This is a genomic window from Verrucomicrobia bacterium CG1_02_43_26, assembly GCA_001872735.1.
Lineage (GTDB): Bacteria > Verrucomicrobiota > Verrucomicrobiia > Opitutales > CG1-02-43-26 > CG1-02-43-26.
Genome location: MNWT01000005.1, coordinates 57,672 through 114,702, shown reverse-complemented (window position 1 = coordinate 114,702; position 57,031 = coordinate 57,672). Strand labels below are relative to the sequence as shown.

General features: G+C 43.2%; 59 protein-coding genes. 27 read left to right on the top strand and 32 right to left on the bottom strand.

What is annotated here, in order from left to right; all coding sequences use genetic code 11:
- Window positions 1-235: 235 nt before the first annotated feature.
- The 7 genes from AUJ82_01300 to AUJ82_01270 form a co-directional block, all read right to left on the bottom strand.
- The gene (locus AUJ82_01300) at window positions 236-1,168 is read right to left on the bottom strand and encodes a hypothetical protein (protein OIO60644.1); all 933 of its coding nucleotides are present in this window, start codon (window positions 1,166-1,168) and stop codon (window positions 236-238) included.
- A 151-nt stretch (window positions 1,169-1,319) separates the two neighbouring features.
- Window positions 1,320-1,637, bottom strand: coding sequence for a hypothetical protein (locus AUJ82_01295; GenBank protein ID OIO60643.1), 318 nt, complete (start codon window positions 1,635-1,637; stop codon window positions 1,320-1,322).
- A 51-nt stretch (window positions 1,638-1,688) separates the two neighbouring features.
- Window positions 1,689-3,794, bottom strand: a complete 2,106-nt coding sequence (locus AUJ82_01290; GenBank protein OIO60798.1) for an EscV/YscV/HrcV family type III secretion system export apparatus protein — start codon at window positions 3,792-3,794, stop codon at window positions 1,689-1,691.
- An 8-nt stretch (window positions 3,795-3,802) separates the two neighbouring features.
- Window positions 3,803-4,174: a hypothetical protein gene (locus AUJ82_01285; protein OIO60642.1), complete on the bottom strand. Its 372-nt coding sequence runs from the start codon at window positions 4,172-4,174 to the stop codon at window positions 3,803-3,805.
- A gap of 32 nt (window positions 4,175-4,206) precedes the next feature.
- Window positions 4,207-4,638 carry a hypothetical protein gene (locus AUJ82_01280; GenBank protein ID OIO60641.1) on the bottom strand — a complete coding sequence of 144 codons (432 nt, stop codon included), beginning with the start codon at window positions 4,636-4,638 and terminating at the stop codon, window positions 4,207-4,209.
- A 10-nt stretch (window positions 4,639-4,648) separates the two neighbouring features.
- The gene (locus AUJ82_01275) at window positions 4,649-5,029 is read right to left on the bottom strand and encodes a hypothetical protein (GenBank protein ID OIO60640.1); all 381 of its coding nucleotides are present in this window, start codon (window positions 5,027-5,029) and stop codon (window positions 4,649-4,651) included.
- The gene (locus tag AUJ82_01270) at window positions 5,026-6,252 is read right to left on the bottom strand and encodes a hypothetical protein (protein ID OIO60639.1); all 1,227 of its coding nucleotides are present in this window, start codon (window positions 6,250-6,252) and stop codon (window positions 5,026-5,028) included. The genes AUJ82_01275 and AUJ82_01270 overlap by 4 nt, the downstream gene beginning before the upstream one ends.
- Before the next feature lie 185 nt (window positions 6,253-6,437).
- On the opposite strand from AUJ82_01270, the gene AUJ82_01265 reads away from it, so the two are divergent.
- Window positions 6,438-7,046 (top strand): hypothetical protein, encoded by a 609-nt coding sequence (locus AUJ82_01265; protein ID OIO60797.1) that lies wholly within the window; start codon window positions 6,438-6,440, stop codon window positions 7,044-7,046.
- Window positions 7,047-7,065: 19 nt separating this feature from the next.
- Here the strand turns inward: AUJ82_01265 and AUJ82_01260 are convergent, their stop codons facing one another.
- The 6 genes from AUJ82_01260 to AUJ82_01235 all read right to left on the bottom strand — a co-directional run bounded on the left by AUJ82_01260 (window position 7,066) and on the right by AUJ82_01235 (window position 15,099).
- Entirely contained in the window at window positions 7,066-8,403 is a 1,338-nt protein-coding gene (locus AUJ82_01260; GenBank protein ID OIO60638.1) for an N-succinylarginine dihydrolase, read from the bottom strand.
- Between the two features lies 1 nt (window position 8,404).
- On the bottom strand, window positions 8,405-9,856 hold the full coding sequence (locus AUJ82_01255) for a succinylglutamate-semialdehyde dehydrogenase (GenBank protein ID OIO60796.1): 1,452 nt from the start codon (window positions 9,854-9,856) through the stop codon (window positions 8,405-8,407).
- 13 nt (window positions 9,857-9,869) lie between these two features.
- Window positions 9,870-10,922: a hypothetical protein gene (locus AUJ82_01250; GenBank protein OIO60637.1), complete on the bottom strand. Its 1,053-nt coding sequence runs from the start codon at window positions 10,920-10,922 to the stop codon at window positions 9,870-9,872.
- A 12-nt stretch (window positions 10,923-10,934) separates the two neighbouring features.
- Complete coding sequence (locus AUJ82_01245) at window positions 10,935-12,317, bottom strand: acetylornithine aminotransferase (protein ID OIO60636.1); 1,383 nt, start codon at window positions 12,315-12,317, stop codon at window positions 10,935-10,937.
- Entirely contained in the window at window positions 12,314-13,561 is a 1,248-nt protein-coding gene (locus AUJ82_01240) for a hypothetical protein (GenBank protein ID OIO60635.1), read from the bottom strand. The genes AUJ82_01245 and AUJ82_01240 overlap by 4 nt, the downstream gene beginning before the upstream one ends.
- A gap of 140 nt (window positions 13,562-13,701) precedes the next feature.
- Window positions 13,702-15,099, bottom strand: a complete 1,398-nt coding sequence (locus tag AUJ82_01235; GenBank protein ID OIO60634.1) for an anion permease — start codon at window positions 15,097-15,099, stop codon at window positions 13,702-13,704.
- A 192-nt stretch (window positions 15,100-15,291) separates the two neighbouring features.
- Here AUJ82_01235 and AUJ82_01230 point away from each other — a divergent pair, with 192 nt between their 5' ends.
- From AUJ82_01230 to AUJ82_01215, 4 genes are all read left to right on the top strand, one after another.
- On the top strand, window positions 15,292-15,912 hold the full coding sequence (locus AUJ82_01230; protein ID OIO60633.1) for a hypothetical protein: 621 nt from the start codon (window positions 15,292-15,294) through the stop codon (window positions 15,910-15,912).
- Between the two features lie 9 nt (window positions 15,913-15,921).
- Window positions 15,922-17,754: a hypothetical protein gene (locus AUJ82_01225; protein ID OIO60632.1), complete on the top strand. Its 1,833-nt coding sequence runs from the start codon at window positions 15,922-15,924 to the stop codon at window positions 17,752-17,754.
- Window positions 17,755-17,896: 142 nt separating this feature from the next.
- Window positions 17,897-19,654, top strand: coding sequence for a hypothetical protein (locus AUJ82_01220; GenBank protein ID OIO60631.1), 1,758 nt, complete (start codon window positions 17,897-17,899; stop codon window positions 19,652-19,654).
- A gap of 113 nt (window positions 19,655-19,767) precedes the next feature.
- Window positions 19,768-21,375: a hypothetical protein gene (locus AUJ82_01215; GenBank protein OIO60630.1), complete on the top strand. Its 1,608-nt coding sequence runs from the start codon at window positions 19,768-19,770 to the stop codon at window positions 21,373-21,375.
- A gap of 15 nt (window positions 21,376-21,390) precedes the next feature.
- On the opposite strand, the gene AUJ82_01210 is transcribed toward AUJ82_01215, so the two are convergent.
- From AUJ82_01210 to AUJ82_01200, 3 genes are all read right to left on the bottom strand, one after another.
- Window positions 21,391-22,818, bottom strand: coding sequence for an adenosylhomocysteinase (locus AUJ82_01210; GenBank protein OIO60629.1), 1,428 nt, complete (start codon window positions 22,816-22,818; stop codon window positions 21,391-21,393).
- Window positions 22,815-24,008: a methionine adenosyltransferase gene (locus AUJ82_01205; GenBank protein ID OIO60628.1), complete on the bottom strand. Its 1,194-nt coding sequence runs from the start codon at window positions 24,006-24,008 to the stop codon at window positions 22,815-22,817. Before AUJ82_01205 ends, AUJ82_01210 begins: the two co-directional genes overlap by 4 nt.
- 559 nt (window positions 24,009-24,567) lie before the next feature.
- The gene (locus AUJ82_01200) at window positions 24,568-25,491 is read right to left on the bottom strand and encodes a hypothetical protein (protein OIO60795.1); all 924 of its coding nucleotides are present in this window, start codon (window positions 25,489-25,491) and stop codon (window positions 24,568-24,570) included.
- Window positions 25,492-25,683: 192 nt separating this feature from the next.
- Here AUJ82_01200 and AUJ82_01195 point away from each other — a divergent pair, with 192 nt between their 5' ends.
- From AUJ82_01195 to AUJ82_01180, 4 genes are all read left to right on the top strand, one after another.
- Window positions 25,684-26,196 (top strand): hypothetical protein, encoded by a 513-nt coding sequence (locus tag AUJ82_01195; protein ID OIO60627.1) that lies wholly within the window; start codon window positions 25,684-25,686, stop codon window positions 26,194-26,196.
- A gap of 67 nt (window positions 26,197-26,263) precedes the next feature.
- Window positions 26,264-27,328 (top strand): pyruvate dehydrogenase (acetyl-transferring) E1 component subunit alpha, encoded by a 1,065-nt coding sequence (locus tag AUJ82_01190; GenBank protein OIO60626.1) that lies wholly within the window; start codon window positions 26,264-26,266, stop codon window positions 27,326-27,328.
- Between the two features lie 42 nt (window positions 27,329-27,370).
- Window positions 27,371-28,348 carry an alpha-ketoacid dehydrogenase subunit beta gene (locus AUJ82_01185; protein ID OIO60625.1) on the top strand — a complete coding sequence of 326 codons (978 nt, stop codon included), beginning with the start codon at window positions 27,371-27,373 and terminating at the stop codon, window positions 28,346-28,348.
- 24 nt (window positions 28,349-28,372) lie between these two features.
- Window positions 28,373-29,677, top strand: coding sequence for a pyruvate dehydrogenase complex dihydrolipoamide acetyltransferase (locus AUJ82_01180; protein ID OIO60624.1), 1,305 nt, complete (start codon window positions 28,373-28,375; stop codon window positions 29,675-29,677).
- 248 nt (window positions 29,678-29,925) lie between these two features.
- Here the strand turns inward: AUJ82_01180 and AUJ82_01175 are convergent, their stop codons facing one another.
- A complete protein-coding gene (locus AUJ82_01175; protein OIO60623.1) occupies window positions 29,926-30,900 on the bottom strand; it encodes an acetyl-CoA carboxylase carboxyltransferase subunit alpha in 975 nt (324 codons plus the stop codon).
- Window positions 30,901-31,293: 393 nt separating this feature from the next.
- Between AUJ82_01175 and AUJ82_01170 the strand changes: the two genes are divergently transcribed.
- Window positions 31,294-31,863 carry a hypothetical protein gene (locus AUJ82_01170; protein OIO60622.1) on the top strand — a complete coding sequence of 190 codons (570 nt, stop codon included), beginning with the start codon at window positions 31,294-31,296 and terminating at the stop codon, window positions 31,861-31,863.
- A 22-nt stretch (window positions 31,864-31,885) separates the two neighbouring features.
- Here AUJ82_01170 and AUJ82_01165 read toward each other — a convergent pair whose 3' ends face one another.
- Window positions 31,886-32,080, bottom strand: coding sequence for a hypothetical protein (locus AUJ82_01165; protein ID OIO60621.1), 195 nt, complete (start codon window positions 32,078-32,080; stop codon window positions 31,886-31,888).
- Window positions 32,081-32,234: 154 nt separating this feature from the next.
- On the bottom strand, window positions 32,235-33,491 hold the full coding sequence (locus tag AUJ82_01160; protein ID OIO60620.1) for a DNA (cytosine-5-)-methyltransferase: 1,257 nt from the start codon (window positions 33,489-33,491) through the stop codon (window positions 32,235-32,237).
- A 128-nt stretch (window positions 33,492-33,619) separates the two neighbouring features.
- Between AUJ82_01160 and AUJ82_01155 the strand changes: the two genes are divergently transcribed.
- Entirely contained in the window at window positions 33,620-34,384 is a 765-nt protein-coding gene (locus AUJ82_01155; protein ID OIO60619.1) for a restriction endonuclease, read from the top strand.
- Window positions 34,385-34,452: 68 nt separating this feature from the next.
- Here AUJ82_01155 and AUJ82_01150 read toward each other — a convergent pair whose 3' ends face one another.
- The gene (locus AUJ82_01150) at window positions 34,453-34,659 is read right to left on the bottom strand and encodes a hypothetical protein (GenBank protein ID OIO60618.1); all 207 of its coding nucleotides are present in this window, start codon (window positions 34,657-34,659) and stop codon (window positions 34,453-34,455) included.
- On the opposite strand from AUJ82_01150, the gene AUJ82_01145 reads away from it, so the two are divergent.
- Complete coding sequence (locus AUJ82_01145) at window positions 34,650-35,213, top strand: hypothetical protein (protein OIO60617.1); 564 nt, start codon at window positions 34,650-34,652, stop codon at window positions 35,211-35,213. The genes AUJ82_01150 and AUJ82_01145 overlap by 10 nt on opposite strands.
- A gap of 111 nt (window positions 35,214-35,324) precedes the next feature.
- Here AUJ82_01145 and AUJ82_01140 read toward each other — a convergent pair whose 3' ends face one another.
- Complete coding sequence (locus AUJ82_01140) at window positions 35,325-35,648, bottom strand: hypothetical protein (GenBank protein OIO60616.1); 324 nt, start codon at window positions 35,646-35,648, stop codon at window positions 35,325-35,327.
- A 107-nt stretch (window positions 35,649-35,755) separates the two neighbouring features.
- Between AUJ82_01140 and AUJ82_01135 the strand changes: the two genes are divergently transcribed.
- Window positions 35,756-36,553: a 5'/3'-nucleotidase SurE gene (locus tag AUJ82_01135; protein ID OIO60615.1), complete on the top strand. Its 798-nt coding sequence runs from the start codon at window positions 35,756-35,758 to the stop codon at window positions 36,551-36,553.
- 20 nt (window positions 36,554-36,573) lie between these two features.
- Here the strand turns inward: AUJ82_01135 and AUJ82_01130 are convergent, their stop codons facing one another.
- Window positions 36,574-37,296, bottom strand: coding sequence for a single-stranded DNA-binding protein (locus AUJ82_01130; GenBank protein ID OIO60614.1), 723 nt, complete (start codon window positions 37,294-37,296; stop codon window positions 36,574-36,576).
- 130 nt (window positions 37,297-37,426) lie between these two features.
- Here AUJ82_01130 and AUJ82_01125 point away from each other — a divergent pair, with 130 nt between their 5' ends.
- Together AUJ82_01125 and AUJ82_01120 are read left to right on the top strand one after the other, a co-directional pair.
- The gene (locus AUJ82_01125) at window positions 37,427-38,029 is read left to right on the top strand and encodes a hypothetical protein (GenBank protein ID OIO60613.1); all 603 of its coding nucleotides are present in this window, start codon (window positions 37,427-37,429) and stop codon (window positions 38,027-38,029) included.
- A 325-nt stretch (window positions 38,030-38,354) separates the two neighbouring features.
- On the top strand, window positions 38,355-39,536 hold the full coding sequence (locus AUJ82_01120; GenBank protein ID OIO60612.1) for an aspartate aminotransferase: 1,182 nt from the start codon (window positions 38,355-38,357) through the stop codon (window positions 39,534-39,536).
- An 11-nt stretch (window positions 39,537-39,547) separates the two neighbouring features.
- Here AUJ82_01120 and AUJ82_01115 read toward each other — a convergent pair whose 3' ends face one another.
- Together AUJ82_01115 and AUJ82_01110 are read right to left on the bottom strand one after the other, a co-directional pair.
- On the bottom strand, window positions 39,548-40,120 hold the full coding sequence (locus tag AUJ82_01115; GenBank protein OIO60611.1) for a hypothetical protein: 573 nt from the start codon (window positions 40,118-40,120) through the stop codon (window positions 39,548-39,550).
- 74 nt (window positions 40,121-40,194) lie between these two features.
- Window positions 40,195-40,752, bottom strand: a complete 558-nt coding sequence (locus AUJ82_01110; protein OIO60610.1) for a hypothetical protein — start codon at window positions 40,750-40,752, stop codon at window positions 40,195-40,197.
- Window positions 40,753-41,189: 437 nt separating this feature from the next.
- Here AUJ82_01110 and AUJ82_01105 point away from each other — a divergent pair, with 437 nt between their 5' ends.
- From AUJ82_01105 to AUJ82_01065, 9 genes are all read left to right on the top strand, one after another.
- The gene (locus AUJ82_01105) at window positions 41,190-42,275 is read left to right on the top strand and encodes a phosphate acyltransferase PlsX (GenBank protein OIO60609.1); all 1,086 of its coding nucleotides are present in this window, start codon (window positions 41,190-41,192) and stop codon (window positions 42,273-42,275) included.
- A gap of 61 nt (window positions 42,276-42,336) precedes the next feature.
- The gene (locus tag AUJ82_01100; protein OIO60608.1) at window positions 42,337-43,335 is read left to right on the top strand and encodes a 3-oxoacyl-ACP synthase; all 999 of its coding nucleotides are present in this window, start codon (window positions 42,337-42,339) and stop codon (window positions 43,333-43,335) included.
- A 7-nt stretch (window positions 43,336-43,342) separates the two neighbouring features.
- Complete coding sequence (locus AUJ82_01095; protein OIO60607.1) at window positions 43,343-44,647, top strand: hypothetical protein; 1,305 nt, start codon at window positions 43,343-43,345, stop codon at window positions 44,645-44,647.
- Complete coding sequence (locus AUJ82_01090; GenBank protein ID OIO60606.1) at window positions 44,644-45,153, top strand: hypothetical protein; 510 nt, start codon at window positions 44,644-44,646, stop codon at window positions 45,151-45,153. Before AUJ82_01095 ends, AUJ82_01090 begins: the two co-directional genes overlap by 4 nt.
- Window positions 45,154-45,173: 20 nt before the next feature.
- Window positions 45,174-45,830 (top strand): ribulose-phosphate 3-epimerase, encoded by a 657-nt coding sequence (locus AUJ82_01085; GenBank protein OIO60605.1) that lies wholly within the window; start codon window positions 45,174-45,176, stop codon window positions 45,828-45,830.
- A gap of 81 nt (window positions 45,831-45,911) precedes the next feature.
- Window positions 45,912-46,745: a hypothetical protein gene (locus AUJ82_01080; GenBank protein OIO60604.1), complete on the top strand. Its 834-nt coding sequence runs from the start codon at window positions 45,912-45,914 to the stop codon at window positions 46,743-46,745.
- 181 nt (window positions 46,746-46,926) lie between these two features.
- Entirely contained in the window at window positions 46,927-47,805 is an 879-nt protein-coding gene (locus tag AUJ82_01075) for a hypothetical protein (GenBank protein OIO60603.1), read from the top strand.
- 170 nt (window positions 47,806-47,975) lie between these two features.
- Window positions 47,976-48,404, top strand: a complete 429-nt coding sequence (locus AUJ82_01070; GenBank protein OIO60602.1) for a 50S ribosomal protein L13 — start codon at window positions 47,976-47,978, stop codon at window positions 48,402-48,404.
- 9 nt (window positions 48,405-48,413) lie between these two features.
- Window positions 48,414-48,818, top strand: a complete 405-nt coding sequence (locus AUJ82_01065; protein ID OIO60601.1) for a 30S ribosomal protein S9 — start codon at window positions 48,414-48,416, stop codon at window positions 48,816-48,818.
- 81 nt (window positions 48,819-48,899) lie between these two features.
- Here the strand turns inward: AUJ82_01065 and AUJ82_01060 are convergent, their stop codons facing one another.
- Window positions 48,900-49,706, bottom strand: a complete 807-nt coding sequence (locus tag AUJ82_01060; protein OIO60600.1) for a hypothetical protein — start codon at window positions 49,704-49,706, stop codon at window positions 48,900-48,902.
- A gap of 248 nt (window positions 49,707-49,954) precedes the next feature.
- Window positions 49,955-50,392: a hypothetical protein gene (locus AUJ82_01055; GenBank protein OIO60599.1), complete on the bottom strand. Its 438-nt coding sequence runs from the start codon at window positions 50,390-50,392 to the stop codon at window positions 49,955-49,957.
- A 170-nt stretch (window positions 50,393-50,562) separates the two neighbouring features.
- On the opposite strand from AUJ82_01055, the gene AUJ82_01050 reads away from it, so the two are divergent.
- The gene (locus tag AUJ82_01050) at window positions 50,563-51,042 is read left to right on the top strand and encodes a hypothetical protein (protein ID OIO60598.1); all 480 of its coding nucleotides are present in this window, start codon (window positions 50,563-50,565) and stop codon (window positions 51,040-51,042) included.
- Window positions 51,043-51,053: 11 nt separating this feature from the next.
- On the opposite strand, the gene AUJ82_01045 is transcribed toward AUJ82_01050, so the two are convergent.
- The 3 genes from AUJ82_01045 to AUJ82_01035 are packed head-to-tail and all read right to left on the bottom strand — an operon-like array spanning window position 51,054 to window position 53,225.
- Entirely contained in the window at window positions 51,054-51,770 is a 717-nt protein-coding gene (locus AUJ82_01045) for a peptide ABC transporter ATP-binding protein (protein OIO60597.1), read from the bottom strand.
- A complete protein-coding gene (locus AUJ82_01040) occupies window positions 51,767-52,420 on the bottom strand; it encodes a glutamine ABC transporter permease (protein OIO60596.1) in 654 nt (217 codons plus the stop codon). The genes AUJ82_01045 and AUJ82_01040 overlap by 4 nt, the downstream gene beginning before the upstream one ends.
- The gene (locus tag AUJ82_01035) at window positions 52,413-53,225 is read right to left on the bottom strand and encodes a hypothetical protein (protein OIO60595.1); all 813 of its coding nucleotides are present in this window, start codon (window positions 53,223-53,225) and stop codon (window positions 52,413-52,415) included. Before AUJ82_01035 ends, AUJ82_01040 begins: the two co-directional genes overlap by 8 nt.
- Before the next feature lie 175 nt (window positions 53,226-53,400).
- Here AUJ82_01035 and AUJ82_01030 point away from each other — a divergent pair, with 175 nt between their 5' ends.
- Window positions 53,401-53,964, top strand: a complete 564-nt coding sequence (locus AUJ82_01030) for a hypothetical protein (GenBank protein ID OIO60594.1) — start codon at window positions 53,401-53,403, stop codon at window positions 53,962-53,964.
- Window positions 53,965-54,048: 84 nt separating this feature from the next.
- Window positions 54,049-54,609, top strand: coding sequence for a hypothetical protein (locus AUJ82_01025; GenBank protein OIO60593.1), 561 nt, complete (start codon window positions 54,049-54,051; stop codon window positions 54,607-54,609).
- A gap of 33 nt (window positions 54,610-54,642) precedes the next feature.
- Here AUJ82_01025 and AUJ82_01020 read toward each other — a convergent pair whose 3' ends face one another.
- From AUJ82_01020 to AUJ82_01010, 3 genes are read right to left on the bottom strand one after another with little or no spacing between them, the layout of a single operon-like run.
- Window positions 54,643-55,539 (bottom strand): hypothetical protein, encoded by an 897-nt coding sequence (locus tag AUJ82_01020; protein OIO60592.1) that lies wholly within the window; start codon window positions 55,537-55,539, stop codon window positions 54,643-54,645.
- Window positions 55,540-55,541: 2 nt separating this feature from the next.
- On the bottom strand, window positions 55,542-56,237 hold the full coding sequence (locus AUJ82_01015; protein ID OIO60591.1) for a hypothetical protein: 696 nt from the start codon (window positions 56,235-56,237) through the stop codon (window positions 55,542-55,544).
- 1 nt (window position 56,238) lies between these two features.
- Window positions 56,239-56,925 carry a hypothetical protein gene (locus tag AUJ82_01010; GenBank protein ID OIO60590.1) on the bottom strand — a complete coding sequence of 229 codons (687 nt, stop codon included), beginning with the start codon at window positions 56,923-56,925 and terminating at the stop codon, window positions 56,239-56,241.
- Between the last annotated feature and the right edge of the window lie 106 nt (window positions 56,926-57,031).

The following is a 57,031-nucleotide window of genomic DNA, read 5'->3' as shown; positions in this document are numbered from 1 at the left end:
ATTGTTTTGTGTTTTAATCTCTCACTAACAACTACAATTTACTCGCATTTAGGGCTTTGTCAAATGACCGGGGCATTTTTTTTGAAAGTTTTTTTAATAAAATCTCAAAATTGGCAGGATAAATGCTCAAATAGTCGTTTGATTCAAGCGCTTTTGCGTAAAAAAACAAAAAATGCTCCCGATTTTGGGGAGCATTTTTTGTTTTGAATTATTTTTAAATTGAGAGCATTTAGAGCTACATCCTACTCCAGAATTGGCCAGATTGATCTTTCATTCCGCCGGATAATCCAGAAGCAATGGATATGATATCATTGTTTTTGGTGATAACGTCCTGAGCTCTTGTGCTCACTTCACTTGCCTCGTCACTTAGTTTTTTGGCCTGGTTTTGCATGCCGTTAAGTCTTCCCGTTAAACCTGCTTTTCCTACCGCGCTCCAAAGGTATTCAGCATCCTTGTCATGTACGGTGTGTTTAGGATCCTTTGTATTAAAACCCTGGCTTCTAGCGTAAATAGCAAATGCCACTCTGTCTTCTTTGCTAACACCTGGTCCGTGTAGTACGTTTTTGACAAATTTTGCATTAACGGTTCTCCACTCGGCATCCGTTTGAGGACCTTTTCCATCATTCATCGCTAGAGCTTCATTCAATACGCGCGCAAGCTCATTGTATAGATGAATATTGCCTTGCAGTGCTTTCAGTTGTTTCTGAATGTCCACTAATTTTTTATCATTATGCTCATGCAATGTCAGTAAGGTGGCAATTGCGGCCCAGATAATACTCCCTGGGATTTTAGAGCCACTGCTGCTTGTTTGGTCTAGCTTCTCAAGCTTATTGTCCTTTGCCGCAGCTGCCAGTTTCTGTCCGGCAGGTGCTTTTAGGTCGGTATCAATGAAGAGATTGAGTAATTTGAGCTCTTTGTCATTAAAGTGCCCGCTTTGAAGCATTTGTTCTTTAATGAGTGCTTTGGTCTTTTTATCAACTTTTGAAAAATCAATACCTGAATCATGAATGACGTTCAAGGCATTTACGATAAGCTTTCTGTTATCTGTTATCTGGCTTAGGGTATCAGAGATTTTTATTAAATTTGCTTTAAGATCCTCCACGCCACCTTTTGGTTTTTGCGAAACTGGCGTTTTTGGAGATGATATTGGTTTATTTGATTCGTTCATATTCGCTTTCCTCGTTTTTGAAATTAATTACTATATGTTTGGATGGCTTTTACACCCTAAAGGTACTCGCATTCAGCGATTTGTCAAATGAGCCAAGCATTTTTTTAGGCTAAAGAATGCTATATTAGCCGATAATGACGCGCAAAATTGCTTATATTTTTACGCCACGTTTAGATACGCCAATGTTTGCCCGTTTAGCGTTTTCTTCAAATGGAGACTCTATTTTGCCTCCCTTAGTTAGGTGATGGGCGGATTCATTGATAACGTTTTTAACTTTATCTTGAAACTCACGAGAGCAATCTTTTAATTTGGGGTATTGATCCAGCTCTTCCTCTGTGATGCCAAGTGAAGCACAGGTCTGATTTCTCCCCTTTTCACCTTGTTTTAGGGAGATATCAATGTCACTTATCATCTTATCTATTTCAGCTAAAACTTCATCTATTTCGTCTTCTGGTGTCTTTTCTGTCATAACACCTTAAGTATAGGCTTTTTTATAGAAAAATCAAATATGATGGGCATTTTAATCGATGTTGATCTTTCCTAACGGCTGGACGGTGATTTCTTCCGTCAGCTCCTGGTGGGAAAGTACAGGGAGTTCGTATAAATCTGCTTCAACGAGTTTGCGCACATAACGACGGATGTCCATAGAAGTTAACAACACGGGTTTATCTGTCATTTTGGAGAGATCGCCTACTTCTTCCTTTACGGCATTAACAACCTTCTTAGCGGTTTTGGGATCTAACGCCAGGTAATTTCCGCCGGAGGTCTGTCGTACCGCCTTCCGAATCGTTTCCTCAACATTTGGATCTAATAAGTATACGGCTAAAATGTTTTTACCACCGCTGTATTTGTAGCTGATATAACGCTTTAAGCCGGATCGCGAATATTCGGTTAACAGTACGGGGTCCTTTTCTTTTTGCCCCCAATCGATCAATGATTGTGTGACAGAGCGCATATTCCGGATGGAAATATCTTCCTGTACGAGCCGCTGGAAGACTTCTGCAATCTTTTGTATGGGAAGGATACGTTGGACCTCGCGCACAATTTCTGAGTACTGGGCATCCATTTTCTCCATCAAATATTTGGCCTCCTGAATGCCTAAGAAATCTCCGGCATATTTCTTTAATACAAAGGATATGTGGTAGGATAAAATCTGCGGTGCGTCCATGTAAGCAATATCTGCTTTTTCCAGGTTTTTAACCTGTTTTTCAGATACCCAGATCGGGGCAATGCTGGGTAAAAAGGGTATGCCTTGCTCATACGGAATCTTTAGAATATCCAGATTGACGGGGTCTTCACGAGCAATCACATAGCCTTTCTTTAAATAACCTTCGGATATGGGCACTTCTTGTAAAAGTACATTATAAGCGCCATCAATCAAATTCTCATTAAACCGCAGGTGTATTCCAGGAAACGGTACCCCAAGGTCTTGGTAAAGCGCTTTCCGTATTTGTATTAATTGGCGGTTCAAGGATTCCGCATCTATGACATCTTGGACGGAATTGGCGACATCTAACATGAGCGGGATAGTAAGCGAAAATTCTTCTTTTGCTCCTGATGCAGGTGCTCCTTCTTCCCCCTCCTCAGCGGTGGCGACACCCCCGGTATCCGCTTGTAAGGAGCCTAGGACAGACTTGCTTTTTGCTATTTTTTTCTTTTTCCAAACGCCTAGTGCAAGGGAAAGGCCAATAGCAATCGCTGAAAGGGTCAAAAATTGAAGTTTAGGGAATCCGGGAATTAAGCTGAGTGCCGCAATCAAGCACCCGCCCACAAGCAATGCCTTGGGTTGCCCCATGAGCTGCTTGCTGATGTCTGCGCCCAAGGCGCTTTTATCATCCGAAGCTACCCGCGTTACGATAATACCCGCGGTCACTGAAATTAACAATGCCGGTATTTGGGAGACCAAACCGTCACCAATCGTTAGGATAGAATACACCTGTATAGCTTTCGCCATGGTCATCCCTTTTTGCAAAATACCGATACTCAAACCGGCAACAATGTTGATCGCAGTGATAATAAGACCTGCGATGGCATCTCCTTTAACAAACTTCATGGCACCGTCCATAGCACCGTAAAGCTGGTTTTCCTTTTCTAATATGGAACGTCTGGCTCTTGCTTGATCGACATCGATTACACCGGCTCGCATATCCGCATCGATACTCATTTGCTTGCCCGGCATAGCATCTAATGTAAAACGAGCCGCCACTTCGGCCACACGCTCGGAACCCTTGGTGATCACGATAAATTGGACGATCAAGATAATTAAGAAGATAACGCCCCCTACAATGATATTACCCGCAACAACGAAGTGACCAAATGTGTTAATGATCTCACCGGCATAAGCGTCTAGGAGAATCAATCGAGTTGTCGAAATGTTTAATGCTAAACGAAACAATGTTGTTAAGAGCAAGACAGAGGGGAAAGTGGAAAACGATAATATCCCGGGAATATACAAGGCGATCATGATCAACGTGGCCGCAATCGACATATTGAGCGCCAACAAGGCATCCATGACGGCTGGATGAATCGGTATGATCATCAACGAAATGATCATTACGATCAAAAGGGCCAAGAACACGTCAGTATAACGCGTGCTCTTTAATATAATATCCTGTATTTTGGCAATTGCTGTGTTCACTTTTCTTCTTTTTTCTCGGCTTCAATTTTACGGGCTTTATGGGCCTTTTTCTTTTCAATTAGCTCCAACATTACCTTTCGAGCTTCTTCTTCTCTTTTCATTCCCCATAAGGATTTAAAGATCAACGTTTTGGATGCGAATTCATGTTCAAATGGCATATTCGGCTCCAAACTCGCTTCGGCTTGGAGGAGCGCGGGTTCATATTTGCCTACAGACCAATAAGCATAGCTGAGCGATCTGGATACATGGGCATCTTCCGGGTAAAGTCTTTTTAAGGCCAATAACAAGTGCATGGCTTTCTCGTGCTTGGAATGCCGCAAGTACAAATAGGCTAACAATAACAATGTTTCTTTGGGCAATTCTTCCATAAGTTACGGATAACCTTAATGTTAGTATGCCATTATGCTAAAAGCAAGGCTTGCTGTAACATCTTTAACAAGTCGTTGTTTTCTTCGCATTCCTCAAGGTCATCGGCTACTTGCTGAAAGAGTTCTTCATCGGTGATGTCCTCTGTGCTAATGACTTTTGAGCGTTTCATGTCCTTTTGCTTTTTTTTAGCCAGTGCTTCGAATTGCTTTTTGGCTTCAGCTAACCGCTTTTGGTAAATGAGAGGCCTTAGGTTGTCGGGGTCTCTAATAATGGGGGACAATGATTCCATTAATAGGGATTGGAAGGTTTCGACTTTCCATAACTTGGGCCATTGATCCTGTGGTTTTGAATCGCTTGGGCGAAAGGCAGTCAACGAAGGCATCTTAAACGCAACATCAGAGGTGCGCGATATACCGGTTAGGCCGGGTTTAAAGGAGGGGAAATGTTTGATGTCTTCTGCCATGGGATTGCTTTTAAGTTTCTATGGTTTGTTGTAGGTCTTCTTGTAGGCGAATGAGTAAATTGACTGCGGTTTCCAGTTGTTTCTGGCTTAATGTTTTGCCTTCCAGTTTTATGCTGAAAACGAATTTATTATCGCCATAAAGGCCTGCGTTTACGGGAAAGGGGAGGGTGTAATGGCAGAATTCTAAGATTTGGAAATAGGTGTCTAAATCTGCATTCGCAATTTCACGTGTTAAGTAAACCAGCAGGACATCCTCGGGCGGTGAGGGAATTCTCTCTAAATAGAGGTCGCCTAGTTCTGTGGATTGTAAGTGAATGATACCCTCTTTTTCCCAATTGGGAGGGGGGAGTCCGAGGGATTTGCTGTATTTCTGGATGACATCGTCTATCATTTTTCATCTTCCTCCTCGTCTAGGTCAAAGTCAAAAATGTCTTTTTTCTTGAGTCGTTCTTCTCGTTCTTTTTTATCGAGCTCTGCTTCTTCTTCTAAAATAACGTCATCCACCCAATCCTTTAAAGCTTCGGAGAGTTTATCACGTATATCTTTTGTGAGTACTTTTTCGGGTATACCCAAAAAGGAGTTCATGAGGCGTTGGGAGAAATCGGCACGAGCAGATTTATCCGGTAGATGCACTTCGTCCGTAATCTTCTCAAATTCTTCCGGATTGATCCAGCTGGACTCGACTATCTCAAGCATCTCACCTGTCATGCCAACAGAATCAATTTCGGGCTCAACGTGGTAGAGGTTTTTCATGCTGGTGAGGAGCGTGTCACAGTTTTTTTCAACTGTTCCACAGGCTTGTACTAAGTAAATGCCGTTCATGACATCTAATAGATGGTTGGGGTCAATCGCAGGGTCTTTTGCGTGTTTATCTTGCCCGATGGAGCTGATGAGAGAATCTAGGGCTCGTTTGAAATTCTCTTTGCCCTCCTGCTCCATGATAGACTTAAAGGTTTGACTGGCTGTATTATAGCCAAGCGCGTGGGTACGAAAAAGATTAACGTCTTCTATCGGAGCATCAATATTAAAGCCGGCTCGTATCTCTGGGCCTTCTTCGGTGTATAATGTCTCCGCTGCTTCATCTAGGCCGTCTGCCAATTCCTCGTATTTCTTTTGTTTACGAAGGTTTTTTCGGGCCGATTCCATGCCCGCGTATGCCAATGTGACATCGCCATAATAGCGTTGTGCCGCGTCAATGTAGGATTGTACGTTTTTAAAGGTACCTAGTCGTTTTAAATAGGCTTCAAATCCACGGTGCTTGCGCAGGTTGTCCATGTCGCGTATGCGACGAATACGTTGCACGCGCTGCCTGGCGGATTTCTTCTTTGTTTTTACATCTTTTTCGTCCTCGTCCTTACCTCCTGCGTCACCAGTGGAACTTTTTCCTTTAGACCCGCTGCTCTTTTTTGAACTGGTAGCACTCCTTTTTTTTACACTTACGCCGCTCGGTGCCTTAGGGACGGTGATATATTGCTTGGCCGCATCTACTAATGAGGTTGGAGCCGAAATGGACCGGAACGAAGATGTCGAGACAGGTTGCGAGGGTGAAGGCCCAGTACTCCGATCGGTCGGTCTGGGTGCATTCTGGCCGGATCTATCTATATTGCCCCACATTATGAAATAACTTTATATCAAGCATAATATACTATACTCTTGTAACAACTTCAACTGCAAAGGCTTTTTTATCGTCTTGTTGAACTGCTTTAGCTATTATAAGAAAGCTTAATTATATGGATCAACAAATAAACACCGCGGAAATAGAACAACTCGTCACTTCACTATGGGGAGATGTGCCTGTCATGGTCGCTGTTGAGCCTCTTAATGATAATCAGGGTGAAATTTTCCCTGAGGAAGCTGCCTTTATATCTAGGGCATCCCCTAGGCGCCGTATGGCTTTTAGTACCGGTAGAGTGTGCGCTCGCAAAGCGATCCGCAAGCTGGGGCATCCTGAGGCGGCTGTCCTGGTGGCAGAAGACCGTTCACCTGTCTGGCCGGCCGGTCTATGTGGTAGTATTTCCCATGGGGGAGATTATGTGATGGCTGTCGTTGCCAAAACGGGGCTAATACGTTCTCTGGGGATTGATGTTGAGATCGCAGATCGCCTCAAACCAAAATTATGGCGTAATGTTTGTGTCCCAGAGGAAATTGAATTTCTTAACGCCAACAATCAGGATCTTAATCTGGCAACGCTCATTTTTAGTGCAAAGGAGGCGTTTTATAAATGCCAACATATTATCACTAAGGAATGGGTCGGGTTTAAGGACGCTCGTGTCGAACTAAACTGCGCCGATAATACTTGGCAAATTACTTTGTTAAAGAATATCGCGGAGGGTTTTGCTTCCGGTGATTCTTTTCAGGGCCGATTTTGTTTTGTAGACGGTTATGTGATCGCGGGTATTTCTGCGTAGTAGGCCTAATTGGATTTTCCTATTCTTGCTGGAACTCATAGATGGATCCCAGTCCCATGATCCCAGTTAACTCATCCAGAGCGGTTCGGTTTTCTTGAATAAGAAGGGGATCGCTTAAGTCGTTACTGCTGAGTTCGTCTCGGTAATGCTTGTTTACCCACGTGGCAAATTTGTCGTAGCTCGTATTGTTGATAAAAATACCTTGGGGGAGGGCACTTATTTCTTTATCGGTTAAGGGAATCCTTAATCTCAAGCATGCGGGCCCGCCACCGTTCCTCATGCTTTGTTTTAAATCTAAATAATGTACGGATTGGATTCGGTTTTCTTTGGATTTTATGAGCTCCTCGATAAACTGTTTAATGTTGCCTTGAGTATGGCACTCTTCCGGCGCAATCAATGCCATGTTGTTATCGGGTAGGGTTACGATTTGGCTATTAAATAGATAGCTTTTAACGGCATCTTCAACGCTGATGAATTTGTCTTTTACGATAATACAGGTCAACGGTTTGTCATGTAAAACTGAATACTTATCTTGAAGTTCTCTGATGACAGATTCCGTATTTATATAAGCGTATTCATGGAGTAAATACAAATCTTCATTGCCGGTAGCGATTACATCGTTGTGGAAGATCCCTTTGTCAATCGCTTCTGGGTTTTGCTGCGCGTAAATATAATTATTTACAGTATGCCTGCGTATAATCGCTTCAGATGCTAATAATGTTTGCCTGGGGAAATGTTTTCGGTTGTTTGCCCAGGATTGATCTCGGCCATACACAAGAAAGTGCAGCCCTTCTTGAGAGTGCTTTGGGCAAAGCCGAGTGTGATTCGCAGCCCCTTCATCCCCTAAATGAAAGCTGAGAGGGATAGGTGCGTGTACGGTAAAGAGCGTTTCATTGCAAAATATTGCGCTTAATATCTTTTCCGTGGCTTTGCCTTCAATCGTTCTATGAATTTTGCTAAGCAAGTTCGCGGGGGTAATGTGTGTTTTGCCGTCATTTGCATCAATAGCTGGAGTAACGGTAGCAGCATTCGCTGTCCACATGCAGGAGGCGGAACAACTGGCGTAAAACAATTCCGGCGCTTGCTTTCTCGCTTTTTCTAAAATATCCGAGTCCTTCCCGGTAAATCCAAACTGTTTTAAAAATGGGATATTCGGTCTTTCTTGTGGTGGAAGGATAGCCTGAGTGAGCCCTAAGTCTGCCAAGAATTTCATTTTTTTGAGCCCTTGTAGCGCGGCTTCTTTAGGTCTCGCCTTTAGGTTCTTGTTGCTTGAAGAGGCTACATTGTCTTCAGATAAACCGGCATAATTATGTGTCTGTCCTACCAGGCCATCGAAATTGACTTCCTCAATCTGCATCTTAAAAACTCAATCCGGGAAGTATGTTGGAGGGCATCATGAGGGCATCTTTTTCAATTGAAGCGATTGGATACGCGCAATAATCTGCTGCTAAAAAGGCGCTGGGGCGGTGATTTCCGCTGAGTCCGATTCCGCCAAAAGGCGCACTGCTGCTAGCGCCGGTGATGCTGCTATTCCAGTTAATGATCCCCGCTTTTACTTCACGGTAAAAACGTTTATAGTTAACCTCGTTTTCGGATAACAGGCCAGCGGATAGTCCGTAACGGGTTTTGTTGGCTTCTTCGATTGCTTCCGAGAAATCATTTACGCGAATAACTTGCAAGAGTGGGCCGAAAATTTCTTTGTCTTCCCTGTGATCAATTCCGGTAACATCGATTAAGCCGGGGCTTACAATGCCGGTGCCTTCTTCTAATTGTTTTAATTCGCAGATAACATTTCCCCCGCGATTAGCCAGGAAAGCTTGTTCTTCCAGCAATTTTTCCGCAACTTCTGAAGAAACAACTGCACCCATAAAGGGTTCAGGGGTTTGGGTGGGATTTCCTATGCGTATCTTATTAATATGCTCAATTAATATATCCAAAAATGAGTCTCCTTCAGATCCTTTAGGGATAATGAGTCTTCGCGCGCAGGTGCAGCGTTGGCCGGATGTGATGTATGCGGATTCGATGGTTAAACACGCTGCCGCTAAGTGATCCGCGATTTGGTGGACGATGAGGGGGTTGTTCCCTCCCATTTCTAGCGCTAATATTTTACCAGGCTCGGAGACCAGCATTTTTCGTATCGCAAGACCAGTTTGAGCACTGCCTGTGAAGAATACGCCGTTTATTTCTGTGTGTTGCGCAAGATATTTACCTATTTCAGCACCGCCTTGAACTAAGTTTAACACGCCGGGAGGAAGACCCGCGTCTAGCCAAATTTCAACCATTTTTTGTGAAACAGCTGGAGTCAGCGGGCTGGGTTTGAATATCACGGTATTGCCGGCTAATAGTGCTGGTACAATATGCCCGTTGGGTAAATGACCCGGGAAATTATAGGGCCCAAAAACAGCGACAACTCCGTGCGGGTGAAAGCGTGTAATCGCATTGCCTCCAAAAAATTCTCGGCAGCGGGTGTTATATGCTTCGATTGAAATCGCGATTTTACCAACCATCGCTTCCACTTCGAGTCGAGCTTCCCATCGGGGTTTTCCCACTTCTTGCGAGATCAGTTCAAGGAGCTCTTGTTTCTTATGCTGTAGTGTTTGCGCGAATACTTGCAAGTGGTTTTGGCGTTCAGCAACAGTAGTTTTTGCCCAGCTATTGAGTGCAAAGCGAGCAGATGCGATTGCTTCGTTTACTTCTTCAGGTGTGGATTCATTTCCTGCCCATATCGTTTCTTTTGTAGCAGGGTTAATGGACTGAAATTCCGGACCTCTTGCTTCTTCCCAGCGGTTGTTGATACAATTAGACTTCATCACGTTTATTTCTTTAATGGCTTTCATTTTGAGGGGTGATATTAACGTACGAAATGGGGTCGCCCACAGCTACATTGAGTAATAGGGCTACGTTTTTGGGCAAACCAATTTCCGCACCAGCATACTCTTCCAAGTATCCCAGAGTGGATTTGAAATTCAAGTTGCGATTGCAAATAATGTAGGGTTCTTGCCGCTCATCTGCGTCAATTATTTTTCCCACAATCCCTTCTTTATGCTGCTGCACTGTTTTGATGTTTTTTAATTCGCATGTCACAAAAGGCCCGGCATCGTATACATTTATAAAATTAGTTTTCCTGAACCCTTGCTCTTTTAGTAAATGTAATGCGGGTTCTGTGTTGGTATGAGTTTTCCCCAAACACGCTCGAGCTTCATCCGTTAATAACGATATATAAATAGGATTTTTTGGCATCAAGTCTTGAATGACATGTTGGTTATAGCGACCTTCGAAAATGTCTTTTATATCAATATGCTCCAATATTAACTTCTTCCCGTAGGATTCCCAAAAGGGTGATGCGCCTTCTTTATCTAGGTAGCCTCTCAGATCGGATGCAACTTTCTTGCAAAAGCGCTCTTGAAAAGCGCTCATGAAAAGAAAGCGGCTAAAGGATAACAGTTTTCCATGGTTGGCATAACGGTTATCCCTGTTCAGAAAAAGGCTGACAAGTTCTGTGACATTTTCAATTGTAGTTAAGTGCAACGCATCGTTTTCAACATTAATCCCCAAAGGATCATGGGAGTTTTTCTCCCGTTTTATTTCGTAAGAATAATAAGGGGCTTCCCCGTTAATCAGTGCTTTTAGGCCAGAGCACCCTACTAATTTACCTGTTTCTACGTTTTCTAGGACAAACAGGTAATTCTCTTTGCCCGGTTTATGGACATCCCTGTTGAAGGATTTAAGAGACTTTTCGATTCGATTTCCGAGTGCTTCTAGATCTTTCGGTAGGCTTGGTATGCCGCTGCGAATAGACAGGACGAGCTCAAAAAGCTTTTCTTTGTCCTCTTCACGAGCAGGGTGTAGTACAACTGGCGGGGCACCTTCTATCATGTTAGTAGCCTGTTAAAAGGACTTTAGGGTATCGCGCAAAATAACCATCGCATCATCAATATGCTTTGTTTCAAGAGAGACGATTGGAAAGAGAAAGCGAACGCGTTGGGGGCTTGCTCCTGTCAAAAAGGAGATAATCCCATTTTCAAACAGTTTTTTTACAAACGCGGTTACTTTTTCTGTACTCCCGTCTAATGGTGTAAATGCCAGCATACCACCGAACCCATAAGGCCCGCTCATTTTACCAGGCATTTCTTTGCGCATTGCTTCGAAATGTTTTTCAAAATGATTGTGCAGGCCGGCTATTCGACCATTCTCGCCCCAATATTCTTTTTTGGCTAACTCGTCTATGATAACGATTCCTGCGGCAATAGCCGTTGTGCTACTGGTGAACGTTTGGCTTAATAATCCTGGCCCCGGCTTGTATTCTTTGCGAAAGAGAGTCGCACATATCTGGCTGGACTTTCCAATCGTCACAATATCCACCAGTTTATCCAACTGGTAATATTGGAAGGCAAAGGGCTCATAAGTACGAGCGAACGTCTGTACCTCATCAGCGATCACAGCGATTCCGTTTTCTCGACACACTTCCATCAACGCTTTGTGGAATGCCGTGCTTCCCGGGTAAAAACCGCCTTCCCCTTGGATTAGTTCCATGACGATTGCCGCGTGCTGCTTGGGGTAGCGGTGTATATATTTCTTTAAAACGGCGACGGCTTCTTTTGTGCTTTCTTCTGGTCTACTTTCATCATAGAAAGGCAAATAATCCACACTCAACGTTTGAGGAAGGCCTTGTCTATAGGCGGCTTTGTCTGTTATTTGGGATAACGCTAATGTTCTTCCACTAAAGCATCGTTCAAATGAGAGTACTCGGCTTGCGGGAGCGTTTTTTTGAAAAGCAATTTTTAACGCATTTTCAATGGCCATCACCCCAGTAGAGGACAAAAAGCAGTGATCGATTCCGGCATTATTCTTATTTGCTAAATCGAGCAATTTTTTTGAAAACGTAAATGCCAGTTCATTTTGCTGAAGGTTGCCTTGCATGACCGTGTCCTCAAGAGCTGCATCCAAACAGGCTTCTATGATCTTTGGGTTAGAGTGGCCAAAATGATGCACGCCGATACCGTTAATGAAGTCATATTTTACGCTTCCGTCCATCAGCTCCACGAATGGCCCGTTGCCCATACCGGATCCTAGGTAAGGGTAATATAGTTTCCCACCTCGGGCTTCACTAAAAGCATCCAATGTTTTCTCGTAACTTTGCTTGCGGTCAGGATCCGCCGGGCGCACGGCGTTAATCTTTTGTTGATGTTTTGCGAGAAGGGCAAGTAGGGTTTCTTTTGCCTCGGTAACGGCTGGGTCTTGTTTGAATTCTTCAGAGATCAGGGGTTTCATTTCGCAGGTTGTTGACATAACAGGTCTTCTAGTTTGAGTTCTTTGGAAGCAAGTTTCATTAATAAAAGGGTTGTTAATTGGGTGCGCTGTACGAGGCTGTCGACAAGCAGGTATTCTTTGTTGCTATGAATATCTCCGCCCTGTACACCCATTGTATCAATATTGGGTAGCCCGCCGGCCCATAAATTATTGCCGTCAGAGCCTCCACCGGTGTCCTGCCAATCGAGTTTCATCCCCAGCTCTTTTCCACAGCCTGCGATTGCATTAAATAAATGCTCCGTCTTCGTATCAACTTCTTTGGGGGTCTTTAGTAATTGCCCTTCGCAGGTCAAGAGTATGCCTTCTTGTTGATTCGTTTCTTCGACTAAATTTTCGATCGTTTTCTCAATGGCTTTTACGTCTTCGGCATGTGCTACGCGTACGTTTAAGTGAGCCAACGCTCTATCGGGCACCACATTGACTGCTCCGCCGCCTTCTATGTAACCCACGTTGAAAATAGCATCTGGAAAGGTGTCGTTAAGTGCGTGCACTTTTGTTACAAATTGACATAAAGCGGCAATCGCGTGTTTCCCTTGTTTAAAGTATCGCCCCACATGCGCTTCTCGTCCTTCCACTAATATAGAAAAATTAAAGCTGCCTTTGCGGTTACGCACCAGCTTACCATCGGGGAAAGTTGGTTCGTATACTAATCCAAAATTAAATTTCCCCGAACTTGCTTTTTGTAACAATATAGGCGCGGAGCCTGGTGATCCGATCTCTTCATCGGGGCCAATAAAGACTTCCCACCCAATTTCATTTTTCCAGGGGCAAAGCTCAAAGGTCTCTAACGCCTTAAGCATGACAACAAGGCCTCCTTTCATGTCTGCGGTTCCAGGTCCCTGCAGCTTATTTTTATCGATAAGGGTGCAGGTCTGAAAGGGGTGCTTTTCTCCGTAAACGGTGTCCATATGTCCGTTAAATAGGATCTGTATGGGAGCCTCAGGGCGGCAGGTTACTTGCAATGCTTTCCCTAAGGGGAATGTTTTGCGCTTCCCGGATCGATCCATAAATGGGTCTCTCGCCTGCGAAAGGGCTACGGTTTCCATTGCGCCGGGTAAATTGATAAATTCCCGTTTCAATGCGCCAATCATGTCAGTTAGGCCGTTTGTATTATACGATCCAGAATTAATTAAACACCAGTCACGTGTTAATTGCGTCATCTGTTCCGACTTGTGGGCGATTGACTTCAAATACTTCTCGTACATGCCAAATGGGGAAAAGGTTTCAGGGGAAGTCAAAGTTTAAAGTCAATCTTTCCCCCTTGGCAAGCGAAATATATAAACACGCATGCCTCATCAAACGATGAACGGATTAATCGTTATTTTTGCTTTGGGTACAACTAAACTCACCAATACCCCAAGAATTTCCACCAGGCGGCACCAATACCACCCCAGACCAGTATGTTGGCAAAGCTTACAATTAAACCCGTTATCCACCAGTCTTTTAGTTTAACATAGCCTGCTCCATACAATATGGGGGCAGGGCCGTTTCCGTAGTGAGTCAAGCCGCCGAAAAGATTACTAATGAAGGCCAATATGAGCGCGGAGAGCATCGCGGGCGCGCCAAGTCCTATAGCAACGGCTAAAAGGACACCATACATTGCCCCGATATGCGCAGTATTGCTTGCGAAGAAGTAATGAGTGTAGAAATACACCAGGCATATTATTGAGAGCCCAAGGGACCAGTGCATGCCTTCTACTACGTAGGACATTTGTCCGCTGAAATAAGTGATTAAGCCGTGCTCATTGAGTGCGTAGCCAAGGGTTACCAGTGTGGAGAACCATATAAAGGTGTTCCACGCGCCTTTTTCTTCTAAAATTTCTTCCCACGTTAACACATTGCATATTAATAGGATAGATAATCCCAGAAAGGCTGTGGTAACACTATTTATGCCAAATCCTTCCCCGAAAATCCATAAGACGAGCAACATGATAAATACGCCTAACATGATGATCTCGCTGGTCTTGACTCGCCCGAGTTCCTTTAACTTGTTTTTGGCTAAATTTTTAGCATCGGGGGTTTCCTTAATCCTTGGTGGTGCGATTTTGTAAATGATTAAGGGAATGATTAATAAACTGATCATTCCGGGCACTATCGCGGCTAACGCCCATTTTCCCCAGGTAATTTCGACGCCTGCATCTGCTGCAAGTGCTACTACGAGGGGATTTCCTGCCATCGCTGTCACGAACATAGCGCCTAAAATCACCGAACTCTGAAAGCACGCTTGAATTAAGTAAGCTCCCAGGTTTTTTGAAGTAGGGTCGTTTGGCTTACTGTTAAAGGCTTGTGCTAGGGCATTTACGATAGGGTATATAATGCCCCCCGTTCTTGCGGTGAAGCTGGGAACAGCTGGTGCCAGGATGAGTTCGCTTAAAACCATACTGTAGGCTAAGCCTAGTGTCTTTTTTCCGAATAAATAAACAAAGTAATACGCAATCCGCGTCCCCAAATGAGTTTTAATAAACCCACGCGCGATAAAAAACGCAATCAATACAAGCCATATGGCGCCATTACTAAAGCCCTTTAGCGCTTGAGGGAGGGTCAGTGTGCCCGTGAATGTCGTTAATCCAATCGATATCATGGCTATAGCTCCCATGGGAAGCGGCTTCATGATGATTCCCAATATGGTAAATATGAAAATTGCAAATAAATGCCATGACTGGCTGTTAAGCGATTCAGGTACTGGGCTAAACCAGAGTACTAGACCGACAATGACGGGGATAAGGAAGTTTTTATTTGGCATGTTAGCGAATAACGTTGTTGAACGCTCGCACTTAATAGGGCGATTAAAATAGCGTATCTATTCTCGACTCTTTGAAAATCATAATTTTTGTAACGTTTTTGTTATTAGCGTTCCTAAAGTCTGATAAGCCCTGCTTATGCGCATGGCCTTTGTGCTTGCTTGGGCACGCGTTATGCTCTTAAATGCCTTATAATGAAACAGATTTACCTCGATGGCGAGCCCGTCACTTTCCCCGATGAACCCCCGAAGGACTTGGCAACTCTCCTCGCTGTACTCACCCAGCACTTGGCTCAATCGGGTAGGTATGTGGCCGAATTCTATGTTGACGATGTCGATTTACTGAATGCTTATTTCGACTCTGCTCCCAAGCAATATGTTGTCATTAAAGCGGTTTCCGCTCCACAGCAAGAATTCTACAAGCGATTGGTGAAGGGGCGCATCGTTTACATAGAGGAATTGGCAGACACCTTGACTGAATTTAGCAAGAGGGTACTGGTAAGCCCGTGGCGAGAAGCTATTTCCGAATTAAATCAATGTATTCAACGATTTACCCTGTTTGTTGATGTTATCGATGAGTTGAAGTCCTTTGTGGAACAAAATAAAACGGCTCCTTGGGCAAAGTCTCTCGAGATCTTAGTGACCGAGTACGAGCGCTATTTGGCATCGTTGCCGGAGGCGATCGAAAAAGCAGATGTTGCTAAAGTTTCTGATATTTTGGCTTGTGAGGTGGTTCCTATGATGCAAAAGTGCCAGAAGTGGCTTCGTGAAGACGTGTTACCTTATTTTGAAAAACAGGCAAATTCCCTCAATTAATCGCCCAATATGCCTATTCTGCCCCAGAATTATTCAATTTTAAAAAAACGATTTCCAAAGCTGTTAAAGCGTATCGAATGCGCTAGCGAAACGGGTATTCCTTATAAAATAAAGGGCTCGGGAGTCGAGGCTCAAATGGTAGCGCTGGCTGGCAAACATGAAGTTATGCCTTTTGGTAATCTGGATCAAACCCAGTTGGCTCAACGCTGGGCAGAGGCCGTTGAATGTAAGGAGAATGGCCTTTATGCGATTTGCGGTTTTGGCTTGGGAAAGCATCTTCAGCTCTTGTTAAATAGGGTTCCGGAGGATAATATTTATTTTTTCGTATGTGAAAAATATCCGGGTTGGCTTAAAGCGGTATTTTCTAAAGTAGACTGTTCTCGTCTCCTGAGTGATCCGAGGGTCATGCTGGGTGCCGGTGAGCCGGACGATGAGCTTTTTGAACCTTTAGGTGAACTTCATTTAGCGTTGCTAAGGGATGCAGCTCCTGTTCTTTTCTCGCCTATCTATACGTTCGAAGCACCCTACTACGATGAATGCCTGACAGCCTTTGCCCGATTTGTAGACTTTGCCCAAAAGCTTCACAAAACCAACATTGCTGATTCCTCTGTGTGGCAAGAACGCACGTTGGAGAACTTGCCCTATACGATTGATGCACCGGATATCAAGCTCATGGAGGGCATGTTTAAGGGTTTACCGCTTATTTTGATCGCAGCCGGACCTTCGTTAGATGAGTCCATTGATTTTCTTAAAGCGGCGAAGGAAAAAGCATTACTTGTCTGTGTCAACTCCGCGTATCGTAAACTGGCAAATTCCGGCATACTGCCTCACATCACAATTGCCGCAGATCCCAGAGAGGATACTTATAAAGGATATATGGGTTGCCCTACTGAGGGTGTTTACCTGGTTTCTTCAACCTTTGTGCACTCGGGTGTGGTGAAACTATTTGCAGGCAGAAATTTCACGTGGGCCGGCGCGAATTCGCTTATCAGGTTGCTGCGTAAGCGTGTAGGGCTTCCGGAGGGAAGCTCCATTATTGAGCAAGGGACAATTTCAGCTTGTGTGCCCGACTTTGCGCGCGTATGGGGCACGAATAAAATTTGCCTCGTGGGGCAGGACATGGCGGTTACTTCGACAGGGCAATCCCACACGGCCGATTCTTTTTACGCGGATGAGGGTAGGCTAAGGGTTCATCTCGATAAGTGTAGAATGTTGCCTGGTAACACGTTTACACAAGTACCTGTGGAGGAAAAATTGTACGTTTACTTAAAGACGTTCGAGCAGCTCATCCACGCGCCGGATTACCAGAATTTGGAGTTTATAAACACAGCTAGAACGGGTGTTAAAATTCAGGGTGCCCCTTATAAAACGTACCAGGAGGCCTTAGCGTGGCTAGGTCAAGGCTCCACGGCGAACGTTTCAAATCGTTTGCAAGCGATTTTCGATAACCGGCCTAAAATGAATACTTCTTATGAGGAGGCAGTAGATGCTTTTCGGTGTTTCGTACAATCTGTTCTCGAAATTGCTTGGGATGGAGCGGTTTACTCGAGCCTTTTGCCGGCCAAGTTTGAAAATATGAGTTACAAGGATAATCCGAAATTGCTGAAATGTGATGATTTTTCCCGTAAATTGAATAACTTGCTGGATCGCTATCCTCAGGATACGGAGGTGCTTTTGGATGGTAAAACTAAATTTGAGCTTTATCGCTATCTAGAGGCTTGCCAGAAAATCAATTCTCCCGCAGAGCATTGGAGTCGAATTCAAAAGAACAAGGAATACTTTTGGGCGATTGCTGAAGGGGCTAATTTTATGCGTGATCGCATAGAAACCTATTTGGTGTAGGGGGGCTTATTGAGGTTTGTTGGCATGTTTTATGCTCTATTTGAGGTGTCGAACTGCGTCTTGCGCCGTTGGCTTTACTTAAGATGGATAGCAAATAACCGACTTTACTAGGAAATACGTAACGTGTTGAGGATAATGATTTATGGCGATGGATTTAGGTTTATCAGGATTAGTGTCTGGGTTTGACTGGAAGAGCTTTGTCCAGCAAATGGTTTCTATTGAGGGAATTCAGAAAACGAATTTATCAACGGAAAAAAGTGGTTTACAGAATAAAGTAGATACGCTCAGCGCGCTCAAGACAAAATTGGAGAGTTTGCGTACTTCTGTGGATGCACTCAATAGCGCGGATGCGTTCTTGGGAAGAAAGGCAACGATTGCAACGACTACAGCTCCTGTTCTGGGGTCGGCAACAGCAGCATCTCAAACGCTCACGGGCACGTACTCCCTTAACGTTACTCAATTAGCGACTCAATCTACTCGATCCGGGGCTGGCGATGTGGGAGCACAGATTAACGGAACATCCGATGTGAGTGGATTAACGCTATCCTCCATGAAAATTGCAACAGATATCACAGCGGGCACTTTTTCTGTAAATGGTAAGCAGATAACAGTCGCTACTACCGATTCCTTGCAAAGCGTGTTTGACGCAATTTCTACGGCAACGAGTGGATCAGTGACAGCTTCATATAACGCCACTACGGATAAAATAGAATTGTCCAGTGGCTCCGAGATTCTATTAGGCACACCTGCCGATACCAGTAATTTCCTGACATCGACTAAGCTCTTTGGCAATGGTACGGGGACCGTTTCAAGTAATGCTAAACTGGGTGTTGTGAAACTAACGAATTCTATTGCGAATTCGAATCTTACGACATCTGTGACTTCAGGCAGTATGAAGATTAACGGCATTTCGTTTACCTATGATACTGCGAATGACAGCCTGAGCAGTATTATGACCCAGATTAATGCTTCTGGAGCCGGAGTCTCGATTACCTACGATGCCGTGAACGACCAGTTTAAACTTACGAACAAGTCTACCGGAAGCTACGATGTCAGTGTGGAGGATGTGAGTGGTAATTTATTGGAATCCATGGGGCTGAATTCAACCTCAACGCTCAATATCGGTACAAACGCCGAGTACACCGTTAATAGCGGTGGTACGTTGACAAGCACAAGCAATGTACTAACAGAAGATAGCCACGGAATAAAAGGCCTTTCAGTGACGGCGCTAAAAGTAGGGACAGATACCCTTACCGTTGAGCAAGACTCTACGGATACTCGTAAAAAAATTGATGACTTTATTACAAAATTCAATGAGGTTCAGACATACATTGATGATAAAACCAAAATTACGACGAGTAATAGCTCTGGTAAAACAAAAGTAACGACTTCCATATTATCAAATAATAGTGAAGTGACTGCTTTACGATCCGGCTTGCGCAAGCTTGTGTTTGGGGAGGTTACCGCTTTAACGGGCAGTATTAAACGAATAGCGGATATCGGAATCGATTTTGAAACAGATTCGTACAAGCTAAAGGTCGCAGACGAAACTGTCCTCACAAACGCATTAAATAAAAATTCAGATGAAGTCTCCAAACTATTTACGGATGCAACTGGCACACTGAGCGGTGACACTCCTACGGGCGGGCGTTCTTTAGTTCTGAATAAGTTTATAGACAGCTTCGCGGGCGATCCCGATGATATCGCTGTAAAGGGTATTTTTGAGACCCAGAAAACTTCTCTCAACAATCAAATCACAAGTATTACAAAGAAAATAACGGACTTTGATATTTATTTAAAAAGTCGTGAAGAGCAGCTTACAGCCGGGTTTATTGCCATGGAGGCTGCTCAGCAAAAGGTAAACCAGCAAATGGCTTATCTCAGTAAGACGTTTAAGTAATAATTGGTATAGATTGTTATTAATTTTTATTTAGTTAACTTAGGTGTTAATGCTAGTTGGTTCTATCTGTATTGCATTGACTTTTATGCTTGGCGAGACTAATTCTACAGTCTATGAGCAACACCCCGATTCAGCAAAAACGCAATACCCCCCCGAAGAACGACCTTCTCAATTTCAGTTTAGAATTGGAGAAAAAAGAAGAAAAAAAAGAGACATTTGAAAAACTTGAGGAAGGGATGCTTGTAAGCCCTCGGCTAAAGGAGCTGACAAGCCCACGAGAGATCAAGGAGGCAAAAAAAATTCACTTTCGCATATTAGAAAATGAGAAAAAAGAAATTCTATCTAACAAATGTATTGCTTCCGATATCCTCAATGAAGGATGTTTGCTCAATCCCAAGAGTATAGAGCTCACAGTGGCGGACAATCAATGTATGCTCATTATTACCCCTGATGTTTTAGATAAGAAGACGAAAGAAATTAAAATTATAGAAGTCGATTCGCCTAGAGATAACATCCTTAAAAAGACGCTCACGAAGGGAAATGAAAAGGAGAAAATGCCTTATATTCGTTATCTTGGACTCCCAAAAGATATCGAAATAAATAAAAATCAAACAATCACTATTTCGCTGAAAGCAGATGATTTAAATAAAAAGTTGAAAGAGAAATATGGTGCCGAGTTAATCAAATTTACCGATTCCGACCTGAAAAATTTATTTTTTACGCATTTTCTGGACAATATGACTGATTTTGCTGAAAGCAAATTTTCGAAACTCATGGGTTTTGAAAAGAGCATCATTGAAGCGTTTGAAAAGCATACTAAAGGTTGTTTCGATAATCTTTCTGAAGAAGAATTGAAAGATTTGCTACAAGAGAAAGAGAAAGTGGTTATCGATAAGGATTTTTTCTTAAAAGATTTAATTTGTAAAAATCTTGAGAACTTATTTATCCGAGGAAATGGGAGTGAACTCTCCAGATGGGAAAATCATTATAAGAAATTTCTTGAATCTGCTTCGGCTAAGGATCTGGAAATACTTGTGGGGATTATGCGCTTGGGGGGCTTGCCTCTTAATAATGAAAAATCCTTGGCTGTAACGATAAAGGATTTCTTTTTTTATATGATTCCTTCTGGAAATGAGAAGAAGGAAAAACTTTACATGGAGAAACACCATTTGGAGTTATGCTTGTATTTCGCTGAACGAAAATTAATTAAGAACATTGTTTCGGATAAGGAAGGGTTTGAGATTTTTATCAAATATGCCACGAAGGAAGATATCGATAAAATTGTAAAGCTGGTGAAGGGAGAGAAGGGAGAAGAGAGTAAATTTGTAGAGCCCACGAGCATTGAGCGTAAAGGCAGAACGGATTCGGGCATCGACTTTGTTAAACTTTATGGCCAGCTATTGGAACAGCTGAAATCAAAATATGAGATAAAGCGCAAATCTTTCTCGGGGGATTTTCTGAATATTACTGAAAAGAGTGAAAAAATAGAGGTACCGAAAAAGCGGTCGAAATCTGTCAAGGAAGCATCGTATAATGATGTTTTCTTAAACGAGGACATCATTGTCATTAACGAAGAAGGTATGGTAGAGGAGAGTGATAAGAAAAGCAATGAGAGCAAAAAGAGTAACACGTCTTTAAAGAATATCTTCAGCAACCTTTCATTTAAATTGAAAAATAGAAAATCTACTGAAAAGTCGGAAGCTCATGATAATAAAAAATAATGAGAAAAGATTTTTTTAATATCGGTAATATTCAGGCTTAAAAGGCCCTTCGATTGGGATTTCCAGATAATCTGCTTGTGACTTGGTCAGACGAGTTAGTTTAGCGCCTAGCTTTTCTACATGGATGCGGGCGACTTCCTCGTCTAGCTTCTTTGGGAGGATGTAGACTTTATTCTCGTACTTGCCTTTATTCTTCCAAAGATCCATTTGGGCAAGTACCTGATTGCTAAAAGAACAGGACATGACGAATGAGGGGTGCCCGGTAGCGCAGCCCAGGTTGACCAAGCGCCCTTCGGCGAGGACATAAATTTGGCGGCCATCCTTAAAGGTATAGCGGTCTACTTGAGGTTTGATGTTGTTCTTTTTAACATCGGGTGCGTTTTCAAGCGCATTCATTTGGATTTCATCATCAAAGTGGCCGATGTTGCATATAATAGCCTGATCTTTCATGTGGCGCATATGCTCGAGTGTAATGACATCTTTGTTCCCTGTAGCGGTGACGATAATATCCGCTATGCTGAGGGCATCTTCTAATGTTACGACTTCAAAGCCGGCCATAAGAGCTTGGAGGGCGCAAATAGGATCGATTTCCGTAACAAGAACCCTTGCATTTAGGGAACGCAGAGACTGCGCGGAACCCTTGCCCACATCCCCATAGCCGCAAACAACGGCTACTTTACCAGCCACCATGATATCTGTGGCTCGCTTGATGCCATCTAGTAGAGACTCCCGGCAACCATATATATTATCAAATTTAGATTTAGTGACAGAGTCGTTCACGTTAATGGAGGGGAAGAGCAATTGGTTTTGCTTGGCCAATTTGTATAAACGATGAACTCCCGTTGTCGTTTCCTCAGATACGCCATGTAAGTCATTTACCACATTATGCCAGTAATTGGGGTTATCAGCATGAATGTCTTTCAGGAGTTGTTTTAATACCACTTCGTCCTCTGATTCGGAAGGGGTATTGACCCAATTATCTCCAGCCTCCAATTCATAGCCCTTATGGACCATCAACGTAGCATCGCCACCATCATCAACGATCAGGTTTGGCCCCTGTTTATTGGGCCAATTGAGCGCATTAAAGGTACATTGCCAATATTCCTTGATACTTTCCCCCTTCCAGGCAAAAATGGCATAGCCTGCCTTTGCCATGGCAGCTGCGGCATGATCTTGGGTGGAGAATATGTTACAACTTGCCCAACGAATGTCAGCGCCAAGCGCTTCAAGCGTCTTTATCAAAACAGCAGTCTGGATTGTCATATGGAGGGAGCCCATGATTCTAACACCTTTGAGCGGTTTTTCCTTTCCATATTTTTTCTGTAAAGCAAGGAGACCAGGCATTTCCCTTTCGGCCATCCCGATTTCCTTGTTGCCCCAGTCGGCAAGATTAATATCGGCTACTTGATAGGGTGGGGTATTTTTTTTGAGCAGCGTTGTCATACAGCAAAGATTCGGGGTTTATAAGCACTCATCGCTTTGTTGAGCGCTTCGACTTTATCCGTTTGCTCCCAAGGGAGATCCGGTTTCGTGAAGTGCCCATAGTGCGTGGTTCTCCTGTAAATAGGGCGCAGTAGGTCGAGCTGCTTGATAATATCGGCAGGTTTAAAACTGAAGACCTTTTTGATAGCATCATGAATATCCTCATCACGGTAAGGGCTGCTCCCAAAAGTAGATACGTGAATACTGGTAGGATTTGGGTGACCAATAGCATAAGCTACCTGGAGCTCTATTTGGGAGGCGATACCTGCCGCAACGATATTTTTTGCGACCCAGCGGCACATATAGGCAGCAGAACGATCTACCTTCGAAGGATCTTTGCCAGAAAACGCGCCACCCCCATGCCGAGCCCACCCGCCATAGGTGTCTGCAATGATTTTACGACCCGTGAGCCCGGCATCTGTTTCCGGGCCCCCCTTAACGAAACTGCCGGTAGGGTTGATAAAATATTCAGTATCCTTCGTTAATAACTCCTTGGGAAGAACATTAGGGATGACCTCACTTATGAGAAAGTGCTCTATCTCCTTGTGTTTAATGTAAGCTTCATGTTGGGTAGAAATAACAACATTAACGATACGCTTGGGCTTACCGTTGACGTATTCAATGGCGACCTGAGTTTTGCTATCCGGGCGTAGCCAAGGAACCGTGTGATCCTTTCTCAGTCGAGCGAGCTCAATATTAAGTTTGTGCGCATAAACAATAGGTGAAGGCATAAGCTCCTCTGTTTCGTCACACGCGTAACCAAACATGATACCTTGGTCACCCGCGCCCTGCTCTGCGGTCTTTTTACCATCAGCTCCAACGGCATTGACCCCTTGAGCGATTTCAGGAGACTGCTCTGTGAGCTTATTGTGAATTTCTATAGTATCCGCATTAAAAACATCATCCTCGTGGGTGTAACCGATATCTCTCACCGCTTGGCGCACGACCTGTTGGTAATTGATATGCGCCTTAGACGAAATTTCGCCAACAAGGTAAACGGTGTCATATTTAACAATAGCCTCACACGCAACCCGGCTATGGGGATCCTTTGCTAGAAAAGCATCTAGAATACTATCAGAAATGTAATCAGCGATTTTATCTGGGTGGCCTTCGCCAACGGATTCGGAAGAGAAAATGAAATGATCAGCCATAGTTTTATAAGGGGTTAACGGTTATATCGATAAATCAGGATAAGTTGGAAATATTGCCAGAGGCAACGCTAATAAGAGAAAAGACGTGAAGGCGTATCATGTATAGTCGAGCCATTGACGCGGTGACCGATAAGACAGTATTTGTTGATATAGAGAAGTTCATAATTGTATTGGGTTGTTGTAGGGGTTAATTCAGTGACGATGTAAAACGAGACATTTTTTTGAAAACATTTTGAGAGAAGTCCTTCCTCTCTATTATACGGAAGTGTCAAGCGTTTCTTTGGTCGATAATTGGGATGGTTGGGATAATTGGGATGATTTTGAAAAAAAAGTGAATTTTTTTACTATTTCGTGCTCGTTCGTTCACTATACTAACGTGAATCAAGTAAGCGGCGGTTGGTGGATCGACTGCAACGAGGCAATTGCTGACGATTGTTAGATGAGCGATTTGCCGAATTCAAACCTTTTACGACTCTGAAAATTCCATCCCGCAAACACAGTTAGTGAAAGCCAATTAACGATGGGCCATGAGTTTTATAAGCTTGGGAGGAATAGGATATCAAACGTACACCAAAACAAAAACCACGCATGCCAAGGCGATGCGATACCAAGCAAACAAGCCTAGCCCATGCTTGTTTAAGTACTGAATAAACCATTTGATAGCGATAGCCGCGGATACAAAGGCTATAAAACAACCAAAGAGCAGTGGACCCGCATCCAGAACCTTTAGCATCATAGGGCCTTCAAATAGCGCCTTATAGCTCGATGCAGCTGTGAGCGTAATTAATCCCAACAAAAAACTGAATTCTGCGGCACGCTTGGGACTCAACCCAACGGCAAACCCGCCAATAATTGTCATCATTGAGCGGCTAGTACCCGGCCACATGGCGAAGCATTGCAAAAAACCTATGAAGAGACTTTGCTTCCACGTAAGATCCTCCATTCGGGGAGAAGAGACAGCATGCCCCTCGTAGGGATGTTTTTTACGCACATACCAGCGATTTACCCCCAGCATTAGAAAAGCGCCTGCGATTAAAGCCACAATAACGGCCCACGGATGGAAAAGCTTGCTTTCAATCCAGGGATCGAGGATTGGCCCCAGTACGGCAGCCGGCAAAAAGGCGATGATTAGATTAATGGCGAGTTTCCTTCCGCTAGGATTCATTCCAAGTATGCCTAAACCCATGCCAAGGATTTCTTTCCAATAGAGAAAACAAACGGCCAAAATAGCGCCCCCCTGGATTACGATTGCGTAGGCATCTGCGGCCTCCTTCAACGTGTATTTGGAATCGGGATTTTCCGGATCTCTTAACACATACGTTTGTGTTTCAGGATCGATAAACGGCACTTCGGCATCCAGATGAAGGAAATGGTTTGCGATGATCAAGTGACCTGTGGAAGAGACGGGCAGATACTCGGTAACCCCCTCAACCAAGCCCAGAATAAACGCATCCGTATAATTGAACGAAGACGAAGGCGCAATTTCAAGAGAGAGCTTTTCCTCCTGGGCGCTTAACGTAGGAAGTAAGTTTGCTAATACAAAAAAAGAGAGGGCAATAGTACGCAAATGTCGACTGGGCATGTATCTTTTTTGCCTCAAGATGAGGGATATACAAGCCCAAAATCTGAAATAAAGTTGCCTATTGATGAGAGCTCATGTTTCATGATTCGAGTTATGAGTGGACACGCACAAAAACCCTTTGGAGTAAGCGTTCTCGTCTTTATAAAAGACGATCAAGACCGTTTCCTTATGTTAAAAAGAACCAGAGCACCGAATTTTAACTGCTGGACACCGCTTGGCGGGAAAGTAGAAATTGATGAAGGCGAATCTCCCCATGACTGTGCCGTTCGTGAAGTATTTGAAGAAGCAGGAATGACCATTGGAACAAACGATTTACATCTATTTGGGATGATTTCCGAAAAAAATTACGAAGGAGAGAAGCATTGGCTCATGTTCCTGTTTGAGTGTAAAAAAACAATCGATTTTCACCCCGAAGTGATGGAAGAAGGACATTTTGATTTCTTTAGCCGAGCTGAGATAGATGACTTGCCCGATGAAGAACTACCCGAGACCGACAGGCAAGGCCTATGGGCTTCGTATGACAAATATCACACAAGATTTGTAGCGTTGAAGGCGGATTGTGATCCCAAAAAGAAATTGGAAATTATCGTTGAAGAATCCTTCTGAATCTTGCACAATCGGATCCTCTTCCATATATTGCGAAGAGCAGTAACTAAACCTAAATATTTGTATTGTGAATAGCGAAAGCATTGAGATTTCTCCCCAAGAAGCGGAAGTTAACAAGGCACTATCTGCGGAAGAAAAAATATTTCTTTACCAAGAAATGGTCCGTATACGTAAGTTTGAAGAGCGCGCGGTGCGATCCTACCAGCAAGGAAATATAGGAGGTTTTTGCCATACATACATTGGGCAAGAATCTGTTGCGGTTGGTACTATTTCAGTATTGGGGCCAGATGACCAAGTGATTACCGCGTATCGTAACCACGCCCACGCGATGGCAGTTGGTATGGGAATGAATGAGCTTATGGCCGAGATGTACGGCAAGTATACAGGCTGCTCCGAAGGCAAAGGCGGCTCTATGCACTTTTTTGACCCCTCTAAAAATTATTGGGGCGGCCACGGCATTGTCTGCGGCCAAACACCATTAGGTGCGGGTATTGCGTTTGCGCTTAAGTACCAAGGGAAAAAAGCAGCCTGCTTGTGTTATTTGGGAGACGGTGCGGTTAACCAAGGCGTACTATATGAATCCTACAATTTAGTCTCTTTATGGAATATTCCGGTTATTTACATTATTGAAAATAATTGCTATTCCATGGGGACGAGCCAAGAGAGATCCTCTGCCGGAGCCCCTTTAGCAAAACGCGCTGAAGGGTTTAATATTGCCTGGGATGTTGTGGAAGGAAACGATCTCTATGAAGTTCGCGCAAAGACAACGCAAGCTTTGCAAAGAGCCTATAACGAATCTCGCCCAACTGTTTTGGAAATTAAGACATATCGCTATCGTGGCCACTCTATGTCTGACCCAGACAAGACCTATCGTTCCAAAGATGAGATAGAAGAGTATAAAAAGACAAGAGACCCGATCCTCTTATTTGAGCAAAAATTGTTTGAAGAAGGCGTGCTTAACGAAGAGAAGAAACAGGCGATAGACACGGCAGCTAAAGAGGAAGCGGAAGCATCTGCAAAGTTTGCGGAAGAGAGCCCATTTCCGCCTGAGGAAACGATACAGACATCGGTTTATTGGGAAGAAGATAATCCGGACCAAAAAACATCTCAAGGTAGGATGTATTTTAATTAAGCCCACATTAGTGTTTTTTTTCGAATTTAAATTATAATTATCATGCCCGAAATTACTTATAGAGAAGCTGTCAATCAAGCGATTGCGGAAGAAATGGCTCGCGATGAAAAAGTCTTTATCATGGGTGAAGAAGTTGCCCAGTATCATGGCGCGTATAAAGTGACCCAAGGTCTTTTGGAGAAATTTGGTGAGAAGCGGGTTATCGACACCCCGATTAGTGAAGGTGGATTTGCCGGTTTAGGTGTTGGGGCTGCTATGATGGGCTTGCGCCCGATAGTAGAGTTCATGACATGGAGCTTCTCCTTTGTGGCGTGTGACCAGATTATGAATAACGCGGCTAATATGCGTTATATGTCCGGCGGAACGGTCAATGTACCGATAGTGTTTCGTGGGCCTGCTAATGGAGGCGTGAATGTAGGCGCAACGCATTCTCATACTCCAGAGAATTTTTATGCCCAGTTTCCTGGTCTGAAAGTTGTTTGCCCAGCAAACGCGTACGATGCTAAAGGTCTTTTAAAGAATGCTATACGAGATAATGACCCGGTATGTTTCATGGAAAACACGATCCTTTATAATGATAAATGTGAAGTGCCTGAAGAAGAATATCTCATTCCCTTTGGTAAAGCGGATATTAAACGCGAAGGCAGTGATTTATCTATTATAGCGCACGGCAGAGCTGTTATTACCTCCCTTAAAGCTGCAGAAATTTTAGAAAAAGAGCACAATATAAATGTCGAAGTGCTTGATTTAAGAAGCATACGGCCATTGGACGAAGAAGCCATTATCAACACGGTTAAGAAGACGAACCGCGTGGTATTGGTTGAGGAAAACAAGCCCTTTGGAGGTGTCGATGCCCAAGTTTCTTATATCATACAAGAGAAGGCATTTGACTATCTTGATGCGCCTATTAAACGTATTTCCGCAGTGGATGCGCCTCAGATCTACAGTATGGCGCTCGAGAAGCTTCAATTGCCGTATCCGGAGCTGATTGTTAAAACGGTTCTTGCTCTTCTTAAATAAGTATTAAAATTTAAAAAATTTGTTATGCCAGTAGTAATAGACATGCCCAAGTTGAGTGACACCATGACCACCGGTACGTTGGTGAAGTGGTTGAAGAATGAAGGGGACGCCGTTTCTTCCGGAGATATGATTGCTGAAGTCGAGACAGACAAGGCGACCATGGAACTGGAAAACTTCGAAGATGGCGTTCTTTTGAAGCATTATGTGAAAGAAGGGGAATCTGTTATTATTGGAGCACCGATTTGTGCCGTAGGGCAAGAAGGCGAAGAAGTGCCGGAAGCTGCTACTGGAGGAAGTGAACCGGAAGCGCCTAAGCAAAAGCAAGCGGAGCCAGAGCAGCCTAAAAAAGAAGAAGCAAAGGTTGAAGTCACTCAAGAAGAAGAAGAGGACGAGGAAGTTTTTGAAGACGAAGAAGATGAGCGCGTAAAGGCTTCACCCTTAGCTAAAATGGTTGCTCGTGAAAAAGGTATTTCATTAAAGGGCGTGAAGGGGTCAGGCCCCGATGGGCGCATCGTTAAGAAAGACGTATTGGTCGTGGCGGAAAAGAAGCCTGCTGGTGTTGAAGCTGCGGGTAGTAAGGTGGCTAAAGTAGAAGCAGCCTCATCTGCACCGATTATCAATCAAGCGTTGATGAGTGGCGAAGATAAGGATATGCCTGTCAGTAACATGCGTGCTACGATAGCGCGTCGTTTAGTAGAGGCTAAGGCTCAAGCACCTCATTTTTACTTAGAGGTTGAGGTGGACGTGGAAGCTTTGGTACAGATGCGTGAAGAGATCAATCGCGGCTGTGAAGCGGATGGCATCAAGTTTACGATCAATGATTTCATAATGAAGGCCACTGCGGTTGCATTAAAGAGGGTACCAGCGGTCAATTCATCTTGGTTGGGCGATAAGATACGCCAATACGCAAGTGTGCATTTAGCATTTGGGGTGGCAATTGAAGATGGTTTGGTAACACCTGTTATTCGGGATTGTCAGGCTAAGTCATTGCGCCAGATTAGTTTAGAGGCGAAGGATTATATTCAAAAGGCTCGAAATAAGAAGTTAAAGCCTGAAGAAATGTCCGGATCTACTTTTACGGTAACGAATTTAGGGATGTTTGGGATTTCCCGGTTTTATGGGATTATTAATTTGCCAAACGCAGCGATTTTATCTGTTGGCGGAACGGCTACAAAGCCGGTAGTGAAGTCCGATGGAACGATAGGTGTCGGGCAAATCATGACCATTGGCATCAGTGGAGATCACCGCGTAATTGATGGGGCAAGTGCCGCAAAATTCCTAGCAGAACTTAGAAAATTACTCGAAAAACCGAGCGTGATGTTGGTTTAAGTGTAAAAAGTTTACGAATTCTTTGACAAGCTCGGATTAGTGGAGTAGGTTGAAGGTATATATGAAGCATGTTCTTATCACCTTATCCATTGTAAAGTTTGCCATTGTAGCTTGCGTGGGTGCGTTTATTTTCAGTATGCCGGTTACTCAGGCGAGCGATGAAATATCGCCTGCAGTGTATAAGAAAATAGTCGACTCATCGGAGAAGGAAAGTTCTCCTCTTATCACTTTAGTCAGATTGTAAGCGTTTAGTCTTGGGCTGATTCGTAGAAAGTGCCGAGGGCTCGGTATTTTTCGTAGCGTTTGTCTGTTAGCTGAGTGCCGTTCATGGTTTTGAGCGTTTTGAGCTCTTGTTGGATGGCGGCTTTGACGGACTTGGCGGCTAAATCTTTGTTGGTGTGTGCCCCGCCGGTTGGCTCTGTGATGATGCCGTCTACTATGCCGAGCTCGAGGAGCTTATCTGCTGTTATTTGTAGGGCTTCTGCGGCTTGTGGGGCGAAGGCGCGATCCTTCCAGAGGATTGCGGCACAGCCTTCGGGTGAAATTACGGAATAATAAGCGTTTTCGAGGATGAGGACGCGGTCTGCTACAGCGATGCCTAGGGCACCACCAGAGCCGCCTTCGCCGATGACGATGGCGATGATGGGGACTTGGAGTTGAGCCATATCACGGATGTTGACTGCGATGGCCTCTGCTACGTGGCGTTCCTCTGACTGTACGCCAGGATAGGCGCCAGGCGTGTCTATAAAAGAGATGATGGGGAGGTTGAATTTTTCGGCCATCTTCATGAGCCGGAGCGCTTTACGGTAGCCCTCTGGGTTGGGGGATCCGAAGTTGCGCATGAGGTTTTCTTTGGTCGTACGGCCCTTTTGTTGAGCGATGATCATGACGGGCTCGCCCTGGAAGAAGGCTGTGCCGCCGATTATAGCGCGATCGTCCCTGAAATTGCGGTCGCCATGGAGCTCCTGGAAGTCCTCGAAGATAGCGCCTATGTAGTCTAGCGAGTAAGGGCGCTGTGGGTGGCGCGCGAGCTGGATCTTTTGCCAAGGCGTGAGGCCTTTATAGATCTGAGCCTTGGTGGCTTCTAGCTTGCGTTCGATGGCGTCAATTTCATCGGCCATATCAACCTTTTCCTGAATGGAAGAGGCGCGCAGGCTCTCTAGTTGCTCCTCTAGAATACGGAGAGGTTTTTCAAAATCTAGGCTGAACTTCGGTTTGCTCATAATAGTAGTGTTCTATTAAAACAGAATTTGGGGAAAAGGGAAGCTTAAAATGGGAGACAAGTGGCTGTGCTATAGGGTGTATTATGATAGTTTTATTGAGATTTAAAATGCCCATTTTTGCTATTTTTATATTGCCAGATAATGATCAAATAAATGTGAACAAAAGGGGAGGTTTGTTTCACCTGGAACAAACTTGTGGGATTTTATTAAAGGAAAGCGTCATTTCCTTTAATAAGAAAATTCCTTATTAAAAGATCTTTGAAGGGGGTATGTTTTTTTACGAAAAATTGCCGAGACCCTCATTTAGGATATCGAGATGTTTTTTGATGAATTGATATAGCAGGAATTGGTGTGGAATGGTTGATTTCTCTTAAATATGGCTTACGTTAAGAAATGAGCAGGTATATTGCTTATTGTTTATTGCTGGTTTTTTTATTTCTGTTATCGATACCAGCTACCTTGAGAGCTGAGGCTTATCATAGCCTTGAAAGCGCCGTTGCCTTTAAGCCTTATCACCATGGGGTGGGAGGGGCTAATGTATTAAAGCTGCAAAAGGAAGGTAGGATTTTTATTAAAGTATTCCCGATGTCTGGTTCTTATGAAGCTCTTGTTCTGGATGTGCCTGCTAGTAGCTCGAACCCAACGGTTACGGGCAGTATAAATTGGAGCCCCGCTGTGCCGGTAAAGCGTATCGAGATTTCTTCAGACTGGTTTACCATTACAATCGTAAGACCCGCTTGGTCTTTCTGGAATCGATCGGTTGGGGGAACTTTTCAAATTAAGCCAACGGTGATTACTGATTTGGGTAATGCAACCACCAAACACTTGGTGCCCTTGGCGGGCGGAGGGCAAAGAAAGGATGGTGCCGTAGCAGTAGTCACCGTTACTATGAAGCCCGCAAACGGAATCATTTCCGTGCATATTGATATTAAAGATGAGGAGCTGAGTAAGATTATTCCGTAAGGGGAGGGCAGGGGCTACTTACTTAATGCTTGTAGGGACGGTAGTCTGTGGTTCCGTGTAAGATGCCGTCTCGAAGGAAGTTTACAAAATCCGGTTGATCGGCTTTGTGGGAGTTGAGGTAGATTAGGCTAGTTTTTTCGGGCGAGGGAATGAGGATGGAGAAATGTACAGGGAGTGATAAGGCAGCTTCATCTACGCGGATGCATATTTTGAGCATTGTCAATAGTTGAGCCCAAGGGAGAAGATAGGCATCTTTGGTATCGTAAAGAAGGTCGCCATCTTTGAAATGATAATTTTTGCCTTGGGTGTGTTGAAGAATTTCTTTTTATGGATAATGCGGTGATGCGGATGTATTCAGTAAGTTATATTATTTAGATGGCTAGCTGCATTTCTTCCTTTGCCTGCATTGTTGAAGAATAGTAGGCGTTCAATGTTTTTATTAATGCATAGCCTACTTCCCTAGCAAAATTTACTGGAACAGCATTGCCAATTTGTTTGTATTGAGATGATAAGGAACCCACAAATTCCCAATTATCAGGGAATGTTTGTATGCGCGCATATTCACGAACGGTAAAAGGTCGGGTTTCTTCAGGATGACACCTTTCTGTTTGTTTCTGGGATGGGTTACAGGTTAGTGTCAAGCAGGGTTCGTCCCAATGCATTCTCCTTGCCATTCCTGTTTTGCCTCCACCTTGGAAAAAACTACTTTTCATATATTCTTTTTGGAGCTCTATAGGGAGATCCCTCCAATATCCACCGGGCGGAACATGTTGCATTACTCGTTTTTTCATTGGAGAAAAAAGCTGACCAGGTGATGGGGGTACGTCTGAGTCAAATAACCTGCCTTTTTTTAAAGCATCTTTTAATGTATATATTTCTTTATGGGGTTGCGGGAAATCAAAATTCAATCCGCATCCACGTTTTAAGCCGACTAACAAAAGCCGTTCTCTTTTTTGAGGAACTCGATAAAAAATGGCTTTGAGTACTCTAGGTGGAATAACATCATAACCAAGTTCATCTAAAACTGAAATCATGCCTTGAAGAGTATTTCCGTTCTCATGATTAAGTAAACCACGGACATTTTCACCTACACATATGAGCGGCTTGATTTCATCAACTGCTCTTGCGAATTCATAAAACAAGGTACCCCTTGCATCCTTTAGACCGAGTTTTTTTCCTGCGTAACTGAACGCTTGGCATGGGAAGCCTCCCGCAACGACATCTATTTTTCCTTTGTATGGGGAGAAATCTAGTTGTGAAACATCTCCTTCGATGATATTCCATCCAGGGCGATTTTTCTTCAGGGTATTGCATGCATTACGATCATTATCGTTCAGTAATTCACATTTTAATCCAGCTGTTTCAAGGCCAAGTGCTAACCCCCCAGCGCCTGAAAAAAGTTCAATTAATGAAAAGTCTTTTAAAGGTTTTTCATTAATTGATATGTTGTTATCAAATAAAAATCCAAGTTGCTCGAATTTTTTTAAAGAGAAAGCAGGGTAAACTCGATAGTTATTTATCGGGTGTCGGATGGGTTTGAGGTAATTATTTTTATCCCATCTGCGTAACGTTTCTTTTGAAACGGAAAGCATGTCCGCTACCTCTGTCAATGAGTAAAATTCTTTCATATTAAACCTTGGTCAACGTTAGTCATGGTTACTTGAAAATCACCTATATCTTTTCTTTTGTCAATGATCATGATATATCTCAAGATAAATTTTATCATTTGTAAACAATTACTGACCCTTACCCTTGCATGAGTGACGAAGTGAAAAAAAACGAGATTTTGCAAAAAGCGAAATCCTGGTTTAAAGAAGTTATTATAGAAGCGCATATTAAGAATACAAAAATTCTATCAAATCCAAAGCAATTTAAGATCAATCCTTTTTTGGTGAACTATTTGGCTAGGTTTTTTACGGGTGACTGTAGTCCAGAGTCGATTGCCAGAGTATTGATTTATCCGCGTATGTTATCTACGTCAATAAACACATCATTCGGGCAGAATTTACAAAATTTTATTAGCAAAGTTTTAAATGCTTTTGGTAGTGTAATATCAGGTATTGATATAGAATTTGAAGACCAAGTAGATGGTCGGAAAAAGTTCTGTCAGGTTAAGCTAGGTCCAAATACTATCAATAAAGATGACGTGAAAACCATAAATGATCACTTTCATTCCATAAGAAATTTGGCTAAGACAAATCGCTTCGAACTTGGGAGCAACGACTTAATTGTAGGTGTTTTGTATGGAGGGAAAGATCAATTAAGTACACATTATAAAAATATAGAAAAGAAGCATTTTTATCCTGTGTATGTGGGCGAAGCGTTTTGGCAAAGATTGACGGGAGACAATGCGTTTTATCAAAAATTAATCTCTGCCTTTAATGAGATAAAACTGGACGTAGACAGCTTACGATTGATTGAAGAAACCGTTCAAGAATTAGCTAAGTCAGCTGAGATTATTCGATTAGCGGAACAAGTGAGTGAGAAGACACATATTTTGGACGAAGATGCGTATCTATAAGTGCTTTGAGCCTGTTTGCTTTTGTATATCCGCTTTATCGATACAAGAATCTGGGATATTTTAGGCTTTTAGTTATTTAATCCGCATTTGGGCTTTGGTCGCATTTTGCATTGCGGGTATATGTCCCTGCCATCTTGGTAGATGGAGTAGGATAAGTGGGCGTAGCCGAGGAGGGTGAAGTTTATGAAGATGCCGGTTTGGAGGTGTTTGTCTTTATATAAGAGGGGTGCAGTTGCTTTTTTGCGGATTTGGTATATGTTAGGGTATGAGAACATCACTCTTTGTTGGGATTGCTTTGGTTGCGTTTACGGTGGTTACCCTTTCTTCGACTTCTCTGGAGGCGGCGAATTATACTAAGGTTCGCGCAAAAGTTACATTTGTACCCCATGACTACAATTTTTTATCGAATGTAAACAGGATTGATATCACGCCGGGAGACAACATAAGGGTGGTTTTAAATGGGACAGCGACCGGAACCAATGTCCCGAATGAAGAGTTTATTCATTTTGCGGCCAGGAGTGCAGCTTATCAGGAGAAGGTGCTTTATGATGCCATGTCGAGTATAAGCCAGCTTAAAATTTCGTCTAGCAATATAAGCGCCAGGATAGAAAGGCCTTGGTTTTACTCACCCAACCTCACAGAGGGAAAATTTGAAATCGTGGGTCAGGTTATTACTAACTTAACGGCAGGCCAGGAGTATAAAATTACCTTGAAAGGGGCTAAAGGACGGGAGTCCCATGGTTTTTTATCGGTTTCATTGGATTCATCAAGTGGCGTAATAACGGTTGATATCAAAATTTACGACAAGGAATTGAATGATGTACTATAGTCGGGGGAGTATTTGATACGATCCCAGGCCTGCAGGAAAGAAATGGGTTTATTTAGGATCGTTAGGGGATTGTTTGGCTTTTGATCTGTTTACTTCTGATGCGGTTGGCAATTATGAGGATTTGTTCGATGATTCTTTGGAATCCTGATAAATGGCGTAAAACATTTTTGAGTAGCCTATGAGGGCGAAGCCAACAAGGATTCCGCCGGCAACATTTCTGTTTTTGATTTTAGCGATTTGACGATCGGAGAGTAGGTTTAGCTGATGCTTCTCTTGCAGGAAGGATTGGAGCTGTTTGAGGTTAGAAGGGTCATTTATTAACGTTTCGTAACGAGATTTGACGTCTTCGGTAGCTTGTTTTTGCGAAGACTTTTCGCTGGGTTGGTGGGGTGAAGGAGATGAGGCATTAAAGCGTGTTTTCTGTAGTTTAAACATGGGGTCATGTTATAGAAAAGAGGTTTAGTTAATCAAGTAATTGTTGTCGATACATACGAGCTATAAAAGACTCGAGTGCGGTTGAGTTGGTCTTTATAGTGTTGTTTATGAAAAAGATATTGGTGACGAACGATGATGGTATTGATTCCTTTTTTTTAAAGACCCTGGTGGAGGCTTTGCGGGAGAAGTTTGACGTGACGGTGGCGGCGCCGTTGACGGAGCAGAGCTGGATTGGGCGTGCGATTAGCCGAGATAGAGTGGTGCATATGGCGGAGTATGAGGGGTATGATTGCCCGGCGTATGCGCTTGATGGGACACCGGCTGATTGCGTGAATATTGCGTTGGCACATTTGTTTGAAGAAAGACCGGCGGCGGTGGTTTCCGGTATTAATATTGGGAGTAATACGGGAAGGCCGATTATTTTGAGCTCGGGGACCTTGGGGGCTGCGATTGAGGGCGCGGCGTGGAATGTGCCTTCTATTGCTTGTTCGCATTTTTTGGAAGTCGAGGAGTATGTGGGGATACGCGACAAGCATGGTGTTGTGGAAGGGGAGCTATTGTTGTCCTTACAGAACGCGGCGAAGCGGATGGCGATGTTTACGGAAGAGATGGTGTCTTGTTGGGATAATCCGCATGTTGTGCAAAATATTAATTTCCCAAAAGCGACACGCATGGATACGCCCGTGGAGTTTACGGTGCCGGAGACCCTGTTTGTAGGCTCACTCTTTAAGCGAGAGACGCATTCATCGTTTCGATTTGCGTATCCGAACTGGAAGTTTGACGTGACGGAAGAGACGGACTTGGCTTGTATTGAAAGAGGGCATATTAGTAATACGCATTTTGATTTTTCGGAGTTTGGAGCGATACGCGAGCAGTGTCGGAAGACGGCTGTTCGATGCGAGTAGTTTGCTTAAAGGAGAAAAATTTAAGACCAGATGTTAAGGTCGGTGAGTTGCTGTGTGACCTTGCCCGACCAATCCTTATTTGCGGCGGGACTGGCAGGACTAGGGTGTAGGATGCGACCGATTTTAATATCTATTCCCTTGAGTGCCTCTTGGGCACGCGCTTCCGCGAAACCACCAACACCGATTAGCCAATCCGGTTTTAAAATGTTTACGGTTTGGCGGAGATAATCATCACAGAGATTATATAAAAGATTAGCCTCGTGCGCGGGAAGTTTATCCGGAGTTCTATTTTTGCCAGACTCCTCCATGAAGACGAGCGGACAGTAGTTTGCGACAAAGTGGTCCTTAAAAAAAATATCAGGAGAAGAAAAACGCTCCTTAAAGAGCCCCCAAAGCCTACGACCACTTACCTCTGAGCGAGCGCAGTTAAACCCTACGATGGGACGATTCGGGTGTTCCTGTTTGGGTTTGTCTACTAATTCGCTAATCTTTAGCCAGTCTCGTATAGCGGGAATTTCACCGAAAGGCACACCCGTTTGCGCCATACCCCAAGGACCCGGATTCATCCCTAAGAAAACAATTTTTTTAGGAGAAGAAGCGTATTTGGAAAGGTAGGCCACGTGGGATTTCCAGGCGTATTCAAGAGGATTATACACGTACACGGTAGGATTTGAGAACGATAAATTGGAGACATCGCTTGAAAATCTCTCGGTGATTTTGATTAAGGAATTTGTAGTGCTCATGGTATGACGTTAGTTTTTTTTACGAAATAAACATTTTTTTCTTTGATTGTGACTTGAAAAGTAATAAAATGAGAGTAAGTTATAAATTACAAGTGTAAGTGAAATTTTTTACTTGTTTGTGAATAGATACATGGCCTCTTCGAATAATTCAGGAAATAATCCTTTAACCTTTGACCTCCCAGAAGTTCTTTTGGAGAAAATAGTTAAAGCGCAAGAACAATGCAAAGCAAAATCAATGAGTGATTTGATACGACATGCATTGATTCATTTTAATTTTGAGACATACATTCCTGAAAAACAGGAGCATAAGCAGATATCAGTTCGGTTACCGGATGATGTAAGGAAGCAACTGCAGCAAGTGTCGAAAAAAAAGAAGGTGAGTATAGGGGAACTCCTTAGAGCAGCTTTGGACAGTATGCCCAAAAACCTAACTACAACTCCAGAAAAAACTATGGTCACAAAAAAAACAACAACAAAGAAGACAGTTAAAAAAGCAGCTCCTAAAAAGAAAGCTGTGAAAAAAACTGTTGCAAAGAAAGCTGTTAAAAAAACAGTCAAAAAGGCAGTTAAGAAGACAGTGAAAAAAGTAGCTAGTAAGGCTAAAAAAGCTGTAAAGAAGACTGTGAAAAAAGCCGTGAAGAAAGCAGCTCCTGCAAAGAAGACTGTGAAGAAAGTGGTGAAAAAAGCAGCTCCTAAGACAGTAAAAAAAGCCGTTAAAAAAGCAACGAAGTAAAGGTGTAATTCTTGGCTAGGATACCTTTAGCCAAGGGAGCAATTTCTCTTTCTTGGGAGCAAGAGGGGCGGTTGCTGCTTGGCACATTTTTCCAAAAGTGAAGTGTGCCTAGGTTACGCGGATGGTTTGTTGTCGAGTATAGCTAAATCTATATCATTATTATGACGTGATAGGTATGTTAGTGCATTGGCTGGTTTTACGGCGAGGTCAGTTTGGTTTAAACTGGAGCAAGCCTTAGCCAAAAAGCAGGTCATAAAAAAGGCTACATTTTTTGATCGCAAGGGATATATTTGAGCCATAGATTTGTATTTTTATGCAAAGAGTTATGAAGCTTGAATTGTCTGGACTTGCAGAAGAGTTGTCACCTTCGCCGACGTTGGCAGTGGACGCGAAAGCAAAAGCGTTAATTGCTGCAGGGGAAGACGTGTGTGGTTTTGGCCCGGGCGAGCCTGATTTTGACACGCCTGAGTTTATCAAAGAAGCGTGTATTAAAGCGCTTCGGGACGGTAAGACGAAGTATATCAACGTGGCCGGTTTGCCGGAGTTGAGGACGGCGTTGGTTAGTAAGTATAAAGAAGATAACAAGCTTTCGATAAAAGCGGAGCAAGTTGTCGTGAGCCCCGGGGGGAAGTTATCCTGCCTGTTGGCGATATTGGCGACCTGTAATGCCGGGGATGAAGTGATTATACCGACCCCGTATTGGGTGAGTTATCCGGAGATGTTGAAATTCGCGGGCGCGAAGGCGGTGTTTATTGAAACGAGTGACAAGACGAATTTCAAGATCACTCCTGATCAATTTAAAGAAGCGATCACGCCGAAGACGAAGTTATTTATATTAAACAGCCCCTCTAACCCGACGGGAATGGTGTATACGCGAAAAGAGCTTGAGGCGATCGCGGCAGTGGCGTTGGAACATGGTGTGTACATTATGTCTGACGAGATTTACGAATACCTGTTGTATGGAAAAGCGGAGCACCACAGCCCTGCATCCTTTAGCGCGGAGATGGCGGAACTTGTTATTACGGTGAGTGGGTTTAGTAAATCCTTTTCGATGACCGGGTGGCGATTAGGCACGCTGGTAGCGAATGAACGCATTGCAAAAGCGGTTGCTAAGATACAAGGGCAGATGACCTCGAACGCGACGACCTTTGCGCAGTATGGGGCATTGGCGGCATTGGAGAATAAAGCCGAGTCCAAAAAAGCCATAGATGGCATGGTAAAAGTGTTTAACGAAAGACGCCTTATGATGCTGAAAGGCTTAAGGAGTATTCCAGGAGTGGAATGTTTGGAGGCGGAAGCTGCCTTTTATTTATTTCCCAAGATTGCATCCTTTGGGATGAGTTCTACGGATTTCGCGACGAAACTGCTTGAAGAAGAGAAAGTGGCGCTTGTGCCCGGAATGGCCTTTGGTACGGATGATTATGTACGGTTGAGCTATGCGACATCAAACGAAATCATTAACAAGGGGCTAGAGCGACTTGGGCGTTTTTGTCAGCGATTAGGGTGAGGCTTGTTTTATTAATGAAGTTTGCTAAGCTTATTATTGATATCGACTGCCTCCACGTTGATGGCAATCCATTGAATCAGGTATCCCTTTTCGAGGTGGACTGTTACCCGATAGTATTGGCCATAAAATATTCTTAGGTCACCTGTTTGGCTTTCTACATTGAATGTTAGGTCGACAGGCAAAACAGCGATTGTATCGGTGTACTCATTGTAAGTGTTGAAGAGCATTCTTAGCCATGCGATAGGATTACCTGGGTTTAAATTTCTTTTGTAATGTATATTTACCGTACCCGTTATGGAGATCGTACGAATATTCTCTAGCGGAATATCATTTATAGGTAAAGGGACTCCCTCGCTAGGCCTAAACCCATTCGGAATGCTGATTTTTTGAGTGGTATCATTTCCGTAGGTAAATGTTATTTTGAGTTCATTTGTGTTTGGGTTAAAGTCTTTATGCGGGAATTGATTGAGGATGTGGATATGGAATTTAGCATCGCCCTTTAAGTCTGCCGCAAAAGATTGGGACAGACTTATTGTTAAAGGCAGGGCAGTGAATAGGAGGCAGCGTAATAAAAGAGTCTTCATAAATAAAACTATATAGGATTAGAAAATACGGGTGTGGTTCTTGAGTAAATGGTTGAATCGAGTTATGGGTGACTTTATGGAAGTCGGCGTACTTCTTTTTCTGTGATATTGATATCTATCCACTTGATCGCACTCGCTTGATCGAGGTGCAGGATAATGTGATAGTTGCCTCCATCAAACTTACGGGGAGAGCCGGACTGGCTGGTGACGTTCATGTTTATGTCTATCGGTAACGTTTTTTCATAGTGCTTAATGCCGTGGAAAAAATGCATCCAGTAGGTGCGATAGTTTAATTTTATGCTCCCTTTGAGGGAAATGAAGCTTATCTGGGTTAATGGCCTCGCAGAAAGCTCTGGTATGGGAATTCCATTTGGTTCGACCTTTTTCGAGAGGATGGTAATCCTCTCCGTTTCTAATTTCGTGGTGTACCCGATTATCATGGTCATCGAAATGATTTCGGATTGATAACCCTCGTACAGATCTTGATGATGCACATGTACATTAATCCGGGTATCCGTTGATAAATGGGTAACATTGACTGGTTTTTGGAAGTCGAGCGCGATACCCCTATGAGGTAGTAGTGCGATTATGGATAGCAAAAGCCATGGGGTAAACGTTTTGAATATTTTCATACAATTCCTCCTTTTACTAAATATACATCATCTTTAAAAAAAATCCTAAAGCCAGGATAGAATGAATGCTAGTCGTTGGTGGTGAGGCGTTTTGAGATAGATTTTTTATTGAAGCATTGCATGACAGCAAGAATTAAGTAATATGACTATTTTAAAACACTGCTTGACTTGGGAAAAAAAAAGGACTATAAAATCTATCTTTAGATAATTTACTATTATGGGACAGCCAAAACGCAAACAATCGAAACAGAGAAGCCGTAAACGTCGTGGTTCAAGTCAGAACCAATACAAGTTGCCGGAGGTTTCTCGTGATCCTACGGACGGGACTGCATTTAAGCCCCACCATGTGAATCCTAATAACGGGATGTATCGTGGTCGCCAGGTATTAGACATAGAAGTTTGAGCTTAATTGGCTCAATTTGCCAGAGGCTTTAGAAATGATGCGACAATCATCAAGCGGAGAACTAAACAAGCTTGTTATTGACGTGATGGGTGGAGATTTAGGTCCCCAGGAAGTCATTGCCGGCGTTGCGCTAGCGGTGAAAGAACTGGGCAGGCGCCTTCCTGAAGTTATTCTAGTAGGGAACGAAAGCCAAATCCAGCCATTACTGAAAGAGTACGGTATCAGCGACAAAAAGAAGATATCCGTGATGCATGCTTCTGAAGTTATCGAAATGGATGACAAGCCGATACAAGCGCTTAAAGCCAAGAAGGATTCCTCTATGGTGCGGGCATTGGAATTGGTGAAAGACGGCAAGGCGCAAGCGGTTTTGAGCTGTGGCAATACGGGGAGTTTGATGGCCGGCGGGACGATTAAGCTAAGGACGCTTTCCGGGGTAGAAAGACCTGCGTTGGCAAGCATTGTGCCAAGTTGTGATAAACGCCATTTTGTTTTAATAGACGGCGGTGCTAATCCAGAGCCAACTGCGGAGCAAATGGCGCATAATGCAGTTTTAGGAAATGCCTATTATAGGGCGATGTTTTCTGTGGATAAACCAAGAGTTGGTTTGTTGACGATTGGGACAGAAGAAGGCAAGGGTGTTACGCTGACGCGTAATACGCACGAATTATTAAAGCAATTGGATGGTTTGATTAACTATTTAGGCCTTATAGAAGGATTTCAGTTGTTTAATAATGAAGTGGATGTTGTTGTTTGTGATGGTTTTGTGGGCAATGTTTTATTGAAGAGTTGGGAATCGATGATTCATGCGGCTCAAAAAGCAGTTAAGGAAGAGCTGTCTAGGAATTTTATGCGTAAAATTGCGGCGATATTGTTCAGAGGATCCTATTATTCTATTAAGAACCAATTTGACCCGGATCGCTATGGTGCGGTACCCCTGTTGGGGTTAACCGGGATGGTGTTAAAGGCGCACGGCTCTAGCAATCGCATGGGTATTAAAAATGCGATTAAGGCGGCTTGTACGCTCTTTCAGCATGAGATGGATGACCAGATTGCAATGGATATAGAAGCTGCTAATCAGTTAATGAGACCTCAATTGGATTCTGAAAATCCTGCTACGTGAATTTGATTCGATGGGGGGATATTTCTTAGAAATTTATATTTAATGATTACGCAAGCCTGTCATGAGTTTAACTGAGCCATCTATCATTTTTAAAGGAGTGGGATCTTATCTTCCAGAGAAGGTGATGACCAATCATGACTTAGAGAAGCTTGTGGACACCTCGGACGAGTGGATTGTTACGCGGACGGGAATATCTGAGAGACGGATTGCGGCAGAAGGTGAAACGACATCTGCGATGGCCGTGGAAGCCGCAAAAAAAGCTATTTTAAATGCGGGATTAGAGCCCAAGGATATTGATTTAGTGATTGTGGGAACGATGACGCCCGATTACCCCTTTCCCGCCACTGCTTGTATTGTGCAGGATAAGTTAGGGTTACGTGCTATTCCGGCCTTTGATGTGAGTGGTGCGTGTGCTGGGTTTTGCTATTGCCTGGAAGTTGCTTCTAAAATGATGTTGGCTGGGGAGTATAAACACGTGCTGGTTATAGGCAGTGAAAAGATGTCCGGCATATTGGATTGGGAAGATCGTGCTACCTGTGTATTGTTTGGAGACGGAGCCGGGGCAGCAGTCTTGGGGAAAACAGATAAACCGAATGTCGGTATTTTAGGAACGATGATGGGGACAGACGGCAAGTATTTGAAGTTACTCTATCAGCCCGGAGGTGGCTCTGCGCAGCCTATTACGCCAGATACCTTAAGTGCTCGGATGAATTGCCTGAAGATGAATGGCAGAGAGCTATTTAAAGTAGTGGTGCGCCGATTGGAGCAAGCGATGCAAGAGTTGCTTGACCGCTATAATATAGAACCCTCCGATATTGCGTGTTTAATTCCGCATCAAGCGAATTTAAGAATTGTTATGGCGCTATCTCAGCGATTTGGGATACCGATGGAAAAATTTTTTATTAACCTGGATCGTTACGGCAATACCTCCGCAGCCTCTATCCCTATTGCTTTAGACGAAGCGGTGACCGCGAAAAGAATTAAATCTGGGGACCTTGTTTTACTCGTGTCCTTTGGCGCGGGGTTGACTTGGGGAGCAACGCTCATACAATGGCACTAAGTTTATTATGCGACATAAAATTATTTTAGTTTCCTTTTTAATTTGCTCAAACGCGCTTTTGGCTGATCTCGTATGGACACCTGAAACGGGTTGGAAGGCTGAAGGAGGTCTTACAGAGCGTTTTTTAGGTGAGGAGATCACTGCGCGCCACGGTCTTGACGCGATGAATTTGGCCAAAGAGGAGCAAGAAAAAGGTAATGACCTTGCTGCGTTAAATTTGTACAAAAAAGTTTACACCGAATACAGTACCTCTTTATTGGCTCCTGAAGCTTTGTACCAGAGCAGTATCATTTTAAAGAACAGGCACCAGTTTGCGGAAGCCTTTAAGAAACTTCAATTGATTATTACCCGTTATCCGGAGTACCCGAAGTTTAACCAGGTGATTGAAGAAGAGTTTGAGATTGCAAGCTTGCTACAAAAGGGCAGAAGGCCTTATTACTGGGGAATTATACCGGGTTTTCGCGATTATGACGCGGCGATCGAGTACTTTGAAAGTATTGTAACGAATGCGCCCTTTAGTAAATACGCGCCGATGGCGTTGATGAATATAGCAGTTTTGGCTCAAGAGCATAAGAAGCCTGAAGACAGTATTGATGCGCTAGACCGCTTGATTAACGATTACCCGAAGAGCGATTTGGCTCCGGATGCGTACCTCACTTTGGGAGATGTTTATGCTGATTTAGTACGCGGGCCATCTTATGACCAAGGTTATACGAAGGAAGCCATTGCAACGTATGAGGACTTTTTAATCCTCTTTCCGAACCATGCGCGTGTTAAGGAAGTAGAAGACAAGTTAGCGCACATGCGGGATATAGAAGCCCGTAGCAAGCTTGAGCTGGGTGATTTTTATTATTATTATCGGAATAACCCGAAGGCGGCTTTGGTTTATTATAACGAGACGATTACCGTGGAGCCGAATTCTCCGGCAGCGGCGACCGCAAAGGAGCGCATCGAGTTGATTAAAGACGGGGTACCTCCTCCAAAGACCGTTGTAGATTTCCTATTCGGGCCTTATGAAGAGCCGTCTACACCAACCTATTTACAAGAGATGGAGATTGATGAGCATAATACGGAAGTATTTTCTGGTGGTGATCCTGAGCTATATCAAGGCGTAAAGGATATGGGACAAGAGTTTCCCCATCCTATGGATCCATTGGAACCCGAAGGCCAAGAAATTCCTGAAGCCCATCTTCCAGCAGTCAAAAAGCCGGAGGAATCAACACCATCCGGAGAAAATAGTTTGCCGCAGCAGCAGCCTGTTAAAAAAGAAAACAAACCGATTTCGAAAGCCAATAACGGCCCTGTTCGATGAGGATTTTTTTAGCGAGCTTTTTATTGGTTGCTCTTTTATCCGCGGGGTGTGCCCATTATCAATTGGGGAATGCTTCGCGGAACCTGCCGTTTCAGACCCTTTATGTGAAGCCGGTTATCAATCGATCCTTTGCGCCGCAAGCACAAGCGCTTTTAAGTGATCAATTAAGGAGGGCGTTGCAGCAAGAAGGGAATATAACGATCGTATCTGATGAAGCCTCCGCGGATGCGACTTTGGAAGTGGTATTAACGGATTATAGCAGAACGATTTTATCTACTAGTGATCAAGATACTTACTTGGCGAATTCGTATTTATTGGAATTGACGGCGCAGTGTACCTTGGCTCACAACCTGTTAACCGTTATTTATTTTTATGAAAAGCCGGTTACCGCAACGGTACAAGTGCAAGTGGGGGATAGCCTGGTGTCCTCTGAGTATCAAAATATGCCGGTGTTAACCAGACAGTTAGCAACGCGGATAAATAATCTTGTCATTTCCTCCTGGTAAGCCTCTAAATATACCCTAATATGAGTAAGTACCCTAATCGAGTAGCCCCATCGATCCTTGCGGGAGACCATGCGCGGATGTTCGACAGTTTAAAGATTGTAGAAGCCAGTGGCGTTGAGTGGCTGCATTTAGATATTATGGACGGACACTTTGTGCCCAATTTGTCCTTTGGGCCACAGATGGTGAGTGCGTTACGCAAAGAAAGTAAATTATACTTTGATACTCATTTGATGTTGGATAATCCTGACAAGTATATAGAAGCCTTTGCGACTGCGGGATCTAATAATATAACGATACATGTTGAACCCGATTACCCGATTATGGAGACCCTTTCGCGGATAAGAAGATTGGGGTGTAGCTGTGGAATAGCATTGAACCCCGGTACAGCGGTGAGCGCGGTAACCCCCTTTCTTGGGCACGTTGATCTGGTGTTAGCCATGACCGTGCAACCCGGGTTTGGCGGACAAAGTTTTAGAGAAGACGTACTACCGAAGATTGATGAACTGAATCAATTACGGGAACAGTATGGTTATGCCTATCGGATAGAAGTCGATGGGGGTATAGACATTGAGACGAGTTTAACCTGTAAGGAATTAGGCAGTGATACCTTTGTTGCCGGTACTGCTTTTTTTAAAGCGGAAGACAAAAAGCAGTTTGTTGACATTTTGGAAAAGTAAGACGCCTTAGGAATAAAGCTTGCCTAACGGTCTATAAATTTGGTATTTCTTTTTAGAAATTTTCCCCCAAAATAGTTACTGATGAAGAAAGTTTTTTTCCCCCTAGGATTGTATTTGTTAATGGCGTTTATTGGATTAAACGGCCAGACGGGGAATAGCGTGAATGCTAATAACGCATTGAGTTTGGGCGGGAAAGTTGGATATGAGTCTGAGTATGTTTTTAGAGGAGCGAAGTTAGCGCAAAGCATTGTTATGCCTTCGGTTGAAGGCCGCTACCATTTCGAACAGCCCTTTGATCTCTATGGCGGGGTAACTGTTAAAAAACCCGTTGGCCGACCCAGCTTGAATTTTAGATCTGAAGTGGATCCCTATGTTGGTGTGATGTATTTTATGCCCAAGAATAGCCTACCGGTGGATTTGACCTTGGATGCCGGGTTTACCTATTATTGGTATACGGATAGAAGTGGGACGTCCGGCAGAATTAATCGCTCTAGAGAAATCTATTTCGGAGCAATTATTGATTATGTTGTGAGCCCGGCGATTTACTTTTTTTACGATATTGATTTGGGGCAGTATTTGATTGAGCCCAGTGTGATGTACACCCGGGAGCTGGAGTTTATAGCGGACGGATTATCGATCAGTGCTTACGCCTATGCGGGACTTTTGCAAGCGGATGCTTATAATGGGAACCAGCGATCAGGATTACCAAAACATAAAAACGGGTACGCGTATGCGGGGATGAAACTCGACTTGATCTACCAAGTAAACGATTTTACAAAAGTGAGTGTTGGCGTGAGAGCCTCTGCTAATAACGATGGGCTGATGCCTGTGGGGTCTACGCAGTTTAATGCTAACTCGCAAAGCAGGCATTCGGAGCTGTTTTGGTGGGGCGCGCAAGTATCGTTTGGTTTTTAGGCGATAATTTTTTTTGAACCAAAGTTGTTGCAGGAAAGCTGATTGCAGTTTTCAGAAAAACCTTTTTTAAAAACCGCTTGAAAATTAGGTCAAAAAAACGTTAAATCGTTATTCTCAAACTTTAGAAGTGACTATTATTATTTCTCAAGTTTGAGAAAAACCTAAAAAGACGAATATACAAATGAAAAATATTATAAAAACATTATCAGTAGTGGCACTTGTTGGCACGAGTGGTTTGTTTGCGCAAGATCAAGCGGCAACTAATGGAACAACGACTAATGAAACAACAGCAAAGACCCTGATGAGTGATGTATCACTTAAGGCGAACGTTGCTTTTGAATCAGAAACCGTTTACCGTGGTTCAAAGCGCGCTCAAGCAAGCATTCAGCCTACAGTAGAACTTGGTTACCCAGTATTTGGCGCTAAGCTTTACACCGGTGTTTGGTCTGTAATGCCAGCTGGCAGTGCAGTAAACAATGCGGCTAAAGAAGTGAACCCTTATTTCGGTGTTACTTATGAAGTGACCGATATGTTCACTGCAGACGCTGGTTTCATTTACTACTGGCAAACAAACACGATTAATGCAGCACCTACCTTCATTAACCACCACACAAACCGTCAACGCGAAATTTATTTAGGCGTATCAGCAGACGTTCTTTTGAACCCGTCTATCTATATGTTCTATAATTTCGACCTAAGACAGTTCGTGATTCAGCCAAGCATTGCTTACAGCTATGACTTAGGTGAATTTGGTTTCGACGGTTTTTCTGCTGACTTTGGCGCAAGCTTGGGTTGGTTGACCGCTGACGCTTACAATGGCGACCAAAGAGGTGGTGCAGTAAAGCACAAGAACGGTTACATCTACTGGACATTAAAGGCAGATTTGACCTACCACATGAACGAAAACGCAGCAATGAGCGTTGGCCCACGTTATGCCGGCAACAATGACGGATTTAATTCCGCATCTACCCGCGCACTTACCGGTGGTTACAATGCAAATGCTTTGGGCAACCGCAAGAACATGTTCTGGTGGGGTGCTAGCGTAAACGTAAAGTTCTAGGCTAAAAAGAAGTGTTTATTTACTTACTTTAAGTGAAGACAAAGGCCCGCTGCCAAAATAATTGATGGCGGGTCTTCTTTTTTAGTTGTCATTCGAGAATAGTTCATTATTCTAAAATAAATATTTGACAAATTTTTAATAATTAAAGAGACTTTCTCTTTCAGATTTCTATGAGTACCACTTTAGCAAAACAAGACGAAAAAAAGAACTGGTATGTGGTTGATGCCGAGGGGCAGATTTTAGGCCGCATGGCTGTGCAGATCGCGAATATTCTTCGTGGCCGCCATAAGCCAACCTACACACCGCATGTAGATGCCGGAGATTATGTAATTGTCATCAACGCAGACAAAGTGCGTTTGACAGGCAAGAAGCAAGAGAAGAAGGAATATATGTTCTTTACGGGATATCGCGGTAATGAATATCGTCTCACTTTAGATGAGTATCAGCGCAAGCACCCTGATATGATCATCCAACATGCCGTTAATGGAATGTTGCCAAAGAATAAGCTCGCCAGGCAGATGCTCAAGAAATTGAAGATTTACGCGGGTGCGGAGCATCAACATGAGGCACAAAACCCAACTATTTTAGAAATCAAGTAATTTAAAGTTATGGCTACAAAGCAACAAGATACATTTTATTGGGGAACAGGACGTCGTAAGGAAGCAATCGCTCGCGTACGCGTCAAGCCAGGAACAGGCAAATTGCTTGTTAACAATCGTGACCTGGAAGCTTATTTTTGTACTGAGTGTTATTCAAAGGTAGCAACGGCTCCTTTGAAGACAGTTGGACTGGAGAAGGAAATCGATGTCATAGCAGACGTACAAGGTAGTGGCCCTACGGGTCAAGCCGGTGCGGTTGCATTAGGGATTGCTCGTGCTTTGGAAAAGATGGACGAGACCTTGCGTGGCGCGCTTAAAAAAGCAGGCCATATGACACGTGACCCTCGCATGAAGGAACGTAAAAAGGCTGGTCAACCGGGTGCTCGTAAGCGCTTCCAGTTTTCTAAGCGTTAATATTGTTTTTATATTTTACGAAAGAAAAAGCCTCTTGTATTTTGCAAGAGGCTTTTTTTGGTGTTGGGTTACTCGTTTAGTTTAAATATCAGAGTTTGATTCGTTTTGGCTATCATTTTGTGGGGAGCTGAAATCGCGGAGGCTTTTGCGGTACTCGTGTTCCTCACGAACCAGATCTAGCGTTGCATTGAAGCTATCATGGAACGACGCTTTCTTTTGAATTGATTTGGATGGATCTAATAAATCAATGTAGTTTCGTGTATCGATAACATACTGAGCTTGTGTGATCGTATGACCAATCCTTAAACTATTCCCGGATAGGCTGAGGTTAGAGATTTCATAGCGAAGAAGAAGAACACCCGTGCTTAAATCCAATACTTTCATATGAAACATAACACTGCCTAAAGATTTGATACGCATACCTATCGATGTTTTTCCGTCCAAGTCTTTGGCGCATAATAGTTTGATGTAGATGTTTAGGTGCTTATCCAGCAGCTTGTAATCTTTGATATTGGTGACGATGGATTCGAGTTTTTTCTCTAGCGCACTCAAGTATAGGTGTTGATGATTCTTTTCCAATAAAAACAACTGATCCTCCAGAAGATCCAGGAATGTGATGTCTTCCAGTTTATTATCTAGGTCCTTCAAGGCTTCAAGCATGACTGAAAGAGAATAATTATCCTTTAGTTCTTCTATTTTAACCGGAGTAACCCTTTCAATGTTCTCTAGTCGACGCTCGGAGAGCCGTTTTTCCTCAGTTTTAGCTGGTTTTTTGAAGAAACTAAATACCTTCTTCTTAACCGGCTTTTCCTGTTTATTTTCGGTGACGTTAATGGTATTATCGTTGGGTTTAGTTTCTTTTGGTTTTTTTGTGAATAGGTTAAACATGGTTTGTTATGATTGATGTATTATTTTTGTTTTGCATGAACAATTGTATTCCTTTTTCTAAAGAAGTAAACACATATTTAGCCTAAATCGCTTTATGGAAGTGGGTTTAGGGCATTAATGAGCGGGAAACCCCCTTCATGAAAGCTTTCCGATTAATCGAGGCGAGATACAAGGGCTCTAAACATAGCGATGCGAATAGCATTCTCAGGATAAGAAAGCTTTTATGCACGTAGGCTTTACCGTTCGGATTATAGCGATTGTCTCAAAAAGGACAGGGGATCTGGGCGCTGGAGTACTTGAAGGAACATTTCATACTCCTGATTCATAGTCATTACGTTTTCCAAAATCTTATTGTTGTCTTCTTTCAAGACGGAGAAATCCGCGTTGTCAATTCGCTTGAGGCGATCTATAAAATTCGTGAGCTGTTCGACATTAACCCTAATTGTTGCGATGAGCTTAAGGGTATGAGGCGCTGGGACGTAGAAGAGATCAAAGCCTACCAACTGCGTGCTCCCACGCTTGTCCTTAATCTTTGAGAAATCAGTTTTAGCAGTTCTAAAGGCTTCCGCTAGGGTAGTGTACTCAGCCAAGATAGGTTGCATTTCGTTCCTATGGGCTGCTGTTGCGACTGTTAAGCAATTTGCAAATGTGAGTATGATAATTATTGATCGTTTTAGCGAGTTCATGGTTTTCTTTAACTTAAGTGTAGATTAAATACATTTTTATCCGGAGCGTCAATGGCTTTTTTATTGCATTTTAGTTTAAGTGGATAAATGATACGATTCTTGGTGGATTTGCTTTATTTTCATGGAGGATGGTTATGATTGGAAAATGTTTTAGTTGTATTAATGATTGTATGAACGTGTTTATTAGAAAAACGAAATTGAAGGAGAATACTGGCGGAGGGTTTCAGAAAGCAGAGATTCGTGAGAAACGTAGTGACGAAGTGAAGATTGTTATGCCGCAATATACGCTGTTAAGTATGCGAGAAGTGGATAACGTTTCTACCATGCCTGAAACCAAGCGCTATGATCAGTTGATGGAGCATTTGGCTACGGAAGGGAAGATCTTCGAGACGCTTATTAACCATGCTGTGATTATGCACGAGGATTGGGATAATGAGAAGTTGATGGAACATGTGAAAGTAGGTGTGGAAAACCTCAAAAGCGTTCAAGAGCAGTTTGTGCATGAGAAGAATAGCAATAACATAGTGAAATATTTGAATGATCGTGATCGGTATGTTATTTCCTCTATCGCAGACTATAGCTTGTCTGAAGTAAAATACTTATTGAAAACGAAGCACGATTTGCCAAACACTGTGATTACAAAGTTTTAAGAGGGATTGGATTACAGTACCTTTTCCAGAAACGCTTTGGCGCGTTCTGTTTTGGGCTGTTTAAAAAAGGTTTCAGGAGCTGTATCTTCCAATACTTCGCCGTGATCTAGGAAAAGGATACGATCGGCCAGCCTACGCGCGAAATTCATTTCGTGAGTGACCAGGAGGATGGTGATACCGGTGTGGGCAAGGGATTGGATGACGTTTAAAACCTCTTTGACCATTTCGGGATCCAGGGCAGAAGTGGGCTCATCAAAGAGAATAACCTCGGGCTCCATGGCAAGCGTTCTTGCGATCGCGACCCGTTGCTTTTGGCCGCCCGAAAGGGCATGAGGATAAACGTCCGCTTTGGTTTCTAGACCAACGCGCTTGAGGAGCTCTGTAGCACGTTCTACGGCATGGATTTTAGAGAGCTTGAGAACGGTTATGGGGGAGTAGGTTAAGTTCTCCAGCACCGTCATATGCGGGAAGAGATAGAAGTGTTGGAAGACCATACCGACCTTTTGGCGGATTAGGCCGAGGTTAGCTTCTGAAACTACTTCTCCATCAATTTTAACGATACCGCTGGTCGGTGTTTCCATGAAGTTGACACAACGCAGAAGGGTAGACTTCCCGCTTCCGGAAGGGCCGATGATGGCAACCGTTTCTCCTTGAGGGATGGTTATGTTGACTCCCTTTAGGATGTGTAAATCGCCAAAGTGTTTTTCTAGGTCTAAAATCTGGATCATGCCAATTTCATCTTCCTTTCTACGAGACCAGCGAACTTGCTTAAGATGAGAACAGAGAAGTAGTAACACAGGCCTGCGACCATTAGAGGCATAAAATAGGAGTAATGCTCCGCGGCTACAACCTGGGCACGCCTCATTAAGTCTGCTTGGCCGATGGTAGAGATGATAGCCGATTCCTTTAACATGTCCACGAGCTCATTGACCAAGGCCGGTAAAATATTACGAAAGGCTTGGGGGAAGATAATATCCTTCATCATCGCTCTATAAGGAACCCCTAGCGCTTTAGCGGCCTCTACTTGACCCTTGTCTACGGCCTGGATGCCTGCTCGAATGACCTCAGAGACATAGGCAGCTGAGTTTAGGGAAAACGCCATTACCCCAGCTACGAAAGCAGGAATCTGGTAGCCGATTAAGCCTGGGACGGCGTAGTAAGCGATTGCCAGCTGGAGGAGCATGGGAGTGCCTCTGAAAATGGAAGTATAGAAGGCAGCAAATTTATTTAGGTACCTGTTCCGACTGACTTTACACAGTGAGAGTAGGGCACCCAATACCAGCCCCAGTGCTACGGAGACGAAAGTGTACTGCAAGGTCACCCAGAGCCCTCCGACAATGTAGGCGAAGGACGGTAGCATGTCGATGAGGCTACTCATTCGGCAAGTTTTCCAATGTCGGATTAGGCTCTACGTAGTCCTTATTGATCCATTTTTCAATAATAGCCTGTAGTTTACCATTGGCCTCGAGTTCTTTAAGGGCTTTATCGAATTCAGCCTTCAGCGGGGAACCTTTTCGGAAAGCGATCGCGTAACCAGCTTCCTTTTTAGGAAGGAGAGCGTAGGTGAGTGTGTAAGTGTTTTTAACGAAAGCACTGGCTTGGCTTTCTTCTATAACGACCCCGTCAATACGGCCAACCAAGAGCTCTTGAATTAATTGTGGATTCAAGTTTCTACTTTCGATGGTGATTTGGCCGTTATTGTCTTTAGAAAGCTGTTGGGCGTATTGCTCCATAGTCGAACCTAGTTGGACGCCGATACGTTTGCCCATGAGGTCTTGTTCCGTGTTTATAGGGGCATCCTTTTTGCTAATAACGGCAAAGGAGGGCGAGTAGTATGGAATTGAGAAATCTACATTTTTCATACGTTGCTCGGTAGCCGTCATGCTCGAGATAACAAAGTCTACGCGTTTGCTATGGAGTGCTTGGATGAGGTTAGAGAACTCTATATCCTTAATTTCTAATTCGTAGCCCAATTCTCTAGCAAGAGCATAAGCAACATCGATATCCAAGCCATGAAATTCTCCATAGGAGATAAATTCAAATGGGGGGTAGTCTGCAGAAGTACCTGCTTTGATTGTACGTCGCTGAGCTTCTTGGGGTGCTTTGGCGCAACCTGTGAACAATACACAGGCTACGGTGATGCTAGCAAAAACGAGTTTCAGGCTGGTGGTTTTCTTTTTCATAATAAACTAGCTTACCATAGAAAGGAAAGCGGGATGGGTCAAGAATAAGGTTTTATAGAGGGGTGCTGAATTTTGTGAGCAGTTTCTAGTGTATGATTTGATAATATAATAATTTGTTTGTAAGATTAATTAAACGGAGGTACAATGAAGTTGTAATCAACTCTTTTTGCTTTATATGAAAAAATACCCCCTTCTTGCTGCAGCGATTATTTTAATGATCGCCGTTCAATTGGCAGATGCCCAGACCCGGAGCGGCGACTTTGCTGCGCGTAAATTCGATTTTGGGTTTGATGTGCACTGGGCTAAACCGCACACAACCTACAAACTTAAAAATGTTGATGTAGCCGTTAAGGTTAAAATATCACACGCATTTTGGCCAGAAGAGCCTGCTGTGATTATTACGACGGTGGTACCGGTAAGGGAGATACCGCGCCGTGGGATAGAAGTTGGCCCGCTTAAGGTGCATTCCATACTAGAGGAAATAACGGTGGGTGGCACAATGATTGTTGTGCGCACACGAGACAACCAGACAAAGGAAGTAGTAGTAACTATAGACGATACTGCGATTAAGTATCAAGTGTCGTTTATACATAAATTGATTAATTACGATTTTAAATTTAAATCTGATCGCGGGGTTGCTGATGGTCAACTGCATGTTACGCAATGGTTTGGTTCACATGATTTGGCCGGAATTTATTTTGTCTTCGATGGTGATCAATTAGACAAGTTGTTTGATTAGTGTATGATTTGATAATACAATAATCTGTTTGTAAGATTAATTAAACGGAGGTACAATGAAGTTGTAATCAGTTCTTTTTGCCTTATGAAGAAAATACCCCTCTTAGCCGCTGCGATTGTTTTAATAATGCTTGCTCAATTATCAATTGCCCAGGCAGCCTTTGCTGTGCGTAAATTCGATTTTGGGTTTGATGTGCACTGGGCTAAACCGCACACGACCTATAAACTTAAAAATGTTGATGTAACCGTTAAGGTTGAAATATCACACACATTTTGGCCGGGAGATCCTCCTGAGATTATTACGGCGGTGGTACCGGTAAGGGAGATACCGCGCCATGGGATAGATGTTGGCCCGCTAAAGTCGCACGTCATACTAAGGGAGATAACCGTGGGGGGCAAAATGGTTGTTGTGCGCACACGAGACAACCAGACAAAAGAAGTAGCAGTAACTATAGACGATACCGTGATTAATTATCGATCATCGTTGATACATAAATTGATTAATTACGATCTTAAATTTAAATCTGCTAACAGCCGTGCCGTTGCTGATGGTCAACTACATGTCACGCAATGGTTTAATTCATGGGATTTGGCTGGAATCTATTTTGTCTTCGACGGTGATCAATTAGACAAGTTGTTTGATTAGAGAGACTGTTGTTTTGCGAGAGACTTGGCGGTTTTACCAGAAGTGGTAATCCTTGTAGGTTTGTTTGCGTTTTTCTATTTCTAGGGAAATATCGTTAATCAGCGCGTTTTTAAAATTTTGAAGGAATGCGGTGTAATTTTTGGTGGCAGGCATTGTTTTGGGGATTCTCTTTTTATCGTGTTCTGATTTTGGGTTTACCCGAACAATGTAGCCGATAAGTTGAGGCTCCAGTTTTAAATCATCTGAAAGAATATTGATTTTTATTTGGACGTGGGTAGGTGTCCACAAAAAGTCTTCCCCCTGGATTTTAACTGCGGTTGTTTCGCCGTTGATGGGGAGTTTAGCGACGATATAATTGGCATTGCTGTTTGCGTCTACAATGATGGCATTTGCGTTACTTAAAGCATCAAGACAAGAGCCAAAGAGAAAAGCATTATTCAGGTATGCGATTACCTGAGTGGTGATTTGGTACCGTTGCTCCGGCCAATTTCGAGGAGCAGACTCGTAGGCGATTTTTTTCATGGAATCGTATTTTTGAGTACTTATTCCGCGAGGGGGATCATGATAGACGTACCAACTTTTTTGTTTTGTTTCTTTGTAGTAGGAGAGTTCGGCGCTGAGAAAGCTGTATTGCATTTGGTAGTTACCCGGCCAGTTTCTTTGTGCGTACTTAATGAGATCTTTAAGGTATTTTGGCTCTATGTAATCGGGGTCGCTTCTCGGTCTAGCCTTTTGTGCTTCGCGAGTGATGCTTTGTAGGCCTTGATAGTAGGAGTCGTTTGATGCTTTTCGACTATCAATAACCTTTTGCGTGGTGGTGTCAGAGGCGTAAATGGAGTTGTTTGTGGTCGTTGTAGTGCCAGCAGCTAAGGGAGAAATGAGGAAGAGGGTGGCGAGGAGTAGAGATGTATTGATGAATGAAGCTCGCATATTTATTTTGAAATTTTTTGATTATTCTTTATTTGTTTGTTTCGCTTTAAAATAAGCTTTCTTTCTTTTTCGAATTCTTCATCTGCATATTTTCGAGCCAAAAATGCTTCGTTGCCGAGTTTACCCTTGCTTGCTTCTTCCAGCCGTTTTTTACGCAGTTGCCGAATATCATTTTCCGACATTACTGAATTTTGATATTGTGATTTTCTTTGTGCCTCTTGCCTCATTAATGTCTGTTTCTCATACCAAAAGTTTTTACTAGCTTGTCTTCTAGCAGTATTTGCATCATGCCCCAACTTGTTCTTTTCCGCTGCTTCTATTCGTTTTTTATATATTTTGCGATAGTCTATCGCCGTTTCGGAAGTTGGGGGCTTTCTAGTAAGGTTTTTTTTGCGATGAGTTTTGTTGGATTTTAAAGCTTGGTTCTTATATTGAGCCAATTCTCTTTTATACATTTCTCCTTGCTTAACATAATTACCAGGATATTTAGCCAACGCTCTGTTGTGAAGTATGTCAATAACATGAGGAGGGACTTTATCGATTTTGGTATTTTTGTTTTTTTCATAATAAATTGAATTTTCTATAGATCTTTTTGCTTTTTGCTGCTCGGAAGAGGATGTTTTGCCAAGGAGGGTAAGGGGCGCTAGCATGACAAAAATTAATATAAGAGTATTTGAAATATGTATTAATTTATACACTTTAGCCTTGGTTAATTTGCTTTTGGATTAACTGCCATTCTTTATCGATAGATTGATTGGCAACAGCTTCTGCGGCTTGCCATATCTCATTTAGTTGGCCGTATTTAGAGAGTAGGGTGCGGTAGCGGTGGTATTTATCTTTATCGACTAATAAGCAGAGATAGAGGTATAGAAGGTAGTTTTGGTGATCACAAAATAGAGTTTGCTTGATGAGCGTTTTCTTTTTTGCGGCATTAAAATAACCACTGTAACTGTCTATCTCTTCTAAAAGTTTAAAGTAGGAGTCTCCTAATAATGATAGAAAATTGTAATATTTTCCGAAATTACCTGAGGTTGCTTGCGTGAAAAATTTTAAATCAGAGTTATTTACGAGTTCTTCCTGGATTGTGCGCTCTTTTAGGCTTTCGAGAATCAAATTTCGATCAGGAAATTTTTTATATACAGCTAGGCAAACAAAATAGCCCTTTGTGTTGTTTCTGATATGATTAGCGAACTCTTTGAAGGTAAAATTTGGTTTGTGAATTTTAACAAACTCTCTTAGTTCTTTATCAATAAGCGAAAATTGGCTGTTGTAGCCTTCTGCCATTAGTTCGGAAGAGAAATGTTTTTTTATCGCTTTTACTATAAAGATTACGCCTGCTCCAATAACTATTGCTACAACAGATATAAGTATTTCCTGTATTGCCATTCAAAAACCTCCTTACCCCTAACCTAACCCCATACCCTATAAATCGCAAAGATGGGGGTGATTTTAGGTTAGGTACCGCCTCCCTGCTTGTCTGCAATTTCTCTAT

Coding starts and splice junctions, on each gene's coding strand:
- AUJ82_01085 (OIO60605.1), top strand. CDS start 45,174: ATGAGTAAGTACCCTAATCGAGTAGCCCCATCGATCCTTGCGGGAGAC.
- AUJ82_01020 (OIO60592.1), bottom strand. CDS start 55,539: ATGCGAGCTTCATTCATCAATACATCTCTACTCCTCGCCACCCTCTTC.
- AUJ82_01255 (OIO60796.1), bottom strand. CDS start 9,856: ATGAAGTCTAATTGTATCAACAACCGCTGGGAAGAAGCAAGAGGTCCG.
- AUJ82_01080 (OIO60604.1), top strand. CDS start 45,912: ATGAAGAAAGTTTTTTTCCCCCTAGGATTGTATTTGTTAATGGCGTTT.
- AUJ82_01030 (OIO60594.1), top strand. CDS start 53,401: ATGAAAAAATACCCCCTTCTTGCTGCAGCGATTATTTTAATGATCGCC.
- AUJ82_01125 (OIO60613.1), top strand. CDS start 37,427: ATGGCCTCTTCGAATAATTCAGGAAATAATCCTTTAACCTTTGACCTC.
- AUJ82_01025 (OIO60593.1), top strand. CDS start 54,049: ATGAAGAAAATACCCCTCTTAGCCGCTGCGATTGTTTTAATAATGCTT.
- AUJ82_01280 (OIO60641.1), bottom strand. CDS start 4,638: ATGGCAGAAGACATCAAACATTTCCCCTCCTTTAAACCCGGCCTAACC.
- AUJ82_01270 (OIO60639.1), bottom strand. CDS start 6,252: ATGTGGGGCAATATAGATAGATCCGGCCAGAATGCACCCAGACCGACC.
- AUJ82_01180 (OIO60624.1), top strand. CDS start 28,373: ATGCCAGTAGTAATAGACATGCCCAAGTTGAGTGACACCATGACCACC.
- AUJ82_01260 (OIO60638.1), bottom strand. CDS start 8,403: ATGCAGATTGAGGAAGTCAATTTCGATGGCCTGGTAGGACAGACACAT.
- AUJ82_01140 (OIO60616.1), bottom strand. CDS start 35,648: ATGTTTAAACTACAGAAAACACGCTTTAATGCCTCATCTCCTTCACCC.
- AUJ82_01170 (OIO60622.1), top strand. CDS start 31,294: ATGAGCAGGTATATTGCTTATTGTTTATTGCTGGTTTTTTTATTTCTG.
- AUJ82_01120 (OIO60612.1), top strand. CDS start 38,355: ATGAAGCTTGAATTGTCTGGACTTGCAGAAGAGTTGTCACCTTCGCCG.
- AUJ82_01060 (OIO60600.1), bottom strand. CDS start 49,706: ATGTTTAACCTATTCACAAAAAAACCAAAAGAAACTAAACCCAACGAT.
- AUJ82_01145 (OIO60617.1), top strand. CDS start 34,650: ATGAGAACATCACTCTTTGTTGGGATTGCTTTGGTTGCGTTTACGGTG.
- AUJ82_01160 (OIO60620.1), bottom strand. CDS start 33,491: ATGAAAGAATTTTACTCATTGACAGAGGTAGCGGACATGCTTTCCGTT.
- AUJ82_01285 (OIO60642.1), bottom strand. CDS start 4,174: ATGGAAGAATTGCCCAAAGAAACATTGTTATTGTTAGCCTATTTGTAC.
- AUJ82_01245 (OIO60636.1), bottom strand. CDS start 12,317: ATGAAACCCCTGATCTCTGAAGAATTCAAACAAGACCCAGCCGTTACC.
- AUJ82_01155 (OIO60619.1), top strand. CDS start 33,620: ATGAGTGACGAAGTGAAAAAAAACGAGATTTTGCAAAAAGCGAAATCC.
- AUJ82_01185 (OIO60625.1), top strand. CDS start 27,371: ATGCCCGAAATTACTTATAGAGAAGCTGTCAATCAAGCGATTGCGGAA.
- AUJ82_01100 (OIO60608.1), top strand. CDS start 42,337: ATGAGTTTAACTGAGCCATCTATCATTTTTAAAGGAGTGGGATCTTAT.
- AUJ82_01220 (OIO60631.1), top strand. CDS start 17,897: ATGGCGATGGATTTAGGTTTATCAGGATTAGTGTCTGGGTTTGACTGG.
- AUJ82_01070 (OIO60602.1), top strand. CDS start 47,976: ATGAGTACCACTTTAGCAAAACAAGACGAAAAAAAGAACTGGTATGTG.
- AUJ82_01075 (OIO60603.1), top strand. CDS start 46,927: ATGAAAAATATTATAAAAACATTATCAGTAGTGGCACTTGTTGGCACG.
- AUJ82_01175 (OIO60623.1), bottom strand. CDS start 30,900: ATGAGCAAACCGAAGTTCAGCCTAGATTTTGAAAAACCTCTCCGTATT.
- AUJ82_01010 (OIO60590.1), bottom strand. CDS start 56,925: ATGGCAATACAGGAAATACTTATATCTGTTGTAGCAATAGTTATTGGA.
- AUJ82_01215 (OIO60630.1), top strand. CDS start 19,768: ATGAGCAACACCCCGATTCAGCAAAAACGCAATACCCCCCCGAAGAAC.
- AUJ82_01055 (OIO60599.1), bottom strand. CDS start 50,392: ATGAACTCGCTAAAACGATCAATAATTATCATACTCACATTTGCAAAT.
- AUJ82_01265 (OIO60797.1), top strand. CDS start 6,438: ATGGTCGCTGTTGAGCCTCTTAATGATAATCAGGGTGAAATTTTCCCT.
- AUJ82_01225 (OIO60632.1), top strand. CDS start 15,922: ATGCCTATTCTGCCCCAGAATTATTCAATTTTAAAAAAACGATTTCCA.
- AUJ82_01250 (OIO60637.1), bottom strand. CDS start 10,922: ATGATAGAAGGTGCCCCGCCAGTTGTACTACACCCTGCTCGTGAAGAG.
- AUJ82_01035 (OIO60595.1), bottom strand. CDS start 53,225: ATGAAAAAGAAAACCACCAGCCTGAAACTCGTTTTTGCTAGCATCACC.
- AUJ82_01130 (OIO60614.1), bottom strand. CDS start 37,296: ATGAGCACTACAAATTCCTTAATCAAAATCACCGAGAGATTTTCAAGC.
- AUJ82_01040 (OIO60596.1), bottom strand. CDS start 52,420: ATGAGTAGCCTCATCGACATGCTACCGTCCTTCGCCTACATTGTCGGA.
- AUJ82_01295 (OIO60643.1), bottom strand. CDS start 1,637: ATGACAGAAAAGACACCAGAAGACGAAATAGATGAAGTTTTAGCTGAA.
- AUJ82_01110 (OIO60610.1), bottom strand. CDS start 40,752: ATGAAAATATTCAAAACGTTTACCCCATGGCTTTTGCTATCCATAATC.
- AUJ82_01240 (OIO60635.1), bottom strand. CDS start 13,561: ATGTACGAGAAGTATTTGAAGTCAATCGCCCACAAGTCGGAACAGATG.
- AUJ82_01165 (OIO60621.1), bottom strand. CDS start 32,080: ATGCTCAAAATATGCATCCGCGTAGATGAAGCTGCCTTATCACTCCCT.
- AUJ82_01135 (OIO60615.1), top strand. CDS start 35,756: ATGAAAAAGATATTGGTGACGAACGATGATGGTATTGATTCCTTTTTT.
- AUJ82_01150 (OIO60618.1), bottom strand. CDS start 34,659: ATGTTCTCATACCCTAACATATACCAAATCCGCAAAAAAGCAACTGCA.
- AUJ82_01210 (OIO60629.1), bottom strand. CDS start 22,818: ATGACAACGCTGCTCAAAAAAAATACCCCACCCTATCAAGTAGCCGAT.
- AUJ82_01195 (OIO60627.1), top strand. CDS start 25,684: ATGAGTGGACACGCACAAAAACCCTTTGGAGTAAGCGTTCTCGTCTTT.
- AUJ82_01095 (OIO60607.1), top strand. CDS start 43,343: ATGCGACATAAAATTATTTTAGTTTCCTTTTTAATTTGCTCAAACGCG.
- AUJ82_01050 (OIO60598.1), top strand. CDS start 50,563: ATGAACGTGTTTATTAGAAAAACGAAATTGAAGGAGAATACTGGCGGA.
- AUJ82_01105 (OIO60609.1), top strand. CDS start 41,190: ATGATGCGACAATCATCAAGCGGAGAACTAAACAAGCTTGTTATTGAC.
- AUJ82_01275 (OIO60640.1), bottom strand. CDS start 5,029: ATGATAGACGATGTCATCCAGAAATACAGCAAATCCCTCGGACTCCCC.
- AUJ82_01065 (OIO60601.1), top strand. CDS start 48,414: ATGGCTACAAAGCAACAAGATACATTTTATTGGGGAACAGGACGTCGT.
- AUJ82_01230 (OIO60633.1), top strand. CDS start 15,292: ATGAAACAGATTTACCTCGATGGCGAGCCCGTCACTTTCCCCGATGAA.
- AUJ82_01300 (OIO60644.1), bottom strand. CDS start 1,168: ATGAACGAATCAAATAAACCAATATCATCTCCAAAAACGCCAGTTTCG.
- AUJ82_01115 (OIO60611.1), bottom strand. CDS start 40,120: ATGAAGACTCTTTTATTACGCTGCCTCCTATTCACTGCCCTGCCTTTA.
- AUJ82_01205 (OIO60628.1), bottom strand. CDS start 24,008: ATGGCTGATCATTTCATTTTCTCTTCCGAATCCGTTGGCGAAGGCCAC.
- AUJ82_01235 (OIO60634.1), bottom strand. CDS start 15,099: ATGCCAAATAAAAACTTCCTTATCCCCGTCATTGTCGGTCTAGTACTC.
- AUJ82_01090 (OIO60606.1), top strand. CDS start 44,644: ATGAGGATTTTTTTAGCGAGCTTTTTATTGGTTGCTCTTTTATCCGCG.
- AUJ82_01045 (OIO60597.1), bottom strand. CDS start 51,770: ATGATCCAGATTTTAGACCTAGAAAAACACTTTGGCGATTTACACATC.